Annotated in this window: 43 protein-coding genes and 7 pseudogenes; 16 read left to right on the top strand and 34 right to left on the bottom strand. The window is 60.0% G+C overall.

The features are described 5' to 3' along the window. On the bottom strand, window positions 1-97 hold a 97-nt coding region (locus tag HB376_RS36615), incomplete at its 3' end, for a biotin carboxylase N-terminal domain-containing protein (RefSeq protein WP_213768577.1). Window positions 98-105: 8 nt separating this feature from the next. Beyond that, window positions 106-351: an acetyl-CoA carboxylase gene (locus HB376_RS36610; protein ID WP_213768573.1), complete on the bottom strand. Its 246-nt coding sequence runs from the start codon at window positions 349-351 to the stop codon at window positions 106-108. A gap of 54 nt (window positions 352-405) precedes the next feature. Between HB376_RS36610 and HB376_RS41490 the strand changes: the two genes are divergently transcribed. The 3 genes and pseudogenes from HB376_RS41490 to HB376_RS36600 form a co-directional block, all read left to right on the top strand. Then, a complete protein-coding gene (locus tag HB376_RS41490; RefSeq protein ID WP_255631778.1) occupies window positions 406-597 on the top strand; it encodes a hypothetical protein in 192 nt (63 codons plus the stop codon). Continuing rightward, window positions 597-761 (top strand): hypothetical protein, encoded by a 165-nt coding sequence (locus HB376_RS41485; protein ID WP_255631777.1) that lies wholly within the window; start codon window positions 597-599, stop codon window positions 759-761. The genes HB376_RS41490 and HB376_RS41485 overlap by 1 nt, the downstream gene beginning before the upstream one ends. A 137-nt stretch (window positions 762-898) precedes the next feature. Continuing rightward, window positions 899-1,371 (top strand): annotated as a pseudogene (locus HB376_RS36600) (IS6 family transposase); the annotation flags it as partial. A gap of 309 nt (window positions 1,372-1,680) precedes the next feature. Here HB376_RS36600 and HB376_RS41480 read toward each other — a convergent pair. The 9 genes and pseudogenes from HB376_RS41480 to HB376_RS36565 form a co-directional block, all read right to left on the bottom strand. Next, entirely contained in the window at window positions 1,681-1,911 is a 231-nt protein-coding gene (locus tag HB376_RS41480) for an IS4 family transposase (RefSeq protein ID WP_346730651.1), read from the bottom strand. A 19-nt stretch (window positions 1,912-1,930) separates the two neighbouring features. Beyond that, entirely contained in the window at window positions 1,931-2,851 is a 921-nt protein-coding gene (locus HB376_RS36595; protein ID WP_255631780.1) for an IS4 family transposase, read from the bottom strand. Window positions 2,852-2,926: 75 nt separating this feature from the next. Next, window positions 2,927-3,070, bottom strand: a pseudogene (locus HB376_RS41475) (transposase DNA-binding-containing protein); the annotation flags it as partial. Between the two features lie 221 nt (window positions 3,071-3,291). Next, the gene (locus tag HB376_RS36590; protein ID WP_213768572.1) at window positions 3,292-4,134 is read right to left on the bottom strand and encodes an aspartate dehydrogenase; all 843 of its coding nucleotides are present in this window, start codon (window positions 4,132-4,134) and stop codon (window positions 3,292-3,294) included. 10 nt (window positions 4,135-4,144) lie between these two features. Further along, the gene (locus HB376_RS36585) at window positions 4,145-5,224 is read right to left on the bottom strand and encodes a porin (protein ID WP_213768571.1); all 1,080 of its coding nucleotides are present in this window, start codon (window positions 5,222-5,224) and stop codon (window positions 4,145-4,147) included. Window positions 5,225-5,307: 83 nt separating this feature from the next. Further along, complete coding sequence (locus HB376_RS36580; RefSeq protein WP_213768570.1) at window positions 5,308-6,498, bottom strand: LLM class flavin-dependent oxidoreductase; 1,191 nt, start codon at window positions 6,496-6,498, stop codon at window positions 5,308-5,310. A 42-nt stretch (window positions 6,499-6,540) separates the two neighbouring features. Next, entirely contained in the window at window positions 6,541-7,809 is a 1,269-nt protein-coding gene (locus HB376_RS36575) for an MFS transporter (RefSeq protein ID WP_213768569.1), read from the bottom strand. A gap of 85 nt (window positions 7,810-7,894) precedes the next feature. Further along, window positions 7,895-9,196, bottom strand: coding sequence for an NtaA/DmoA family FMN-dependent monooxygenase (locus tag HB376_RS36570; protein WP_213768568.1), 1,302 nt, complete (start codon window positions 9,194-9,196; stop codon window positions 7,895-7,897). 46 nt (window positions 9,197-9,242) lie between these two features. Further along, a complete protein-coding gene (locus tag HB376_RS36565) occupies window positions 9,243-9,659 on the bottom strand; it encodes an OsmC family protein (RefSeq protein ID WP_213768567.1) in 417 nt (138 codons plus the stop codon). Window positions 9,660-9,929: 270 nt separating this feature from the next. Here HB376_RS36565 and HB376_RS36560 point away from each other — a divergent pair, with 270 nt between their 5' ends. The 3 genes and pseudogenes from HB376_RS36560 to HB376_RS36550 all read left to right on the top strand — a co-directional run bounded on the left by HB376_RS36560 (window position 9,930) and on the right by HB376_RS36550 (window position 13,586). Continuing rightward, complete coding sequence (locus tag HB376_RS36560; RefSeq protein ID WP_213768566.1) at window positions 9,930-11,327, top strand: aminotransferase class I/II-fold pyridoxal phosphate-dependent enzyme; 1,398 nt, start codon at window positions 9,930-9,932, stop codon at window positions 11,325-11,327. A 425-nt stretch (window positions 11,328-11,752) separates the two neighbouring features. Next, the gene (locus HB376_RS36555) at window positions 11,753-12,526 is read left to right on the top strand and encodes an SDR family oxidoreductase (protein ID WP_213768576.1); all 774 of its coding nucleotides are present in this window, start codon (window positions 11,753-11,755) and stop codon (window positions 12,524-12,526) included. A gap of 153 nt (window positions 12,527-12,679) precedes the next feature. Further along, a pseudogene (locus HB376_RS36550) lies at window positions 12,680-13,586 on the top strand (LysR family transcriptional regulator). Between the two features lie 231 nt (window positions 13,587-13,817). Here HB376_RS36550 and HB376_RS36545 read toward each other — a convergent pair. Next, complete coding sequence (locus tag HB376_RS36545; protein ID WP_213768565.1) at window positions 13,818-14,390, bottom strand: hypothetical protein; 573 nt, start codon at window positions 14,388-14,390, stop codon at window positions 13,818-13,820. Between the two features lie 172 nt (window positions 14,391-14,562). Here HB376_RS36545 and HB376_RS36540 point away from each other — a divergent pair, with 172 nt between their 5' ends. Continuing rightward, the gene (locus HB376_RS36540) at window positions 14,563-14,742 is read left to right on the top strand and encodes a hypothetical protein (protein ID WP_213768564.1); all 180 of its coding nucleotides are present in this window, start codon (window positions 14,563-14,565) and stop codon (window positions 14,740-14,742) included. On the opposite strand, the gene HB376_RS36535 is transcribed toward HB376_RS36540, so the two are convergent. Beyond that, window positions 14,704-16,086, bottom strand: a complete 1,383-nt coding sequence (locus HB376_RS36535; protein ID WP_213768563.1) for a DUF308 domain-containing protein — start codon at window positions 16,084-16,086, stop codon at window positions 14,704-14,706. The two genes, HB376_RS36540 and HB376_RS36535, sit on opposite strands and share 39 nt — an antisense overlap. A gap of 544 nt (window positions 16,087-16,630) precedes the next feature. Here HB376_RS36535 and HB376_RS36530 point away from each other — a divergent pair. Continuing rightward, window positions 16,631-17,652: pseudogene (locus HB376_RS36530) on the top strand (IS30 family transposase). Window positions 17,653-17,904: 252 nt separating this feature from the next. On the opposite strand, the gene HB376_RS36525 reads toward HB376_RS36530, so the two are convergent. The 7 genes from HB376_RS36525 to HB376_RS36495 all read right to left on the bottom strand — a co-directional run bounded on the left by HB376_RS36525 (window position 17,905) and on the right by HB376_RS36495 (window position 26,302). After that, on the bottom strand, window positions 17,905-19,635 hold the full coding sequence (locus HB376_RS36525; RefSeq protein WP_213768562.1) for an IlvD/Edd family dehydratase: 1,731 nt from the start codon (window positions 19,633-19,635) through the stop codon (window positions 17,905-17,907). A gap of 6 nt (window positions 19,636-19,641) precedes the next feature. Next, on the bottom strand, window positions 19,642-20,559 hold the full coding sequence (locus HB376_RS36520) for an amidohydrolase family protein (RefSeq protein WP_255631776.1): 918 nt from the start codon (window positions 20,557-20,559) through the stop codon (window positions 19,642-19,644). Next, on the bottom strand, window positions 20,552-21,841 hold the full coding sequence (locus tag HB376_RS36515) for an MFS transporter (protein ID WP_213768561.1): 1,290 nt from the start codon (window positions 21,839-21,841) through the stop codon (window positions 20,552-20,554). Before HB376_RS36515 ends, HB376_RS36520 begins: the two co-directional genes overlap by 8 nt. A 68-nt stretch (window positions 21,842-21,909) precedes the next feature. Further along, complete coding sequence (locus HB376_RS36510) at window positions 21,910-22,902, bottom strand: ABC transporter permease (protein WP_213768560.1); 993 nt, start codon at window positions 22,900-22,902, stop codon at window positions 21,910-21,912. A gap of 13 nt (window positions 22,903-22,915) precedes the next feature. Beyond that, window positions 22,916-24,496 carry a sugar ABC transporter ATP-binding protein gene (locus HB376_RS36505; RefSeq protein WP_213768559.1) on the bottom strand — a complete coding sequence of 527 codons (1,581 nt, stop codon included), beginning with the start codon at window positions 24,494-24,496 and terminating at the stop codon, window positions 22,916-22,918. After that, window positions 24,481-25,437, bottom strand: a complete 957-nt coding sequence (locus HB376_RS36500; RefSeq protein WP_213768558.1) for a sugar-binding protein — start codon at window positions 25,435-25,437, stop codon at window positions 24,481-24,483. The genes HB376_RS36505 and HB376_RS36500 overlap by 16 nt, the downstream gene beginning before the upstream one ends. 106 nt (window positions 25,438-25,543) lie before the next feature. Continuing rightward, window positions 25,544-26,302: a glucose 1-dehydrogenase gene (locus HB376_RS36495; protein ID WP_213768557.1), complete on the bottom strand. Its 759-nt coding sequence runs from the start codon at window positions 26,300-26,302 to the stop codon at window positions 25,544-25,546. Between the two features lie 358 nt (window positions 26,303-26,660). Here HB376_RS36495 and HB376_RS36490 point away from each other — a divergent pair, with 358 nt between their 5' ends. After that, window positions 26,661-27,302, top strand: coding sequence for a GntR family transcriptional regulator (locus HB376_RS36490; RefSeq protein ID WP_213768556.1), 642 nt, complete (start codon window positions 26,661-26,663; stop codon window positions 27,300-27,302). A 1,078-nt stretch (window positions 27,303-28,380) separates the two neighbouring features. Next, window positions 28,381-29,568 (top strand): lyase family protein, encoded by a 1,188-nt coding sequence (locus HB376_RS36485; protein ID WP_213768555.1) that lies wholly within the window; start codon window positions 28,381-28,383, stop codon window positions 29,566-29,568. Window positions 29,569-29,594: 26 nt separating this feature from the next. Here HB376_RS36485 and HB376_RS36480 read toward each other — a convergent pair whose 3' ends face one another. The 13 genes from HB376_RS36480 to hydA form a co-directional block, all read right to left on the bottom strand. After that, the gene (locus HB376_RS36480) at window positions 29,595-30,665 is read right to left on the bottom strand and encodes a GTP-binding protein (protein WP_213768554.1); all 1,071 of its coding nucleotides are present in this window, start codon (window positions 30,663-30,665) and stop codon (window positions 29,595-29,597) included. After that, window positions 30,662-30,961, bottom strand: a complete 300-nt coding sequence (locus HB376_RS36475) for a hypothetical protein (protein WP_213768553.1) — start codon at window positions 30,959-30,961, stop codon at window positions 30,662-30,664. The genes HB376_RS36480 and HB376_RS36475 overlap by 4 nt, the downstream gene beginning before the upstream one ends. A 135-nt stretch (window positions 30,962-31,096) precedes the next feature. Beyond that, on the bottom strand, window positions 31,097-31,981 hold the full coding sequence (locus tag HB376_RS36470) for a polysaccharide deacetylase (protein ID WP_213768552.1): 885 nt from the start codon (window positions 31,979-31,981) through the stop codon (window positions 31,097-31,099). Window positions 31,982-32,019: 38 nt separating this feature from the next. After that, window positions 32,020-33,384: an amidase gene (locus HB376_RS36465; RefSeq protein ID WP_213768551.1), complete on the bottom strand. Its 1,365-nt coding sequence runs from the start codon at window positions 33,382-33,384 to the stop codon at window positions 32,020-32,022. Window positions 33,385-33,616: 232 nt separating this feature from the next. Further along, complete coding sequence (locus tag HB376_RS36460) at window positions 33,617-34,336, bottom strand: GntR family transcriptional regulator (RefSeq protein ID WP_213768550.1); 720 nt, start codon at window positions 34,334-34,336, stop codon at window positions 33,617-33,619. A gap of 79 nt (window positions 34,337-34,415) precedes the next feature. Beyond that, entirely contained in the window at window positions 34,416-35,318 is a 903-nt protein-coding gene (locus HB376_RS36455; RefSeq protein WP_213768549.1) for an allantoinase PuuE, read from the bottom strand. 35 nt (window positions 35,319-35,353) lie between these two features. Further along, entirely contained in the window at window positions 35,354-36,112 is a 759-nt protein-coding gene (locus tag HB376_RS36450; RefSeq protein ID WP_213768548.1) for a 3-oxoacyl-ACP reductase family protein, read from the bottom strand. 23 nt (window positions 36,113-36,135) lie between these two features. After that, window positions 36,136-37,050, bottom strand: a complete 915-nt coding sequence (locus tag HB376_RS36445) for an NAD(P)-dependent oxidoreductase (RefSeq protein ID WP_255631774.1) — start codon at window positions 37,048-37,050, stop codon at window positions 36,136-36,138. Continuing rightward, a complete protein-coding gene (locus tag HB376_RS36440) occupies window positions 37,047-38,723 on the bottom strand; it encodes an ABC transporter ATP-binding protein (RefSeq protein ID WP_213768547.1) in 1,677 nt (558 codons plus the stop codon). The genes HB376_RS36445 and HB376_RS36440 overlap by 4 nt, the downstream gene beginning before the upstream one ends. Continuing rightward, complete coding sequence (locus HB376_RS36435; RefSeq protein ID WP_213768546.1) at window positions 38,720-39,532, bottom strand: ABC transporter permease; 813 nt, start codon at window positions 39,530-39,532, stop codon at window positions 38,720-38,722. The genes HB376_RS36440 and HB376_RS36435 overlap by 4 nt, the downstream gene beginning before the upstream one ends. Before the next feature lie 29 nt (window positions 39,533-39,561). Beyond that, window positions 39,562-40,602, bottom strand: coding sequence for an ABC transporter permease (locus HB376_RS36430; RefSeq protein ID WP_213768545.1), 1,041 nt, complete (start codon window positions 40,600-40,602; stop codon window positions 39,562-39,564). A gap of 64 nt (window positions 40,603-40,666) precedes the next feature. After that, window positions 40,667-42,307 (bottom strand): ABC transporter substrate-binding protein, encoded by a 1,641-nt coding sequence (locus HB376_RS36425; RefSeq protein ID WP_213768544.1) that lies wholly within the window; start codon window positions 42,305-42,307, stop codon window positions 40,667-40,669. A gap of 112 nt (window positions 42,308-42,419) precedes the next feature. Beyond that, entirely contained in the window at window positions 42,420-43,856 is a 1,437-nt protein-coding gene (gene hydA, locus HB376_RS36420; RefSeq protein ID WP_213768543.1) for a dihydropyrimidinase, read from the bottom strand. Window positions 43,857-44,635: 779 nt separating this feature from the next. Between hydA and HB376_RS41470 the strand changes: the two genes are divergently transcribed. Together HB376_RS41470 and HB376_RS36405 are read left to right on the top strand one after the other, a co-directional pair. Then, on the top strand, window positions 44,636-44,803 hold the full coding sequence (locus HB376_RS41470) for a hypothetical protein (protein WP_255631773.1): 168 nt from the start codon (window positions 44,636-44,638) through the stop codon (window positions 44,801-44,803). A gap of 356 nt (window positions 44,804-45,159) precedes the next feature. After that, window positions 45,160-45,321, top strand: a pseudogene (locus tag HB376_RS36405) (RepA replication protein); the annotation flags it as partial. Between the two features lie 115 nt (window positions 45,322-45,436). On the opposite strand, the gene HB376_RS41465 reads toward HB376_RS36405, so the two are convergent. Beyond that, on the bottom strand, window positions 45,437-45,565 hold the full coding sequence (locus HB376_RS41465) for a hypothetical protein (protein ID WP_255631772.1): 129 nt from the start codon (window positions 45,563-45,565) through the stop codon (window positions 45,437-45,439). Between HB376_RS41465 and parA the strand changes: the two genes are divergently transcribed. The 4 genes and pseudogenes from parA (at window position 45,564) to HB376_RS36385 (ending at window position 47,573) form a co-directional block, all read left to right on the top strand. Continuing rightward, entirely contained in the window at window positions 45,564-46,202 is a 639-nt protein-coding gene (parA, locus tag HB376_RS36400) for a ParA family partition ATPase (RefSeq protein WP_213768541.1), read from the top strand. The genes HB376_RS41465 and parA overlap by 2 nt on opposite strands. Next, window positions 46,199-46,450, top strand: coding sequence for a chromosome partitioning protein ParB (locus HB376_RS36395; protein ID WP_213768540.1), 252 nt, complete (start codon window positions 46,199-46,201; stop codon window positions 46,448-46,450). Before parA ends, HB376_RS36395 begins: the two co-directional genes overlap by 4 nt. A gap of 59 nt (window positions 46,451-46,509) precedes the next feature. Continuing rightward, a pseudogene (locus HB376_RS36390) lies at window positions 46,510-46,990 on the top strand (DUF2840 domain-containing protein). Then, window positions 46,987-47,573 (top strand): annotated as a pseudogene (locus HB376_RS36385) (S26 family signal peptidase). Before HB376_RS36390 ends, HB376_RS36385 begins: the two co-directional pseudogenes overlap by 4 nt. Window positions 47,574-47,939 lie beyond the last annotated feature (366 nt).

Below are 47,939 nucleotides of genomic sequence, written 5' to 3'. Positions count from 1 at the left end.
GAACCGTCTTCATGCCGAGTTCGCGCGCTGCACGAATGATGCGCACGGCGATCTCGCCACGGTTCGCGACGAACAGCGTGTGGATGCCTTGTTGCATGTCAGTCCTCAATCCGTGGAAATGATCGCGAGCACGGCGTCGGAATCCACCGCTTCGGCGTCGGCCGTCATGAACGATGTAAGGATCCCGTCGACGCCCGCAAAGACTTCGTTGAACTGCTTCATCAGTTCGATATTGCCGATCACAGTGTCGGCGCTTACGCGCTCGCCTTCAGCGACAAACGGCGGTTCGCCCGGCGCCGGGCTTCGATAGAACGTCCCGGGTATTGCGCTCTTGACGTCAACGGCTGGCATGCATGTTCTCCTGTGGTTTAAGCACCGACGGTATCGACTTCGATGAGCGACTGAATGCTGCACAGCTTGTCCAGGCGGCGCCGTCCTTCGTTCGCTTGCGCCATCGAGGTTCAGCTTTGCGCGGAAAATATCACGACGCTCGGGCGCGCCCAGCTGGAAGACGTGATCGGCGAGATGCGCGCTAACGTCACCGCCAATGACCCCGCGGCCTACGTCGATGCGCCGACCGTTTTTATTCGATCGTGATGGCCCTCGCCGATAACCGCACGCTTCAGGTAACGCACGCGAGTCTGATGGGTCCGGTACGCCGCTTGCGTCGAATCGCGATGGCGCGTGGCGGCCGGATGCGGGAACAATTACGCGGCGCGTGCGAAGCGGCGACGGCGGTATTGAAGGAAACTGATGGCTGAGCTTCTCCTAACGCCTGGGATAAACACGTGACTTCAAACGCCTCGGCAAAGCTTTGTCAGGTTGACGGTAAGGCGGCGATAGAAGAAGTGATGAAGAAAACGAATCGCTTTATCACTGCCACCGCTTCCCTACCGTCATCATCAGCTGCGCAGTTCGTTGGTATTTCCGGATCAGCCTGAGCCTCCGAGAGGTCGAGGAGTTGTTGCTCGAGCGCAGTGTCGTGGTCACGTACGAAACGATCCGTTGCTGGTGCGACAAGTTCGGCGCTGGATTCGCCCATTGCGCGAAAGCGGCGCGACGCAAGCCGGGCAGCACGTGGCATCTGGACGAGATGGTCGTGACGCCGCGCGGCGAGCCTTATCTGTTGTGACGAGCGGTGACGACCATGATGCTGAACTCGACGTGCTGGTGCAAAAGCGGTGCGACAAGGCCGCGGCAAAGCGCTTCTTCCGGAGGGTGCTGCGTTCAAACCCGGTGCCGCGCAAGATCGTTACCGACCAGCTGCGTAGCTATCCAGCGGCGAAGGATGACATTCCCGAGCTCGCTCATGTGAAGCACGTTTTCGTCAAAGCGGCTGCACACGTTAACAACCGTGCCGAAAACAGCCACTAGCCGACCCGCAGGCGCGAACGCCAGATGTGGCGGAAAGATCAACCCATTCCAATGTCCGCGACAGCATTCGTTCCGCACGCGCAGCACATCACATCGAGCGGACAGTGGAGGTGCTTCAGGACCCGGGCGATGCCCGGAGCAAGCGCCTTTCACGGTGTTTGCGTATTCTTCATCGGCCAGCCAAAGCATATTTGTCAGCCTTGAATACTTCCTCTGCCGCCTTAGTGTGACAGATAAGAACCAATAAACCTCCCCGCCGCAAGCACTAAGGATTACCCACATCTCTTGATTTGATTCCGACGTAGGCTATTCGCTTTGCCGGAAGATGCGATACATGACCGTGCTCTCGTGCAGTGCGAGAAAGCCGCGCCACATGACGGTTGGTCCCGGAGGAAGGTCGTGCTTGCGATTGAGATAACCACCGAGCTTTGCAACCCAGAGTACCACCTGCGCGAGCGTCGGCGGTTCGGTCGGCGCTTGCGTTGTGCCGTGTATCCGGCAATACAGCGCGCGCCATTCGACTGGCTGCAGCAGCACCTCGCAGGACAGGTCACCATCAAAGCGCCAACAGCGTCGCGTACATGATGCGCCAGCTGATGACAGCAAACAATGCCGTGGCGCGCACGAAGCGATCCAGATGGCCGAATTGTCGTGCCTCGATCTGACACCCGCTCTTCAGGATGCGATGCCACGATTCAATCGTCCAACGGCGGGCATACCACGCCAAACGTTCGAGTGCGTCATCGCAGGTCAGTGTCGGCACCGAACTCAGCAACATCCATTCGATCGGCTCGATGCCCTCGGGGGGCTGGGTCTCCAGCGCGTGGATCACGAACACCTCGGCATCAGGCAACTTATCGCGCTGAGGGCTGCGCGGTGGACGCAACCGGAGGGCCTTGCAACGCACCGTCAATTGCGCAGTGCGTGTCGGTGTCTTTCCATTCCGGGTCGGCACCAGCAGATCCGTTTCGCCCACAGCAGGCTCTGCCGCAACGGCGTCACACAGATATGCCTGCGGATGCGCGACGCGGCGGCTCCAGGCTGCACGTACCAGCCAGTCAACGCCCGCTGGCCGAGAGGCGATGAACACATCGTAGACATCGCCGTCGCGGTCAGAGATGCCGATGATGTGGGTGTCGGGGCAGCGCGTTTTCACCGACGCCAGATGCTCGAGGCCTTCGAGCCACTTGACGCTTTCCTTCTCCTCGATAGGCCGTTTCCTTCGTTGCTTCGATTTGCCGGATTCTTCGGGTGCACGAATCCACGTCTTCATCCCCAGCACCCCGAGCGGCAGGCCCTCAGGTGTCACGGCCAGCAAGCTGTGCAGCCTGAATCCGTGCACATTACTGCTCGTGCCGTGGCCCAGTCCCTGCGTCGCCGGCAGATGCATGAGGTTGAATTCGGTCGTATCCTGGGGCGCCAGGACGACCGGGACCTGCTGCATGCGCTTCAGCGTCTGCCCAATGTGGTTGGCCAATACGCCGTCGGTGTCGATCCGTTGATTGTCGAAGAAACGATAGGCGGCCTTCAGTTGTGCCCCGTCCAGCGACTGTGGAAACGAACACTGCGGGCTCTACGCCAGCCGTCGCGCGAGCGCCACGAGGCGCTGCGTCAGGCGGGCGTCTCCCAGCGCCGCCGTGCCGAATTCTTCGCTGGCCCAGTCATCGAAATCACCCGTTGCAGACAATGCGTTCACTCCGGTCCATGAACGCGCTCAAGTTAACATCGGTCAGCGCAGTTTACAAGCGGTGATCGGGATGTGGGTAATCCTTAGCGCAAGCAGCGGGGTTGCTGCTCAGAGATTCGTACGCTTCGCGCCTCGGCTCTGTGCTCCGCAGTGCCCTGACGGACACGGCAAAGATCGCTTACGCCGCAAGCAGCGGGGAATTCGACCCGAAAAGATTGAAATTTTCATCTTCACGGAAACGTCTGCGCGACGCAGCGATCACGCAGGAAATGAACCGCGCTGAATGCAGTCAATGCAGAAGTTTTCCTGTTCTGCGCTAACGGATTCCCGTCGATCTCGACACGCAGTTCGCCGAATACGCCACGTGCCCAAATGGTATGGGTATTTGTTGTCGCAGTTGGATCGGCAATCAACTGCACGCGTGTACGCTCAAAGCCAACGCCCGCCAGCGCTACCGCTGCGGCAACATTTGCATTCTTCGGGTAGAGCCGTGCGGCGGTGCCGGCCGGGCCGTCGAAGATGACCGTCGCTGCGCGAATGCCATCGAGCACGCCAGCCGCGTCAGCAGGCGTGTCACGCCAGCCATCAGTTGGCTTGCGGCCGGTATAGCGGACCTCGTCGAGTCCGCCGACCGCCGCAGCCGATAGCGCGTCGAGTCCGCCCACCGCTCCTGACAACAGTGCCACACGCACACCACCGGACGCTGTAGCGTCATTCAGCGCCTCGCGAAGCGCATCGTCCGCGAGCGCCCCGACGGACGCAATCGCACAGTCAACCCCGCGGCGCAGAAGCGGAATCACGTGATCGCTGATTGCACGATGACCCGCGCATTCGAGCGCGAATTGCGGCCTCCGTGGCAGTCCATCCACCGTGCTCGCCACTGCCACCGAGGCACCGACCCGGCGCCGCACCGCTTCAACGCTCCGCGGTGAGGTGACGATCTGGTCGATCACGATGGCGGAACCTCCGGCGAGCGTATCGAATACCGTTGACCCAATTGCCCCGAAGCCGATCAATGTAACGCGCGCACGGCTATCCCCGCCAAGGGCGCCCGCAGAAGGTTGAATATCCATTGAACGCTCGTCAGAAGAAGTGATGCATGCCGATGCGCAACGCCGTCTGGTTGGCGCTGGAGGACGGTACGAGTAGCGGAATGGCCGCATTGCCCGCGCCATTTGCATGTTGCCACGCGACTTGCGCATAGATCGTTGTCCGAACCGAAAGATGGTACATATCGCCGACACCTGCCTCTGCATACCGTGTGTCGGTCAACCATGACAGATACCCACCGACGTTGACGGTGTTCGCCACAGTGGTATGGAAATCAGCTCCGGCCTCGACCGTGCGCATGCGCCCCGAAGCGGTGTCCGTTCCGAGGTTAACCTGGGTCAGCATGCCATGCAGATCCACCTTCCGGCCGATCGAATACAGCGCGGACAGGCCGCTGATCCGCTGCGTTCGAGCGGTAAACACCGCACCTCCCGCCAACGACCGTCCAAGGAAACTCGAATAGCCGAGCTTCGACCCAACGTCGATCGCATGATTACGCCAACTGCTGTACACCGCGGACGCGCGGAACGGTCCATTCTTGTAGGAAAGATCGGCGCTGAATACATGGCCTGGCTGAGTTGTGGTGTCGTCCAGGCCGTAGATTGCGCTGGCCGTGACGCCACCGATTTCCGGTGTCGAATATCGCAGGGAATTGTTGATCGAATCGCCCATGATCCCGATGTTGTCGAGATTGGCCGGGTGGAACAGATAGAACGTGTACTGGATACTCCCGTTCGAATTGAGCCGTAGTGCCTCCGTTGTCAGATCAAGCTGACGACCCATCGTGAACGTACCGAACTTCGGTGAAGATAATCCTACCCAGGCGAAATGGCTGAACGCCTCATTCGCGATCGTCGCGGCTCCGGTATTGGAAAGAAACCCGTTCTGCAATGCGAACACTGCTTTCAGATGGTCCCCGAGATCCTCGCTGCCGCGCAAGCCGAAGAAATCGGGTACTGCAACCGGACCCGCCAGCGCCGTGCCGCTGCCTTTGGCATTCGTATTGTAGGTGACCCCCTCGTCGAGGCTGCCATACAGAGTGACGCTACTCTGTGCGTGAGCGCTGGATGTCAGCCACGCAACCGCAACGGTCAGGATTATTTTCCGTTTCATTATTAGTTATCCTATTTATTTAATATACGGCTAAAAATGGGCCGGCTCCCCGAACGTGCCGGCCAGCGCCATCGCCCGAACCTTTAGTCCACCTTCAGTCTCAGCCCTCGCGCCTCCAGCAGCGGCAAGACGTTCTGCGCGAAGAATTCCAGTTCCGGAGCGTAGTCGTAGAAGCCGATCTGCACGCCGTCGATGCCGGCCTCATGTAATTTCTGCAGGGCATCGGCGACGTCGTTCGGATCGCCGACAATCTGGATGTGGCCGCCGAGAATCCGGTCCGCCGGCACATGCTCCTTCCAGCCCTGCGCGTCGCCGCCCGAATGACGCGCGGTGTACGCACGGATCGACTCGTAGTCAGCCTGCGCCACGATCGCGTCTCGATAGGCTAGCGCCTCCTCTCGTGTCGGTCTGCAGATAACAAGTGGGAAAATGACCACTTTCGGCGAGCGCCCGGTGCCCGTATCCGGTGCTCGAATGAGTTTCACATGCTCCGGCAGTGCCTCGATCGCGCGCTCGAATACTGCGCCCGCAGGGCTCGATGTAAATATGATGTCCGAATGGCGGGCGGCGTACTCGAAGCCGGCCTGCGACGCACTCGCCGACACCAAGATCGGGCGCCCGTAGCGTGGCCTCGGCGATACGTATGCGTTTTCCAACTGATAGAAGCGGCCTTCATGGGTCAGGTTATCGCTACCCTCCCACAACGCCTCCATGACCGAGGCGAACTCGTCCGCACGCTCATAGCGCTCGTCGTGCGCGATCCGGTGCATTCCGAACATCAGCGGCTCGGCCGCGTCATAGCCCGTCACGATGTTCAGGCCGAACTTGCCACCCGAAATGTGATCGGCCGTCGCGGCAAAGCGAGCCAGGTGTAACGGATGCCAGTTACCGTACAGAATGTGGACGGTCGAGATCGTGATGAGGCGCGTGGTGACCGCGCTCAGAGCGACGGTTGACATGAACGGATCGAGGAAGTTTTCCCGGTAGTGTGTGGCGCCGCCAAAGCCGCCCTTCGGTACCCATTGCTGCAGACCGAATACGAATTCGAATCCGTGTGACTCTGCACGCAACGCCAGCGTGCGGTTGTAATCGAACGTCCAGTCGGTGCCGCGCGGATAGGTGGACTGCGAAAAGCCGCCGGTCTGCGTCGGCAGGAACAGGCCGAGCATCAGCGGCTGGCGGCCGGCCTTAGACAGCGGACTGTCCGGAAAATCTAGTGGGCCGCATAACGCCGGCGTGCGGGTTGCTATTTCTGTTGCTGGTTCTGTTGACATGACTCGTGCACCACAGGAGGAATAGAGGTTGGTAGATGGCGTTCAGTCGGGTAGCCCGCGGCCGCGCGTTTCCGGCAGGAATAGCATCGCGATGATCCCTATCAGGTAAATCGGGGCGAACCAGATGGCAACCTTGCCGAAGCCACCGAGCGCAGCGGCGAGTGTGCCGGCCGTGATGGCACCTGCCATCGCCAGATAGCGCGCGCCGGAAAACACGATGCTTATCGCAGTGGCGCGGATTCGCGTCGGGAACAGCTCTGGCGTGTGGATCGCGTACCAGCTGTACAGGCCACCGGTGAAGAAGCCCGCGACCAGTTGCGCAAGCGTCACGGCCTGTGCGGAACCGAGGCCGGCAAACACAATCGGCACGATTAGCAGAGAGCCGAACAGATAGACAATTGTTGTCGAGCGACGTCCCCAGATCTCGGCGAGGAAGCCCATCGCGATGCAGCCGACGATCTCGCCGAGGTTATACAATGCGCCCGCCCATCCTGCCAGCGAGGCCGCGGTACGCGGATCGTGCGCGAGGCTACCGACGAAGGTCGGCAGAAAGGAGGTCACCGCCCACCAGCCGCCGGTGATCGATATGGACACCGCGAGCGCGGCGATCAAATTCTTGCGCACGGCAGGCGTGGCAAAGAGCGCGAAGGGCTTCGCGTTGTGCTGAGCTTTCGTCCATCGCGTCGACTCGGGTATGTGCCGATACACGGCGACGATAATGACGAGCGGCACAACACCGAACAGGTACATCCAGCGCCACGATAGCCCGAACGTCGAGCCGATCACCACCCACAATCCCGACACCAGCAGCCCGCCAACCGAGAAACCGGCTTGCAGCAGTCCGGCTCCGCGCGTGCGCCACTTCTCCGGCCACACCTCCTGCAGCAGCGACGTGCCGACACCCCACTCCGCGCCGATGCCGATGCCTGTAACGAAGCGCGCGAGCGCGAGCCACTCCCATGACGAGGCCAATGCGGATGCCGTGGTCGCGACGCTGTACAGCGCGACGCCCAAAATCATCGTCCTGCGACGTCCGATCCGGTCGCCCATCACGCCGCCGAGCACGCCGCCTGTGGCCCAGCCCGCCAGCGTGATCGTCACGAGGTAGCCAAGATATCTCGCGAACGCATGCCCGAGCTCAGGGCGCAGCAGTTCTGCCAAAGTAGGGCGCCCGGTCACGAGCAGCACGAACGTGTCGTAACCGTCCGCGACCCAGAACGTCGTGACGATTGCCAGTACGCCCCATGCCTCACCTGTAATCGAGGCCTGTGATGATGGGGGAACTTTCTGAACGGACTGGTTCGCGTACATATTTTTATATGGATTACTAATCTGTTAATGGAATTTTAATTCCGAAAGTCACCGGCCCGGACCGATAACACGCGAAATACCTGCCCTAGAACGCCATCAGGTTGTCGCGGAACTGTTCGTGCTCGTACCGCGTGCGCACGACACCAAGGCGTTGCAATTCGGGCACGAGGCCGTCGGTAATTTCCGCGATATACCGGCGCGTGAGATCCGGGTCCATCAGAAGGAAACCATCTCCACCGACCTCGTCGATGATTTCGGACAACCTTGCGGCGACGTCTGGAGCAGTGCCGACCAGGTTGACGTCCGACAACATCTTGCCGCTGCCGCTGATTTCGCGCAGCGTACGGCCCGTGTACTGCGCAACCAGCGTCTGGTGGCCGTTCGACTTCAGCTCCGGTAGCGGCTCGTCGAGGTCGAACTGCGAAAAGTCGATACCGCTCGTGCGCGAGAGCGACGCCAGATGTGCATCCAGATGCCGCTCGGCGTCCTCGAGTTGTGCGCGACGGCGCATCTCGGCGTTCTCGCGCGACTCGTCGACAATGGGCGTAATCAGGAACAACACCTTGATGCTGTCCGGGTCGCGCCCCGCCTCGCGTGCCTTCGCCCGGATGTCCTCCCGGAATGCCTTCATTGAGGCAACGCTGCGCGCGGTTCCAATCACTGTCTCGGCCCATCGCGCCGCAAACTGGCGACCTCGCGGGGAACCGCCCGCCTGGCAGATCACCGGCCGTCCCTGTGGGGAGCGCGGCGCGCCAAGGGGTCCGCGTGAACGAAAATATTTGCCCTCGAAGTGGACGGGGCGGACTTTCGACGGATCCGCGAAAATCTCGTTCTGCTGGTCCATCACAACCGCGTCCGCGTCCCACGATTCCCACAGCTTAATGACGAGATCGACGTATTCATCGGCAATCTCATAGCGCTGATCGTGTGGATACTGGCGGTCCAGTCCGAAGTTCTGCGCGCCGCCATCGTTGCTGCCCGTCACCAGGTTCCAGCCGGCGCGGCCATGACTCACGTGATCGAGTGTGTTGGTCAGCCGGGCGAGCTGGAACGGGTGGTACTCGGTCGTCGAGAGCGTCGTCACGACCCCGAGCCGGCGCGTCGCCTGAATCAGGAACGACGCAAGCACCGCAGGATCGAGCTTCGGCGAATCAACTGCATAACGCAGATAGGTCTCGTGCGAGTTCTGGTACGTGTAAGGGATGTTCGACGAATCCTCAATCATCACGTAGTCGAACGCGGCCCGCTCCACCGCACGCGAGAGATCGACGAACAGTTCAGGCGAGGTCCACCCTTTCGGGTTCGGGCCGCCCCAAGGCAGTCGCCAGGCTTTCGGGCCGTAGCCTCTGGAGATAAACCATGCGAGGTGAAATGGTTTGCGTGCCATGATTGTTTCAGCTCAGTTCAGATCGGATTGTCATGATGCGGGCGGCTCAGGCGTGCGCCTGCACTGAGGCCGAGATTGGGCCGCCACGCCGGACCGTGTTGTAGATCACACAGCCGCTGGTGAAGTGGTCGATCAGTTGCTGTGCCTCAGCCTGCGTGACGCCGTACACCGCGACATCGATATGCACGCGCTCGAAACGGGTCCGGTCCTCCGGATCGCGCACGGAGTCGACGACCGCCTTCGCATGCCGGACGCTCAGCTTCAGTTCGGCCGCCGCCTTCTCGACACTGCCCAGCGCGCAAACCCCCAACGCGGAAAGCAGCAATTCAGACGGCTCCAATGCGACCGTGTCACCATCGCGCGCCGACGGAGAATCCGACGCGAAAATGTTGCTGCGACTGTCCACCAGATAGCGTCCCGTGACGCCGATGGTCGTTGCGGTTGCGCTGCGTTGCTCGCTCATGGGTAACGTCCGTTCAGATCAAAGAGGGTCTTAAGTGGCTGAATTAGATACCGGCGCCCTCTTTTGTTCCAGTAACATATTAAGATATGTTTATCTCATATAAATATGTTCAACACGTACGATGACGCCCACAATCGCATCACTGAATCAACCCGGACGCTGGAACACGAATAGACTTCCAGCCTGGAGAATTCACGGGGTAAGCCTCGAGGCCGTCTGGCTGGACCTTGGCTCGACCGCGTCGTTCGGCAACAGCAACGGACTGAGTGAATGACGAAACAAGAAAGAGCGCAGCAAGATCTGGATTCCGACACGGGGCAACTGGCGGAGGCGGACTGGCTCGCCCGATATGTTCAAACCGACGGGGGCCGAAACCTGGTCAACAGCATCCGGGATTTGATTCAGTCCGGACGGCTGCAATCCGGCGCGCGCCTGCCAACAGTGCGCGTGCTCGGCACGCTGCTCGGCGTTAGCCCGGCGACGGTCGCCGGCGCTTGGTCACGGCTGCGCGAACTCGGACTGATCGAAACGCGGCGCCGCGGCGGAACGATCGTGACGGACATCGGCGCACGGGTCGCCGTCCGATCGGCTTCGCAGGACGAACAATCGTGGGATCTGGCCCAAGGTCTTATTGATTACTCGCTGCTCCCCGAGCTCGGGCAGGCGCTGCTGGCCGGACTGCAGGAGTCGTCGGTGCATCGCGCGTCCAAGGAGCACGCGATCCCGAGCCTGGTCGCCGCCCTGGTGCCGACATGGCCATTCCAGCCGGAAGCATGGAGCACGGCGGGCAGCGGCACAGAAGGCACGCTACTCGCGATCCAGGCGGCGGCCGGCGAGCGGGGCCTGGTCGCCATCGAGTCGCCGACCAGCCCTCGTCTCCTCGACATCTGCACGACCCTCGAACTCGAACTGATCGCGGTTGAGTGCGATGAAAGCGGTCCCACCCCCGCGTCGTTACGCGAGGCCCTGATGCGGCATCCAGTGGCATTCGTGTACCAGCCGCGCGCCCAAGTGCCCCTCGGGCATGCGGTCGATGCGGCGCGCCTCTCTGAACTGGCTCATGAACTAGAACGCAGCCCCGACACCCAGATCGTGGAAGACGACTTCATCGGTCCACTCTCTCAGGTGAGCGCACCAAGCATGGGTGCGCTGCTCCCCAGCCGGACACTGCTGGTACGCGGATATTGCAATACGTACGGAATCGACCTGCGCACCTGCGTGATCGGCGGCTCGTCGAGACTCATGGACAAGGCCCGCCGTCTGCGCAGCTTCGGTGCGGCGATGAACAGTAGGATTCTTCAAGGCGCGCTCGCCTGGCTGCTGCGCGACGAACGGACCCATGCTGCAGTTGCGAGCGCCCGGCAACGGTATGCTAGCCGCCGCGAAAACTTTCTTCGGTTACTGCGGGTTCGAGGACTGAGCGCTCAAGGTAACGACGGCCTGAACCTGTGGATATCCGTACCTCATGAGGAAACGGCGATCGTATCGTTGGCCGCACACGGCATATCGGCCGGCAGTGGCAGTCGATGTCATGTCGGCCAAAAGACCGGGGAATTCCTCCGGGTGTCCACCGCTCGTTTGCCCGACGATATCGTAGCCCTCGAACACATCGCCGATCTATTTGAAGAGGTACTGGGTCGGCCGACGGCTGGAACCATCAGCGGTTAAGCGCGCATATACCCGGCTGCCGCTCGATACTGCTGCCTCTGTCCCGTCCGTCCCCACGAGCCTTTACCTGTGTCCGGCCTGTATCTCCGTATGCTAGCCAGGCTCGCGAAACGATTCGACAAAATCCAGATTACGCTCCCGTCTACCCGAGATGTACGTCGAACTCCACTACCCTATCCGCAATCACCACGAGGAATGAGTCGCGGCGGACCGTAGTCCGCCCGTTGCAGCCCATCAGACAAGATCCGCATAGACATGGGCCAATCACAAATAGGTGGTCCACGTCGCCCCACCGCCAATGCTTCGGGCATGTACCTTCGCAAACGATTAGGTGGTTTTGCTGGATAATCCATCCAGAACGAGGCCGCTTATTCCAAGCCAGATGCCGCGTAGACTTGAATTTCCCTAACATAGAGGAAATTCCCATAGCAGACCATTCCATCAAAGGCAAGGTTGTCCTCATCGCGGGTGGCGCAAAGAACCTGGGCGGCCTGATAGCCCGCGATCTCGCTGCCCAGGGAGCCAAGGCTATTGCGATTCACTACAACAGTGCTGGCAGCCAGGCACAAGCCGATGCCACGGTCGACGCAATCAGATCTGTAGGTGTTGAGGCAGTGGCCTTTCAGGGCAATCTGACCGGCGCCAGCGCAGTCGAGAAGTTGTTTGCCGATGTCGTAGCCGCGCTCGGCAAGCCTGACATCGCCATCAACACCATAGGCAAGGTTCTGAAGAAGCCATTCGTGGAGATCAGCGAGGCCGAGTATGACGAGATGACCGCGGTCAATTCGAAGGCTGCGTTCTTCTTTCTCAAGGAAGCCGGCAAGCACGTCAACGACAACGGCAAGATCGTCACGCTTGTCACTTCTCTTCTGGGCGCCTTCACTCCATTTTATGCCGCATACGCTGGCACCAAGGCGCCCGCCGAACATTTCACGCGCGCTGCAGCCAAGGAATATGGCGCACGCGGAATTTCGGTAACGGCTGTGGGCCCGGGTCCGATGGATACACCGTTTTTCTACCTCGCGGAAGGGGAAGACGCGGTGGCGTACCATAAGACCGCTGCGGCGCTGTCGTCGTTCTCTAAAACTGGCCTGACTGATATCAATGACGTGGTACCTTTCATCCGTCATCTGGTAAGCGACGGATGGTGGATCAGTGGCCAGACCATCCTGATCAATGGGGGTTATACGACAAAGTGACGGTGCCTTCGACGGCCGGTAGAATGCTCCCGCCCGTTTTATCGAGGCATCCAGCGATGCCGGCCGGGGCCTGGCTGATTCACGCCCTATCAGACGTGTTGGTTAAGGGAAAGGGATAAGGTCGAAAGCGGCGTATCAAGGTAAAACTGTTAAATGGACAAACTTGATCAATACCGCGTCTTCATCCAAGTGGCTGATATGGGTAGCTTCATCAAAGCCGCACACGCTCTGGAATTGCCGCGCGCATCAGTGTCAGCCGCGGTCCAGCAATTGGAGGCAAGCGTCGGCATCCGGCTATTGCATCGGACCACGCGCCAGGTCCAGCTAACCTCGGATGGCGCTCAATTGTTAGAGCGGGTCCGGGTGCTGTAGGCCGACGTAGAGGAGATCGATCAGTTATTTCAGGTCAGGCAACGGCAAGTTTCCGGACAATTAAAAGTTGACATGCCAAGTCGTATTGCTCGCCGTCTTGTCGCGCCGGCGGTGCCGGGATTGCTCCGCAGTCATCCCGCGTTGCGGCTGACGTTGAGCTCGACCGATCGTGCGGTCGATTTGGTACAGGAGGGCGTCGACCGTACCGTCCGCGTCGGCAGCCTGAACGACAGCAATCTGTTGGCGCAACCGCTGGGCCGCATTGCTATGATTAACTGCGCAAGTCCTGGCTATCTGCGCGAACATGGTGTCCCTGAACACCCCGATGATCTGGCCGACCGGCATTTGTGCATCGGATATGCCTCTCCCACGACGGGTCGCGAATTGCAATGGGAGTACCTGTTCGCGAACCGGGTGCACTATATACCGGTAACGAGCCGGGTGATCGTGAACAATGCGGAGAACTATATTTCCTGCTGCTGCGCGGGGGATCGGACTCATTCAAATTCCGCGTTTCGACGTGCAGCACCTGCTGAACTCCGGCGCATTGGTGGAGGTAATGCCAGCCTTCAGGACAGCGCCAATGGATGTATCGGCGATCTACCCACATCGCAGGCAACGGTCGCGTCGGCTCGTCGCTTTCATCGAATGGTTCAAAGCCTTGATGCAACCGCACTTCGAGTCGTGATCAAGCAATTCGCGATGGCCGGGCTATATTTCCCGTCGATCACCTGTGGCGCGACAGTCGGCTGAGCGCCCGGCGCGACCCAGCCCGCTTCGATAACCGAAAGCAAGTCCGCCGTATCCGAAACCGCCGCGGCACCCGAGTTGCACTTCGACAGGAAAAGCCCGTTAAAACCGCTTAGCCCAGGCGGACACTCGCCGCCTTTACGCGAGCGATCGGGCGATTGCGGCAAGGTCATAAAAACTCACGGCCGTATAGCCGGAAAATATATGACAGTTGATAGGCCACGCTCGCAACTACAAAAACCTCGTGGTAACGCCTGTTTCTGGTCTTGATCGCCAATGCACATCCCAAGATGTAGACTGCGGCCCGTATCGGATATTCGAAACCGAGGTGCAAGTAATACTGGCGCCCCTTCAGGAACGTGTCTTCCAGGTCCAGTGCGAAAATCACAATGAGAAGCCCAAAAAACCAGCGTCGCCTCGAATAGAAATAGTCCTCGTACCCGGTGTAGTCGGCAAGCGCATCCGGATACAAAACCGAACACATCATATAGATCAGCACTGCGTATGATATTGTAAAAAGATAGATCGTGAAGTTCCAGTCCTTGAGTTCGCGCAACCAGAACTCCCACCACCAGAAATGCAGCACGTACAGGAACATGAAGACGACCCAGCCGAGATGAACCCAGTAGATCTGCTCTTTCTTCGGGTGTTGAATGAGATAAGCGGAACCGCGCAGGAGATGGGTCAGTCCCAGACTGATCACCACCCCAACGATGATTCGAACATGAGCGTAGAGGTCCATATAGTCTGCTTTGAATTGTCAGGGCATCTCTTCGGGACCGTTCAACACCGCAGTGAGGCCAGCCCCCGGGTATTGGGTACTCGTCGTTCATGATCGGCGGCGACTACGCGAAAGGCTTCTGTTTGTCGCGGGTCGAGATTCATCGATATGTTGCGCCTCTCCCGTCGGTGTCATGAGAGGCGCCATCAGCGGCGGCGACAACGGTGCGCTACTCGCGATCCAGCCGTCGTCCATTACCCGGCAGGCCTCCGTCACAAAAGCCGATCTGTCCGAAGCGATGGACCTTTCGGGCTCCGACGATCTCTTCCGGCCGTTACGTCTGCCGGCCGCTCATGGCTCGATCGTCCTGTGAACGCCATTCACGGCGCGAACGGACCATGTTGCCAAATGCGCGGCGTGCAACCTTCCACCACGCGAACGGCCGCGGGTCGGCCAGCATGCTCAGCGCCCGTGCGTAATCGAGCGTCAAGCCGGGCGTCCAGGCCATCGTCAAAGCGCGCTTCCTGATTTGCGCGGCCACCCACAATTCCGGCGTGACAAGAACCCGCACGAAGGCGGCCCATCCCGCCCGTTCACCCTGAAGACGGCCCACCGCGCCGTCGACCGCTGCCTCCAATGCATAGGCCACGCTGCTGGAACAGTTCCGATGGGTCAGGTTGTAGATCTTCTCCTCTCGGTACTGCTCCCAGAACGCCTGCAGCTTGGCGGGATCGTAGTTTCGGATCCGAACGCGTACCGTCGATGGGCACCAGGCCTTAGCCTCAGTCGCATAGTCCGGCTGGAACACCCCAGGGATATCGTTCTCGGGGGTTGCTCGAAGGATGCGGCCGAACTCCTCGGGTGAGCGGTCAATTTCCGCGCCCGGATAGAGGCTGACATAAATCCCTTCCGGTGACTCGAGCGCAGCATGTCCGGTCGAGATGACCCCGTTCACATCCACTGCCGCGATATACCGGTCAACAATTGGATAGTGCTGAGCTTCTGCCTTCGACGACCCAGTCGGCGTCCACACGTGTACTGTGAGCGCGCGTTCGTCGTCTGCTGGTGGTCCATCCCATTCAGACTGGGTGAAAACCGGCGTGGTCAAAGGCGCTGTTTCCGGCTCGATGGCGAGGTTTCTCGCGGTGGCGAAAGCCGGATTGCGGGTCAGGCGCTTCACGCGAGTCGCAAGCGTCAGCATGTTCAGGCCACCGAAGAAGAGAAACAAGCCCAGGCAGTAAGGTAACGTGCCGACGTAGTGTGTCGGATAGGGCTGATAGAAAAACACGGCAATCGCAATTTCGATGATGCCCCAGGTCAGCGCGACCCTCCAGCGCTTATAGCGGACCATATAAGCCGTCAGGCACTGCAACAAGCCATCGACCAGGAACAAGGTGCCGAAAATCATCGACAAAATGAAGTTGCCGTGATGATGGCCGGCGAGGATCAGAATCGCTGCGAGCACGACCGCTATGCCTTTCACATAGCGAAGGATTCGCTGGCCGCCTACGCCGGTCGACGCCACCGCCAGCGTGGCAAGTCCCTCGGCGAGGAATAGATAGGCAAAGAATGTAATGGGGAAGTAGATCGCGTTATCGAGTGCGTCGACAAAAATAATAATCCCGGCCACCAGCCAGATGATTCCAATGGCCAGCAGGCCACGCCAACGCGTGCGCAGATAATCGACACCCAACAGTAGCAACACAAGTCGGACCATGACTTCCTCACTCAATAAGATGTGGCCGCACCGCATTCGCCTCTCGCCCGATATCCACTCAGGCGCATGCAGTCTTCATGCAGTTGTCGGTGACGATCGATGTGCGACTCACGACCTTAATCCCGCCGCCTTCGCCGGCCCCGGCAACGGTGGAACATACGCGGAAGACGAGCAAGTGACACATGCTATCCCTGTTCCATTCGGTGATCTCGTACCGGAAGTAAAACGAACTACGCATCCGGAAATACTAAGCAACTCGTCGCGTTTGCAATAGACTTTTCGATATTCTATCGTTATACCAGCCGCTCAACCCCATGAGGCTATCGGGATTATTGTGCGCTGGCTTGTCACGCAGTTTTAATTTTTTGCAGACCGGGAGCAGACGTGGTCATGCATTCAAATGCGGTATCTGACTGGAGCATGCGTGTCGCAACGTGAATAGTCCACAACAGGATCGTCAAAGGCTACCTGTCGTGCCAGATGGCTTTTATGATGGGCGGCCTCAAATGTGAAGTGCAACACCTGTCTCGTATAAGGTGTCGCAATGTCCGAAAAAACTTCTTACCAACAACTGCAGCCCGAAGAAAGTCTAACCATTGCAAGCTTGCATCTGCAGGGTTCAAGTATGCGAGCCATGGCTCGCATACTTGGGCGCTCACCGGGAACTATCAGCCGCGAGTTAATGCGAAACGGCTCTCCTGTTGGCTACGCATCGATGCCCGCTGCAGCGCTTTGCTGCGCACGCCGCAGCGCGTCGCGTCGTCCCGCCAAGCTCTGCCCGCAAAGCGTCTGCTGGCGCATCATTCTCACCCTGCTTGAGTGGAAATGGTCGCCCCAACAGATATCGGGCACACTGAAGCGCATGTATCCAACCGATTCGACCCAGCAAGTCTCGCACGAAACCATCTACACGGCTATCTATGCTCAGCCGCGCGGCGAACTGCGCCGCCAACTCATTGCCTGCCTGCGCCACGGCCACAGCACGCGCATGCCACGCACGCGGGGCACAGACCGGCGCGGACAGATTCCCGACATGGTCAGTATCCACGTTCGACCGCCCGAAATTGAAGACCGACTGTTGCCAGGTCACTGGGAAGGCGACTTCATCAAGGGGGCGAACAACCAATCCTCTGTCGGCGTTCTGGTCGAGCGCACCAGCCGCCTGGTGCTGCTTGCCAAGATGGAGGACGCCACTGCCGCGTCAGCGCTAGCGGGCTTCTCCGCCAAACTCAATTCGATTGTGGCGCCCTTACGGCAAAGCTTTACTTACGACCAAGGCAAAGAAATGTCGCGCCATCAAGAGCTTGCCGCCGCGACCGGCGTGAAGGTGTACTTCTGCGACCCGCACAGTCCATGGCAACGCGGTACCTGCGAAAACACTAACGGGTTGCTGCGCCAGTATTTGCCTAAAGGCACCGACCTATCGGTCTACAGTCAGGATGAACTCGACGCGATCGCCGACAGCCTGAACAGCCCCCGCGCGCCACTCACGCGTTCCATTCGCCATTCGAGGTCTTCGCTGCAACCCTTGCTTCAGCAAGCCAATCTCCAAGCGCTAAACACTAAACTCCCCGTTGCACTTCACCCTTGAAACCGCCCTTCTGCACCCTTAGCGCGACACAACCGGTAGCACCCGCATGTCGTCGATGGGCTAGCACGACCATCGGAGGGCGGTAATACTCGCAAGTGAGTGGCACCGCATGCCACGCGCGAAGAGTTGGACGCCGTCAAGTCCAAGGCAGACAACCGGGTGTCAATTACCTAACCGCTACGGATGGCGTCCTTTGAAGTGTCGCCCGTCCGGTGGCCGCCTGTGCCCTACTCCATGGTGGGTGTCGATCCCGTGATGTGCTCGGCACGCAGAAAATCGAAGTCGACCCCCTTGTCCGCTTGCGTGACCGTCTCCAAAAAAAGCTTGCGATAGCCGCGTCCCGCCGTCGGCACCTGGACGGGTTCATCGCGTGCGCGCTGTGCAAGTTCTTCATTCGATACAAGCAGCGATATCTCGCGGTTTGAGACACTCAGGCGAATCTGATCACCGTTATGCACGTGCGCCAGCGGTCCGCCAATGGCCGCCTCTGGCGTCACATGCAATACGATCGTTCCGAACGCAGTGCCGCTCATGCGGCCGTCCGAGATACGCACAATGTCCTTCACACCGGCCTTTGCCAGCTTCTTCGGAATTGGAATGTAGCCAGCTTCAGGCATGCCTGGCGCCCCCTTCGGCCCGATATTTTTCAGCACCAGAATGTCGTCCGCGGCAACGTCCAGATCATCCGAATCGATGCGCTGCGCCATATCGTCCGCATTTTCGAACACCACTGCGCGGCCAACGTGCTCCATCAACTCAGGATTGGCTGCCGACTGCTTGATAATTGCGCCGCCGGGTGCCAGGTTGCCCTCGAGCACGGCAATACCGCCCTGCGGGTAAATAGGCCGGTCACGTGTCTTTACAACGTCTTGCGCAAAACCCGCGCCGCTGAGTTCAATTTCTTCGCCAAGCGTGCGGCCCGTGACGGTCAGTGCATCGAGCTTGAGCAGCGGCTTGAGTTCGCGCAACAACGTGGCCATACCGCCCGCGTGATGAAAGTCTTCCATGTAGTGCTGCCCTGACGGCTTCAGGTCGACCAGCACCGGCGTGTCGCGCCCCATCCGGTCGAGCGCCTTCAGATCGACTTCGAGCCCGCAGCGTCCGGCGATCGCCGTCAGGTGAATGATGCCGTTGGTCGAACCGCCGATCGCCAGCAGCACGCGCATGGCGTTGTGGAACGCGTCGGGCGTAAGGATCTTGTCGATCGTGAGCCGCTCGCGCGCCATCTTCACAGCCTGAACGCCGCTCTGTTCCGCCACGCGCATGCGGTCGGCCGTGACCGCGGGCGGCGTCGCGCCGCCGGGAACGGTCATGCCCAATGCCTCGGCAATACACGCCATCGTGCTCGCGGTGCCCATCACCGAGCAGGTTCCCACGCTCGCCACGAGTTGATTGTTGACGTCCGAAATTTCCTGTTCGTCGATCTCTTCCGCACGAAATTTGCCCCAGTAGCGGCGGCAATCGGTACACGCACCCACGCGTTCCGACCGATGCGAACCCGTGAGCATCGATCCCGTAATCAACTGAATGGCCGGAAGACCCGCCGACGCCGCGCCCATCAATTGCGCTGGAACCGTCTTGTCGCAGCCGCCGATCATGACGACGGCGTCCATGGGTTGAGCCCGCAGCATTTCCTCGGTGTCCATCGACATCAGGTTGCGAAGGTACATGCTCGTCGGCGACGAAAAACTTTCGTGAATGCTGATGGTAGGGAAATCCATCGGCAGGCCGCCGGCGAGCATCACGCCGCGCTTGACGGCCTCGATCAGTTGCGGCGCATTCCCGTGGCACGGATTGTAGGCACTGCCCGTGTTCACGATGCCGACCACCGGGCGATCGAGCGCACTGTCGGTGTAGCCCGCGCCCTTGATGAACGCCTTGCGAAGGAAGAGCGAGAAGCCGCTGTCGCCATAGCTGGTCAGGCCTTTGCGAAGACCCGTGGAAGATTTATCGGACATGGTTTTTTAGTGGTTGGCAAAGCCGTAAAGCTTGTGCGCGTTAGTGGTGAGAATTGCCGTGCGCACGGCGGGATCGGGTGCCCATAACGCCAGCGTGTCGAGCAGCTGGGCGACGGTTGGCATGGTGGTCCAGGTCGCGACATGCGGCCAGTCGGAGCCCCATACGCAACGTTCAGGCGCGGCTTCAATCAGCGCCTGTGCATAGCCAATTGTGTCGCGATAAGGCGGTTCGGCGGCGCTCATCCTGTATGCGCCCGACACCTTCACCCATGCGCCGTCGCGAACCATCGCAAGCAAGTCGCGAAAGCCTGCCGAATCGACGCCTGCGGACGCGGGCATATGTCCCATGTGGTCGATAACAATCGTGGAGCGAAGCTTCCTGAACTGCGGCGCGAGCGCAGGCAGTTCGCGTGCGTCCAGAAGGAATTGCGTGTGCCAGCCCCAGTCGCGTGCGAGCGCATCGTATTCCGCAAGCTGAGCGAGGCTGACGCCACCGCCTCCGTACAGCACGTTTAAACGCAAGCCAACGGCGCCCGCATCTTTCATCGACTGATAGTGTGCGTCTGGCAGTCCGAGCGCCGGTACGACGACGCCGCGCAACCGTGCACGATGCGCGCGCAATGTATCGAGCATCAGCGTGTTGTCTTGCCCATGCACGCTCACCTGAATCAGCACGCCGTACTGCGAGCCGACATCATCGAGCATCTTGAGATAGGCGTCAGGCGTCGAGGGCGGTGGCGTGTATGCGCGATCGGGCATCCACGGATAGCGTGGCGGCTCACCGATGACATGCGCGTGGGCATCGACTGCGCCGGCTGGCATTGCGAACGCTGATGGTTTCGTCTGCACCGGAGCAGGTCCCGGACAGAGCGGTGCCATGTCCGGCCCGGAGACGGAACCAGTGTCAGAAAATGAGTCAGTCATTGAAGGTGTCCAATTGAATGCCGCGCGTCTCGGGAAGCATCGCCGCACTCAGCAAGAGTAGCGTGTAAGCCACCACGGCGAAAATGGCGATGGCAGTAGCGAGTCCAAAGCGCACCGAGAACGCACCGACCAGCGCGGGAAAGAGCGCACCCATGCCACGGCCGAAGTTGTAGCAGAAACCCTGTCCGGAACCGCGCAACCGCGTTGGATAAAGTTCGGAAAGAAACGATCCCACCCCGGCAAGATAACCGCTGGAGAAAAAACCGAGCGGAAAACCCAGCCAGCGAATTGCTTCGTTGCTAATCCTGAATTGCGTGTAGGCAAGTACCACGATGATCGCCGCAATCGAAAACGACACGAAGAGTTTCTTGCGGCCGAAGCGGTCCGACATCCAGGCGCCGAACAGATAACCCAGGAAGCTTCCGGTAATCAGGAAGCCCAGATATCCGGTCGAGTTGACGACAGTGAGATGCCGCTCGGTCTTGAGGAAAGTCGGGATCCAGGTAGAGATGGCGTAGTAGCCCCCCTGACAGCCCATCATGAAAATCGAGCCGAGAATGGTCGTCTTCAGTGTGCCGGGCCGGAAGATTTCCCACAGCGATGGCGCGTCGCCATTGATCTCACGCTGCTTGCGGGCTTGCTCCGCGATCTCAGGCTCGCGGACATGGCGCCGTGCATAGACCAGCAGCAACGCCGGAAGAACGCCGAATGCGAACATGGCACGCCACGCGGTTTCCGGCTGAAAAACCGAGAACATCACCGCCTGCAGCAGGACCGCGCCGCCCCACCCAACTGCCCACGCGGACTGAACCACGCCCACTGCGCGACCTCGGAACGCGGGCCGGATCGTTTCGGCAATCAGCACCGCGCCGGCTGCCCACTCGCCACCAAAGCCGAAACCCAGAATCGCGCGGGCAATCATCAACTGATCGAAATTGCGCACGAATGCACACGCGATACTGAAAATGCAGAACCAGGCGACCGTGATCTGCAAGGTTTTCACACGCCCGATCCGGTCTGCCAGATATCCTGCAAGCCACCCGCCTATGGCCGAGGTCAACAACGTGCCGGTGACCGCAAGGCCGGCCACTCCCGTGTCGACTTTCCATAATGTCATGATGGTGCCGATCACGAGCGGATAAATCATGAAGTCAAGCGCGTCGAGCCCCCAGCCAGTGAAGCACGTCCAGAAGGTGCGCCGTTCCTGCGTGGTCAGTTCCTTGTAGAACGCAGTAAGACTCGTGTCAGTGGGTGTGTCAGGCGCCAGTCGTGTTTCGCTCATGCTATTTTTCCGCCCGTGGTCGTTTCTGTTCGGAAGAACCGGTGCCGGTGAAGATGCATCCATGCGGATCACGCCTTGACAGCCGCTTGCTGTTCCGGAGACGGCCGCAAAGCCGCACGGCGCTGCCGCCACGCTTGCAACTGGCTATCGGTCAGCACGCCGAGGACGATGACGCCGCCCATGACGGCAAAGTTCAACGACGACGGAATCCCTAACAGATTGACAAGGTTTTGCAGGATCTGCAGCAGCACCGCGCCCAGTGCAATGCCGAGTATCGACCCTTCGCCGCCGCGCAGCGAGCATCCGCCCAGCACTGCCGCCGCGATGGCGTAGAGCTCGTAGAACGTGCCATGCGACGCCGGCGCGACGGAGCGCGTGTACATCGCGAAGTAGACCGACGAGATGCCCGCCAGCCCCGAACAAATCACGTACGACGCAATGATCACCGCGCGCGTGTTGATGCCCGAATAACGCGCGGCTTCTTCGTTTTTTCCGACTGCGAAAAGGTATCGGCCAAAGACTGACTTGTGCAGTACAACTGCCATAATCGCGGCAATCACAACGAACGCGATGAAGCTGTTAGGCACACCCCAGATATGTCCCGTCGTGATCCACTCAAGCGTGGGGAACGACTGGCCGAAATCGAACCCTGCGGTGCCGTCGTCGGTGTAGTAGCGCGCTGCGCCGCGGTAGATCAACAAGCCACACAGCGTCACGACGAACGGCTGCATGCGCAGCTTCGTCACGAGGAATCCGTGAATCAGCCCGATCACGAGACCCGCGATCACCATCAAGGCAGAAGCGACAAGCCAGTTCACGCCATCGGTGGAGAGAAGCGTCATGAAGATGACACCGAGCAGCGCGAACACTGAACCGATGGACAAGTCGATACCGCCGGTGATGATGACAAAGCCCTCACCAATTGCGAACAGTCCGAATAGTCCGATGAGGTTAGCTGTGTTCGAGAGGTTCGCGGGGGAAATGAAGCGCGGGTTGATGATCGCCACGATAGTACCGACCACCAGAATGAGCACCAGCAGGCCCAGATCTTTTTTCAGCATGATGTCTGCCTGTTCAATGGGATGCTTGTAACGTGGAGGAGGCCTCGGCGGCCTGAGCCGCTTCGCCGGCAACTTCGCCGACAGCAAGATGCATGATGTTGTTTTCGCTGAGCGCGTCGCGCTCGAGCGTCCCGGCGATCGCCCCCTCGTGCATGACCGCCACGCGGTCGCTTACACCGATCACTTCTTCCATGTCACTCGATATCATCAGGATCGCGACGCCGCGGTCGGCAAGTTTGCGCATCAGCGTGTAGATCTCGCTTTTTGAACCGGCATCGACACCGCGGGTCGGTTCATCGAAGATGATGACCTTGGGCTGCATGCACAGCCACTTGCCAAGCACCACCTTTTGCTGATTGCCGCCGGAAAGCGCGCCCGCGCGTACGTCTACTGAAGGCGTCTTGATGTGCAGCGACTGTTGCTGCTCACGCGCCACCCGGTCCACTCTTCCTGTATCGACAAGATTGGCCCGCGACACGGAGGGTAAGCTTGCCAGCACGATGTTTTCCGCGATGCTGCTGTCGAGGATCAGCCCGGCATGCTTGCGGTCTTCGGGAATCAGGTAGATACCCAGCCTGATGGCATCGCGCGGCGAGCGGATCAGCACCGGCTTGCCGTCAAGCCGCATTGCACCGGCAGCCGGGCGGTCGATGCCGAAAATCGCACGGGCAAGTTCCGTGCGTCCTGACCCGATCAAACCCGCGAGGCCGAGAATCTCGCCGCCGCGCAACGCAAGGCTCACGCGCTCGGCCGGATAGGCGGGCGTCGCAAACGCGTCGAGTTCCAGCACGGGCGCAAGCGGCAAGGTGGCGGGCGGGGTGTACAACGTGTTGAGACTGCGCCCGATCATCAGCCGGATCATCGCGTCGTGCCGGATATCCGCGCGCGCGAGGCTGCCCACGAGCGCGCCATCACGCAGCGCCACCACGCGATCCGCGCACCGCTCGATCTCCGAGAGCCTGTGTGTAATAAAGATGATCGCCACGCCGCTCTTCTTCAGATCCCCGACGATATCGAGCAAGCGGGACGTTTCCGACGTCGTGAGACTCGACGTTGGTTCGTCCATGATGATGAGCCTGGCGTCGAGTGACAGCGCCTTCACGATCTCGAGCATCTGACATTGCGCAATCGACAGATCCGCAACCGGTGTAGTTGCCTTGAAATCACAGCCAAGCCGTTTGAGCAGCGGTGTCACGCGCGCGTGCAAGGTCTTGTTGTCGACCAGGCGCAAGAAGCCGCCACGACGCGGTTCACGCCCGATAAAAACATTGGCCGCCACGTCCAGGTTCTCGAACAGGTTGAGTTCCTGGTGCACGAACGCAATGCCCGCGCCGAGCGACTGCTGCACGCTCAGCGCGGTATGCTCACGCCCTTCGATTGCAATCGTGCCGCTCGTCGGCGCGATCACGCCGCCGAGCACTTTCATCAAGGTCGACTTGCCCGCGCCGTTCTCCCCAATCAGACCCACCACTTCGCCAGCGTCGATATGAAAGCTCACGCCCTTCAACGCCTGCACAGCACCGTAGGTCTTGCTGATCGAAGTCAGCGATAACAGCGGCTCGCTTGTCACCTCGTCATTCACTTCTTCATCCACGTCTTCACCTGTTCGATGAAACCGTCCACGTTGGATTTGTCGATGATTTGCGTCGGCACGATGATCATGTGGTCCTTGGGAATGAACGACCTGTCGCCTTCAACGTACCGCGCCATGTATTTCATCCCAAGGTAGCCCCACTGGTAAGGCTGCTGCACGACGGTTCCGGCTACGACGCCCTGCTTGATGCCATTCAGCGTGCCCTGATCGTTATCGAAGCCAACGACTGCCACCTGCCCCGCGCGTCCCGACTGCTGCAGCGCCAGCGTGATTTGCGGCGTGTTGTAGGCGAAAATGCCGATCATGCAGTTCACATCCTTGCGTGCCGTCAGGATGTCTGCGGCGTTGCTCTGCGCGCGCGCCTGGTCCATTTCGTCAGAGCGCACGCTGTCTATCGTGATCTTGGTGTTCTTCAGGCCTTCCTTCATGCCCTTCATACGCTGCACGGCGAGGTCGGCGCCCGGCAAACCGGCGAACGCCACGCACTTGCCGCCATTCGGCATGGCTTTTGCCAGGATTTGCGCAGCCTGCTTGCCTGCATCGAAATTGCTCGAGCCCAGATAGAAGGCGCGTTTGGTGTCGGGCGCGTCGCCATCGGTTGTCGCCAGCAGGGTTTGCCCCGCGACCTTGTTCAGTTCTTCCGTCTGGGTCTTCGGGTCCACTGAACTGATGATGATGCCAGCCGCGCCGTTCGCAACGAGGTCATCCAGCAAGCGGTTCTGAACTGCTGCGGACGATTGTTCCGGATACTTCATTTCCAGCGTGTAATTAGGCAATTCAGACTGGGCCTTGCGCATTCCGGCTTCGGCCAGCTTCCAGAAATCGACTGCGCCGTTGGCGACAAAATAGAGGTGCTTTTTATCGGCGGCATGCGCCGTCGTCGATACAGCGGAGACCAACAGTGCAGCGCTCAGCGCGGCGATGGACCACTTACGGGACATGACTATCTCCTGTCATCCCTCTGAACGAGGGAAACATATGTTGTTGTCGATTGAAGCCGAAAATACTGCGGTATTGAGAATTCGGTGAAACGTGCGCTTCGTGTTCTTATGAGTTGAATGCGCCTCCATCGGCGAGCAAGGCTTGCGCGTTAACGTAAGAAGACTCGTCCGACGCCAGGAACACGAAGAGCGGCGCAATCTCAGTGGGCTTTCCCTGCCGGCCAAGCGGCACGAAGGTCGCGACCTTGTCGTCCTGCGTGGCACGCCCGCCCATGAATCCGACGATCGGATCGTTGAACGCTGTATCGACCCAGCCCGGACAAATCGTGTTCACGCGAATCTTCGATGGCGCCAGTTCGAGCGCAAGCGTAGTGCCGAATGCGATCACCGCGCCCTTGGACGCCGAATACACAGTAAGCCCTGGTTGGCCGCGTTTACCCGCAAGCGACGCCGTATTGATGATCGAGCCGCCTCCAGCCCGGCGCAAATGCGGGACCGCATACTTCGCGCCGAAGAACAGCCCTCGGACGTTCACGGCGAAGACCCGGTCGAATGCTGCTGCGTCGAGATTCGTGATGTCTCCCGAGGTCATCACGCCGGCGTTTTGCGCCAGCACGTCCAGGCCACCGAGCCACGATGCGCCAGCATCAATGAAGGCCGCGACACTCTGCTCTTGCGTGACGTCCACGGCGATGAATTTCACGTGCGCGCCGAACTCCGCTGCTACTTCGGCACCGCGAACCGCATCGATATCGCCAATGACTACCTTCGCGCCCTCTTCGAGAAACGCAACGACCGCCGCTTTCCCAATGTTGTCGATCGCACCCGTGATGATGATGCGCTTGCCGCTCAGCCGCTGTTTCACGCGCGTGTCTCCTTTGTTATGAGCTAAAAATCTCTCGCCGGCGTGTTCCCCGGCGCATCTAGCGAACCTGGACTACGCGGCGTGCGTCGCGAAATTCCTGAGCAAACTGGTCCGTCGCGACAAGTCTCGTTTTCTTTAACTAGATTGTCAATGATCTTGTTGATGTATGATCCAGATAGTCGAATTGATGACAATCGCGTGATGCGGCGACGCGGGCGCTTAGAATCATGGACGTCGCGCCTGGCCTGTTGCCAGCTTGTTATCAGACAGTTTCTTTCAAAATTCTTAACGAGAACGCGGTTTTAAAATGACAGACACGATGACGCGAAAGCCATCGACGAATCAAGTTCAGGAGATCGTGAAAGCGCTCGAGGAGCAGATCGTGCTTGGCTGGCTGATGCCGCGCCAGCGCTTGCTGGAGGAGAAGCTGAGTGCTCACTTCGATTGCAAGAAGCACGTGATTCGGGAAGCGATCTTCGAGCTGGAGCGCATGGGGCTGGTCGAACACATCGCGAATAAAGGCGCGACTGTGCGCCTGTTGAGCCCGCAGGAAATCACCCAGATTTATTCCGTGCGCGAAGCACTGGAAATGCTTGCCGCACAGCAAATTCTCCTGCCCGGTTCGCCAGAATTCGTAGAGGAACTAACGCGGATTCAGACTGAACACACTGAGGCCGTGGAAGCTAAGGATCATCGCGCGGCGTTTCACGCGAACATGGCATTTCACGAATGTCTGTTCTCCGCTTGCGGCAACCCTTATCTGGCAGAGATGATCCGCAACTCAGCCCACAAAGTGCATGGCGCACGCTTCTATACTTCGGCGAGCGAGCCGCATTTGCGGAATGCGCGCGACGAGCACTGGGCCATGATTCGCGCTATAGAGAGCGGCAGCCGTGAGAGTCTCGTGACATTGTGCAAAAGCCACATCGGGCCATCGCTGCACGCTTATTTGGATGCAGTACGTGGATTGTTCGAAACAACGCATGTAAACACACGCTGACAGAGATCAACGTCCCGCAGGTTATGCAGCTTGAATGACGACTGGGAGACGTCCATGGACAAACGTACGGTCTTTCGATCACGCTCCTCGCTTATACGGTCCCCGACCAGTTATTCGCAGCAGTACCGTCGGCTGAGGTCGACCCGCCATAGCCAAGACTCTTGGAAATATCTTCAACTGTAGGAGCAGACTGATACCTTGGCGGGTCTTCGATTAAAAGTCAAACAGGACAAGCGCTTGGCGATCTCGCAACCCATAAGAGCATCTTAGTTGGAACGGATGTCTTCGAATCGCATAGTTATCCTATGCGATTTCTGGACCAAGCAGCTTAAACAGGCATGCATTCACTGCTCGCCCAATTCGGCATCAAAGCGTTAGTAGGCAATGTCTCGTCCACCATTTTCTTCGAGGGCGTTCTGGGAGGCTCGTTCCATCGTCGGGTAACCGGTCAGCGTTTTATGGTGTCGAGTAACTTGCCTTCGTTGGAGGACGGTTGTCAGCCCGATCAGAAAGAAAGCCGGTCTGCGCGAGAAGGCGGGGAAATAGCGACGGTATGGAACGTCGAGCAGCATAGTATTCGCTGCGCCCCCCGTTCAAGCTTTACATGCACAATATTCGCGTGCTCGACGCCGAACGATTACGCAATGTCTGGACAACCCCGCGCAGGGCCAATAGCTAGCGGCCACTACTCGTCGGAAGCACCTTTACCCAAAGGCACATAGAGTCTCAGCCAAGCGTACGTGTCCAGCAGTCCATCAAGCGCCGCCCTGACGGCATCGGCGATCGCTTTTGAGAGCGTGAGGAATTCGCCCCGTCGCGCGACGAGGAAAATCGAACGCAGAGAATTACCTTTATCGATGGGAACGAGGGTTATCGCGTCGGCAAACCGGGTTCCTGTCTGCATCAGGCGTTGGCGTCGTAATGGCCCATCCAAAACCCTGCGCCACGAGTAGCGTCATGGTATCGGCATGATCGACCTCGAGCTTTCGCTGCGCGTCAAACTCGTAAAATGGCTTGCACGCACGAAGATGATAATCGCGCGGGCCAATGCAAGGAACGGCAAGATAACCTGTACGCAATGCGACGCAATCGTCCAGGCGCGTATGGAACTCGCGGAGGGGCAGAGCATGGTGCCGCGCTGATCGTCGATCCGTTGGAGGACTCGTGTGGCACGTCGATCAACATGAACATCAACGAAGTGCTTACCAATCGCGCTCTTCAGTTGATGGGGTATCGCCCCGGCGATTACGAGTTCCTTCACCCGCTCGATCACGTCAATTACGCCCAGTCCACCAGCGACGTGCTGCTCACCACAGCCAAACTGGCCTTGCGCGAGGAAGCAGGCCAGTTGCGAACCGTCATCGACCAACTGGCAGCTTCACTGCGCGACAAGCAAGCCAGCTTCGAAGGCATCCTGCGAATCGGCCGAACCTGTTTGCAAGATGCTTTGCCGATGAAACTTGGTCAGGCGTTCGGCGGCTATGCGTCGCTGGCGCAACGGATGACGGCGTTACTCGACGCACACGTTCCGGTCCTGAGCACGATTGCGCTCGGCGCCACTGCGGTTGGCACCGGTCTCGGGACTTACGACGGCTACCGGCATGCGGTGACGACTGCGCTATCAGAACTGGTCGGCGAGCCGCTTACGCCCGCAATCGACCTCTTCGACGCAGTGCAAAACATGGATAAATTCGCCGCGCTTTCGTCGACTGCAAAAACGGCCACGCTTGCACTCGCCAAAGTTGCAAACGATCTCGTGCTGCTTAGTTCCGGCCCGCGCGGCGGAATCGGCGAGCTTCGTCTCGCGCCGCAACTGGCTGGCTCGTCGACGATGCCGGGAAAGGTCAATTCGGTCCACGCGATGGGACTCACGCAGATCGCGTACTTCGTGGCTAGTGCGGATCAGCGTCATGCTCGCAGCCGCCAACGAACAACTGGAGAGCAACAACTCTACATGCCTCTCATTGCGGTGTCGCTGTTCAAGGCGATAGGTGCAGCGACGCGGGCGATATCGATGTTCGACACGCATTGTGTGCGGCCTATCATTGCCGACGCGGAAGCGAGCGAGCACAACCTGCTCGAGTCGACTGCGATTGCCCCGGCGTTGAAGGATGCAATCGGCTACGAACGCACGGCGGCGCTGGTTGCGAAGGCGGTCGAGTCGGGCCGGCCGCTGATCGAGATAGTGGAAGCCGAAAGCGTGATGACTCGAAAGGACATGCTAGCCTTGTTGCACCTGAGCAGCGTCGGCCCCAGTACGATATGAAGGCGATTTCGGCATTCGCCTCGCACTTAACGACCGGTATCTTCGAGATGATGTCGAAACCGTGCGTAGGATGCTTCTATTGCATCGCGGCTAAGACCCTCTGCAATGAAGACAAGCCGCGAGCAGCGTTGGGAAGCTTCGTCTGCCTGAGGCCACGCTTGCAGGTGCAGCACGGGATGAACGAGATGCTGGACCGCGTGCAGCACGGCCGGACGATCCGAATCCGCAATGTCGAGCAGTCCTTTCACGCGCAAAATCTTGCCACCGTGACGGTTGAGGAGCAGCGTGAACCATAGTGTGAAGACCTGCCAGTCGAGAGGCGTATCAATTTGCATGCAGAAAGAGTGAATCGACGACGCTTGTTCGCCGCGATGCGCAAGCGGACCGCCATTGACCGCCGCATGGCGGCGCACCCTGCCCATCCGCATGACCAGATCGGTCGAACTCGCCGAGGCAAACAGCGCGTCGAGCAGCGCGCGTCCACTATGTCCGTCAATGCCTTGCGCGTGCGAGGCATTGCCGCGGACCAGGATCTGCGCGGTTGGGTTGAGCGCCGTGAGCACGACCGCCAGATCCGTCAGGGTGGTTTGATCGACGAGATCCGGCTTGCTGATCAGCAGGCGGTCGGCAGCAGTCACCTGCGCGAGCCATTCAGGATAGCGTGCATGCTGCTCGCGCGCGTTCACTGCGTCCACCACCGTGATGGTCGCGTTCAGTGCGTAGTGACTGCGGATCACAGGATCGCCAAGCAACGTAGCGATGATCGGCGCGGGAGTCGCAAGTCCCGTCGTCTCCAGCACGACTCGCGAGAACGCCGGCGTCTTACCGCGTGCACGCTGTGAAAAAAGCGTCGCGAGCGCGTCTTTCAACTCGCCGCGAATCGAACAGCAGACGCAACCGTTGTCAAGCAGCACGGTGCGTGCATCCACCTCCCCGATCAAGAGATGATCCAGCCCGACGTCGCCGAATTCGTTGACGAGAACGGCGGTATCGCGGGCGGCGTCACCCTGCAGAACGTCGGCGAGCAATGTCGATTTACCGCTGCCGAGGAAACCGGTCACAAGGGTAAGCGGCAAGATCTCGTAGGCGAGGCTCATGGCGCCGCCGCTTCGTCTGTAAAAAGAGTCAGTGGGTCAAGTGGCCGGCCAAGCATGCGCTCAGCCACGCGCCAGACCTGCGAGAAGTCGTTGACCATCTCGCTTGCACCCGTCGGCGAAGTCAGCACGAACGACCGCCCGTGGAAGTCATCAAGTTTCAGCCGGAACGGCATCAGCACTCGATTGGCGAGCGCCGCTTGAATCAACCGCTGCCGACGAGGGTTCGCGCCCGCCAGGGGCGCGGTGGCGTTCGACCAGTGGTTACCTCCGCCAAGCAGCCCGCACATGCCGCACATGCTTGCCTCACTCCTGAAGGTTCGTGAACTTGAACTGTTGGATCACGGAGCTGCCGGGATGGGCGCCCAGCGTCTTGCCGAAATAACGTCCCGCCGGACTCCGGCAGACGCTCTTCGATGGATAGGTTCAGTGCCTTATTTGCTGCGCGGGAAACGGGCGAGGAAGTCATCGGCAATTTCGTCGCAAGTGCAAAACCGCACACCCTGGTGCGAGCGGAAATACCCTATCAGGCGTTCGAGCATCAGCAGCACTTGCGGACGGCCAGAGACATCCGGATGAATCGTGATCGGGAACACGGCATAGTCGTCGTGTTCCCGATACACCCAGTCGAACTGATCGCGCCACATCTGTTCGATGTCGCGCGGGTTCACAAAGCCATGACTGTTTGGCGACTTCTTGATGAACATCATTGGCGGCAGGTCGTCCAGATACCAATTCGCGGGGATCTCGACCAGATCCGTTTCCTGACCGCGCACGAGCGGCTTCATCCATGCGTTCGGATGCTTGCTGTAATCGATCTTGGCCCACGCATCGCCCACTCGTACGTAGTACGGGTGAAAGTCATTGTGCATCAGGCTGTGATCGTACTTGATGCCCTTCTTGACCAGCAGCTCGTTCGACACAGAGCTGAATTCCCACCATGGCGCAACGTAGCCGGCCGGGCGCCGGCCCGACAACTGCGTCACCAGTTCAATGCTGCGGTCGAGCACCGCCTCTTCCTGCTCCGGTGTCATTGCGATCGGGTTTTCATGGCTATAGCCGTGAATGCCGATCTCGTGCCCGGCGTCGGCCACGGCCTTCATTTGCTCGGGAAACGTTTCAATCGAATGGCCCGGGATAAACCACGTTGTCTTGATCTTTTCGCGCTCGAAGAGTTTCAGCAGGCGCATCGAGCCGACTTCGCCCGCGAACAAACCGCGGGAAATGTCGTCGGGCGAATCCTCGCCGCCATATGAACCGAGCCAGCCAGCCACGGCGTCGACGTCAATACCAAATGTCACCAGGATTTCCTTCGCCATCGTTTTTCTCCATCGTTTGAATGGGATACGGTTGCCGCTTATCTGCAAGCATGTTGCGACAGCGCCGCGTCGACTGCGGTGGCGATACGCAGCAGCGCATCGTCGTCGCCCTGCGTGCGCATGAGCTGCACGCTGGTCGGCAGACCGTCCGTGTCGGAACCCGATGGCAGGGCAATCGCGGGGGTATCGAGGAAACTGCCGGGCATAGTCATGCTGAGCGTCTGCAGATTGACGCGCGCGAACAGCTCGGGATCGGCTTCGAGAGGCTCAAGCAGCGGTGCGACGTGCGGCGTAGTCGGCATCACGAGCGTGGCGCCCGCAAGGTCTTTCGCGAACTCGGCGATCAACGCAGTGCGCCGCGCAAGAAGATGCCCGAGGCGCTCCGGCGGCGCAGCGCGGTTCGCTTCGAGGCGCGTGCGCACACGCTGATCGATACGCGCTGCATCGGGCGAATCGAGCAGCGCGCGATGCACCAGGAACGCTTCGAGGCCACCGAGCCAGCCCTGCTCGCGCATCAGGTCGCTGAAGTTTGATAACGTGGCGAGCGGCCTGCGTTCAATGATGGCGCCCGCCTCTTGCAGCCTCGCGACGAAGCGCTCGAAGTTCGCGGCGACCGGTGCCGTGACGAAATAACGTTCCGGCAATCCTGGATCGACTATGAAGCGCGTTCCCGGCATTATGGCTTCTTCAGGCAATACAAAGTCTATGCCACGAATGACGGCGTCGAAAGCCACGCAGTCGGCCACGTTGGTGGCGAGCGGTCCGCACGTATCGAGCGTAGCCGATAACGCGGCCATGCCCTCGCGCGAATAGCGCGCAACGCTCGCGCGAAAACCGGTAAGGCCGTTGAACGCCGATGGCACCCGAATCGAACCACCGGTATCGGTGCCGACCGCGATCGGCACGATGCCGGTTGCCACCGCGACCGCCGCGCCCGACGACGATCCGCCTGGCGCGCGGCGACCGTTGTCGACACCGGGGTTGGTCGCGGTGCCGAAATGCGGATTGAGTCCGAGCCCTGAAAACGCAAACTCGCTCAAGCCGGTCTTGCCGATGCATACCATGCCGGCGCGAGCGCCTGCGCTGACGAGCGATGCATCGGCGCGAGCCGCCTGCCGCGCGGCGAAGACGGCCGAACCCGCTGTGGTTACGGTTCCCGTGACATCGAACAGGTCTTTCCACGCGAGCGGCACGCCATCGAGCAGACTGAGCGGCCGGCCTTCACGCCATCGCCTCGCCGATTGCTCGGCTTGCTTGATCGCGCGTTCAGGCGTGGTTGTGAGAAACACAGCGGGTGCAGCCGCCGCTTTCGATAATGCCGCCTCGGCAATCTCGACAGGGTTTGATTTGCCGGAGGCAAATGCGCGCGACAGCGCGACAGCAGACGTGCGGGAGTCAGGCATGGGAGGGCGTTCCAGTCTCGTGAGGGATAACTGTAGGTCGTCAACGAATTTCTTTCTCGATTGGACAAGGCTAAAAAGACCGCGGATAAAAGGCAGATTCATCCGCATCTGGATCATGAAAAGAGAATCCAATAAGGATGCGAGCGCCAGCTATCTGGCATGCCGGCGCATACGCATCGAGGTTTCCCGCCGGGCGGGTCGACGCGGCGAAACGCTGAGCGCCGCCAACGCCTTATCGCTTGAAGATTGCTTCCAGATCGACTTCGTCATCGACGACATCGAGATTCAGCGCCCCTTCAATGTGATCAAGATGATCGAGCATGAGTTTCGCGGCCGCGTCTGCATCGCCGTCTGCGATCGCCTCAACGATGACCGTATGCTCGTCCGCCCGGCAACTGACGCTGATAGGCGCGTTGTACAACAAAATGACAAGGCACGTCAGCGTGGAAAGCTCACGCAGGCTGCGGGTGTAAGAAGAGTTTCCCGCAAGCGCCGCCGCGAGGTTGTGAAACTCGCCCGAGAGCCGGATGATTGCGCGCTTGTCACCGCGCGCGCGCGCATCCATTTCGCGGCGTAGATGTTCGCGCAACTGGGCGAGCTTCTCCGGCGTGATGTCGCGCGTCAGCCGATACATGACTGCAGGCTCGATCAGGCGGCGCGCCTCGAAAACATCCCGCGCCTGATCCACCGACGGCTTTGCCACGAACCATCCTTTCTTCGGATAAAGCTCGACGATCTGTTCGTAAGCAAGGCGGCTCAGTGCATCGCGGACTCTTGCCCGCGTAGCCCCGAAAATAGCGGCGAGCCGCTCTTCCGCCAGCTTCGTGCCAGGCACAAGGCGGTGCTCAAGCAATGCGACATAGATCTGCTCGTAAATCTCTTCGCTGCTGTTGTCGCCGTCGCGGGTCTTGCGGGGCTTCGATAACTTGGTTTCGCTAACGGTTTTTAGCATGTGCTGCGTCTGAATGGATTTGAGTTGCACGTCCGGTCTACATGTCGATGCGCCGGCGTACCTGTGGCGTCGCACTGCCCTAACGTGTATGCGGATGTTCCTTGATCCAGTGCCGCGCAATGTCGATACGGCGCGCGATCCACACGTCATCATGTTTCATGACGTGGTCGATAAACCGCTCCAATCCCGCCGCGCGCCCCGGATGCCCGATGAGCCGCATATGCAGGCCGACGGACATCATTCTTGGCTGCGTTGCACCCTCACGGTACAGCATGTCGAACGTGTCGCGCATGAACTCGAACCACTGGTTTCCGGTACCTACAGAGCCGGCATACTGGCCGTCATTCGTAGTCAGCGAATAGGGTATCACCAAATGCGGCTTGCCCTGGACGTTCTTCCAGAATGGCAGCTCGTCGCCGTAATAATCGGAGTCGTAGAGAAAGCCGCCCTCTTCCACAAGTAACTTGCGCGTATTTACAGACGGCGAGTAACGGCAGTACCAGCCATATGGACGCTCGCCCGTTGTGCGCGCCAGTGATTCGATAGCCAGCCGGATGTGCTCGCGCTCCACTTCCTCGCTCAAGCCGTAATGCCTGATCCATCGCCAGCCGTGACTGCACACGTCGAACCCCGACGCGCGGATCGCCGCAGCGGCTTGAGGATTACGTTCGAGCGCGAGCGCGCAGCCATAGACGGTGAGCGTCAGGCCTCGATCCTGAAAAATACGCATGAGACGCCAGAACCCCACACGGCTGCCGTATTCGAACAAGCCTTCCGCCGCAAGGTCGCGGCCGGACACGCCCGAGTCAAGGCCATCCGATTCGGTGAACCATGTCTCCGTCGCATTCTCGCCATCGGCAATCGAAGGCTCCGAGCCTTCCTCATAATTCATTACGAAGTTGATTGCGATGCGTGCCTTGCCGGGCCAGTTTGGATTCGGCGGATTCGCGCCATAACCAATGAAATCGCGGTCGAGATCCATGTGGATTCTCTCCTGTAGCTGACGTTTAAATACGCTCAGAGCATCACATCGCCGCCATTGGGCGACAGAGTTTGTCCGATGAAATAAGCCCCGCCCGTCTGCGACGCAAGCAGCAATGCAGTCGGCGCGATTTCATCGGCCTGGCCAAAGCGGCCCGCAGGCAGTTCGCCGAATTTGATGGCGCACCACTCGTCGCTGAATCCGGCGAGCATCGCGGTTTCCACCGGACCTGGTGCGATTGCGTTGACCGTCACGCCATGCGGTGCGCCTTCGTATGACAGCGCGCGTGTAAAACCGACCACGCCTGCTTTCGATGCGCAATAGTGGCTCATGTCGTGCGTGCCTTTGTAGGCAAGCTGCGATGCAATGTTGATCACGCGGCCGTATTTGCGCGCGACCATTTCGCCGAAGAACTGCTTCGTCACGAGAAAGGTGCCACGCAGGTTGACGGCCATCATACGGTCCCATTGCTCTATCGACAGATCCACGAACGGCGTCTCGCCGCTAATGCCGGCCGCGTTCACGAGAATGTCAACGGGGCCAAGATGGTCGCGGCTCCATGCACCGAGCGACGTGACCGAGTCAGCATCGGTCACGTCGCACTCTGTAACGAGCACGTCCGCGCCGCTTGCCACGAGTCCGGACGCAAGCGCATTCGCGCCTTGCGGATCGGCGCAGTGCGAGATGCCGACCTTCGCACCTTGTGCCGCGAAGAGCTGCACGATTGCACGGCCAATCCCGCTGTTACCGCCGGTCACGAGCGCGGTCTTGCCGCGAAGGGAGAATGATTCCACGCTGAAACTCCTTCAAACAAGGGCTAATCGTTCTTGGACAGCCAGTCCGCGTAGGCGCGGATGCCTGCTTCAATGTCATGGCGCGGTCGATAGCCAAGGTCCGCTGCCGCTGCGGAGATATCGAAGCGTTCTTGCAGTTCATCAAGCGGATCGGGACCAGGCGCCAGTTGGATATCAGCGCAGGGCAGTATGCGGCGCACGACTCCGGCGACCTCGCCGAGCGTCAGGCGGCTATCGCCTGTAATGTTGTATGTACGGCGAGGCAGCTTTGGTGCGTCAATTGCGGAGATCAACCCGGCGGCGGCGTCTTCCACGTAAATGTACTGCCGATAGAAATCCTCACCAAAGGGAACGCGCGTGGGACGTTGCGCCATTGCATCGGTCAGCATGGTGCGAATCATGCAATCGGTCGTGCGGCGAGGGCCATATACCCACGAGAGCCGCAAGCTCACACCGTCAACACCGAATTGCTGCGCATATGCCGCCACCAGTTGCTCGCTCGCAACCTTGCTCGCGGCGTAGAGACTGGCCGGCGCCATCACAACGTCCTCTTTCACCGGCGCGGGCGGGGTATTTCCGTAAGCACTGGTCGACGAGCAGAACACGAAACGCCGCGCGCCATGAACCCGGGCCAGTTCCAGCATGTTCGCCGTGCCGACAATGTTGACCTGTACCATCGCCACTGGGTTGTCGCGCGCCACCATCGGGCCTGAATAGGCGCCGCAATGGATCACATCCGACAGCCCGTCCAGTGCCAGCGCATGCAATCTGTGAACATTGCCGAGATCGCACTCCGTCACCGTGATGTCGCCAATATCAACGCCGCCTACCCGGTCGATTGCGATGACCTCGTCGCCACGCGCGCGCAATTGGCGGCACACGGCATGACCCACCAGTCCGGCCGCGCCGGTGACCATGATTCTCTGCGGGAAGCTCATTGTTTTTCTCCTGCGACGTCGAGATGATGAACGCTCCTGGCGACTTCCTCGATAGGAAGTTCCGCCTGCAGCAGCTTTCTCGTGTACTCCTCGACTGGCCGGTTGAAGACTGTCTCGGCTTCGCCTGTCTCGATGATCTTGCCGTTGCGCATCACCGCGACATAATGCGCGAGCGAGCGAACCGAGTTCAGGTCGTGCGTGATGAACAGCGCGGACAAGCCCATCTCGGCCTGGAGATTGCGCACCAGCTCGATGATCTGCGCACGCACGCGAATATCGAGCGCGGTCGTGCATTCGTCGAAGACCACGAAGTCCGGATTCGCGGCGAGCGCCCGCGCAATACCCACGCGCTTCTGCTCGCCGGCGGTCAATTCATGCGGATATGCGTACGCGCGCTTGCGCGACAGATTGACGAGATCGAGCAGCTCCAGAATCCGCGCGTCACGATCGCCGCGTGAAAGCCTTGGTGCAAGCACGAGCGGTTCAGAGATGAGATCGCGAACCTGCCAGCGCGGATTGAGCGACACATAGGGCTCCTGGAACACCATCTGCATGCGGCGCCGCACGGCGCGGAATTCACGCTCCGTCATGTCAAGCATATTCTTGCCATCGAAGCGAATCACGCCCGAATCCGCATTGAGCAAACGCAGCAGGCATTGCCCGGTAGTCGTCTTGCCCGAGCCGCTTTCGCCCACCAGTGCGAGCGTCTCGCCCTGTGCGATGGAAAACGAAACGTCATCGATAGCGCGTACGACCGCATGGCTGCGCTCCGAAACGAAGGTTTTCACGAGATGCTCGACCTCGAGCAACGGACGCCGCTTGATTGTTATCTCCTGCTCGCCGCTGCTTGCCCGCCCGGTGGAATCGAACAAGGCGGGACGCACTTTTGCGGCATCCAGCAACTCACGGCTGTACGGGCGCGCCGGCGCCTTCAGAAAGTCTCCGACGGGGGCGAGTTCGATCAGCTTGCCGTCCCTCATGATGCCGACTCGATCACAATAATTCGCCACGACACCGAGATCGTGAGTCACGAGCAATACGCCAAGGCCCAAATCCTTGCCTTTCTGCACCAGCAGGTCGAGTACTTGCAGTTGAATGGTCGCGTCGAGGCCGAGAGTGGCGTCGTCGGCGAGCAGGATCTTCGGCTGCGCGATCAGTGCCATCGCGATCACCACGCGCTGTGCCATCCCGCCCGACAACTCGTGCGGATAGGAATGCGCGCGGCCCTCCGGATTGACAATGCCAACCTGCCTGAACAAATCGATTGCTTCCTGCCACGCCGCTTTCCTGCCAATTCGCTTGTGTACTCTCAGCACGCGCACGAGCTGCGCGCCGACCGTTTCGACAGGATCAAGCAGCATCTTCGCGTTGGTGCCGATGAGTGCGACATCGCCGCCGCGATAGCGCCGCTTCTCGCGAGCGCGCATGTCGAATACGGACTGCCGATTAAACGATATGCGTCCGCTCGCGATACGGCCGCCCTCCGGCAGCAAATCGATGATCGATCGCGCGAGGATTGACTTGCCGGCGCCCGTCTCGCCCACGATCCCGAGTATCTCGCCCCGACGCAGCGAAAAGCTGACTGCGTCGAGCACGCGCCGCCCGGGCGCATTGTCGAAGCAAACCGACAGGTCTTCGACCTCAAGCAAAACCTGATCCGTGTGCGCGTTCATTGCTCGCCCCGCGACGTGGGTTCAGCCAGACGCTTTACAGCATCGCCGAGAATGGCGAATGTCAGCACCGAGATGATGATGGCGAGACCCGGAAAAAGAGCTGCCCACCACACGCCTAGGATCATTTGCTGCGCGCCGTTGGCGACCATCAGGCCCCACTCCGGTGTAGGCATGCGCACGCCCGCCCCGACGAACGACAGCCCGGCTGTCAGCAAGATCGCCATGCCGATGCTGATCGACACCTGCACGATGGCCGGCGTCATTGCGTTGGGCAGGATGTGACGGAACATGATGGCGACGTTGGTCGCCCCGCTGCAACGTGCCGCGCTGATGAACGGCCGGTCGCGCAACGACAGCACCTCCGCGCGGATCAGCCGGGCGAACATCGGAATGAACAGCACCGCCAGTACGATCGCGACATTCCAGATTTCCTGTCCCATGACCGAAACGAGCGCCATGCCAAGAACGAACACAGGGAACGACTGTATGAAGTCGAAGATGCGCATGACCAGGGTGCTAAGGAGGTTCTTGTAGAAGCCGGTCAACAGCCCGATGGGCACGCCGACGACAAACGCGATCACCACGGCCGTCACACTGATGAGCAGGTTGATCCGCGTGGCGTAGATGACGCGCGAGAGGATGTCCATGCCCGATACGTCAGTGCCGAACCAGTAGTGCCACGAAGGCGGCTTGAGGATGTTCATGGGATCGGCGTCGACTGGAGAATGCGGCGCGATCAGCGGCGCAAACACAACGAGCACGATCTGAAGCGCGAGCAGCGACAAGCCGAACATGAGCGTTGCGCTCATTCGTGAGCCTCGGTAATCAGCCATGGATTTCATATTTCGATCCTCGGATCGGCGAGGCCGTACAGCACGTCGACGGCGGTGTACACCACTAGGATGAAGGCCGCCGCGACCAGCACAAATCCTTGCAACGCCGGGTAGTCGCTATTCATCACGGCCTGCACCGCATACTGTCCCAGGCCGCCCCACGCAAAAATGGTCTCGACCAGCACGGCCGCTCCAAGCAGAAAGCCAAACAGGAAACCAATCATGGTGATGATGGGCGGCAAACTGTTGCGCAATGCACTCAACACCAGCGTGCGCTCCGATAGACCCGATGCGCGCGCGTGACGAATGAACTCGCTTTTGTATATATCGGCGAACGTGGATTGCGTCATTTTCATCAGGCCGCCCGCGTTGACAATGGTGAGCGTAAGGACCGGCAACAACAGATGCGACACCGAAGAACGAAACGCGGTCCAGTTACCCGCGATCACGCTGTCGATTGTGAAAAACCCGGTGACGGCAGGCGGCGCCGTGATGAACGAATCGATCCGTCCGAATGGCGCGGGCGCGACGCCCGCCAGATGGAATAACGTAAATATCAGCAGCAGTCCGACCCAGAAATCAGGGATTGCGCCCGCTGCCAGTCCGTAAATCCGGCTGCCCCGATCGACCCAACCTCCCTTGCGGACCACCGACGTCACCGCGATGCCCACGCCCAAGATCACAGTGAAGATCATTGAATAGGTGATCAGTTCAAGCGTGGCGGGCACGCGTTGCATCAAGTCGACTGTGACGGGGTTCGATGTAAACATCGAGGTGCCCAGATCGCCGTGAAGCAAAGCCTTGATGTAGCTGCCAAATTGTGACCAGATCGTGCCATTGAGATTCAGACGCTCGCGCAACGCCGCGATGGCTTCGGGCGTCGCCATGTTGCCGAGCATCAGCAACGCCGGGTCTCCCGGCAGCATGCGAATGAGCAGGAATGTCGCGAACATCACGCCGAACATTTGCGGAATCAGGACGCCGATCCGCGCGATCACAATGCGAATCGAACGGGGAATCGATCGCCAGGCAGAAAATAGAACCATCGCACAACTCCTCGAACCAGGGTTACGCGGGTGCGAACAGCTAGTTCATTCGCACCCCTTTACATCAGTTTTTGGAAAAGTCGTACCAGGTGTTGCCGTTTGTCGTATTCCAGCTATAACCCTTTACGTTCGCGCGTGTCGCGAGCTGGTAACCAGGGTTTATCAGGAACACCCAAGGCGCCTGTTCCATTACAAGTTGCTGCACGCGTTCCATCGACGTCTTGCGTTTTGCTTCGTCGGTCATGGAGAGGCTGTCGTTGATCAGCTTGTCTACTTCCGCGTTCTTGTAGTGCGAATAGTTGATCAGCGACGCGCTGTTGAGCCACAGGTTCGTCACATAAGCGGCATCCGGCACGATCGCCATGTCGCGAAAGAAGTACATCGGAATCGTGCCCTTCGAGTAGCGCTCCACCAGCGTGGACGCCGGCAGCTTCTGCAACTCGACATCCACTCCGATCTTCGAAAACGCCGTCTTGAGAATGACAGCCAGCTCCTCTTCCGTCTGGTCACCGGTTGGATAGCCGAGTTGCGTCTTGAAGCCTTTCTCAAGTCCAGCCTCCTTCAGGAGCGCGCGGGCCTTATCGAGATTCTCGGAGTAGTTGTAGTACTTGTCGGTGTATGCCGGATAAATCTCGGACACGGGGCTCTTGGTGAGGCGCGCCGTGCCGTAGAACACGGATTTCAGGATCTGGTCGCGTGGCACCGCGTAGTTCAGCGCCTGCCTGACTTTCTCATTGTTGAACGGCGCGGCGGCGTTGTTCATCTCCACGCGCTGGATGTAGTTACCGTACACCTTCCAGACTTTCACACCCGGCATCTGCCCGAGCGTGGCCTGCTCCCTTGGCGCAAGCCATTCCGCCACGTCGACGGCGCCGGCCTGGAGTGCAGCAAGACGATTCGCCGACGTTGGCATCTCGCGGAAAATGATGCGAGTCAGTTTCGGCGCACCGCGATAATAATTCGCGTTGCTTTCATAGACAACCTCCTGGCCCGGCGCATATTTCGTGACCTGATATGGCGCGAACGAAGCGGAATGGCTGGAGAGCCAGCGTGAGGCCCACGGATCATCCGGCGTGACGTGCTTCTTGATCTCCACCGAATCTATAATGCCAAGATCGTTGTTCACCCATAGGCGTTCGATCAGCGGCGACGGCCCCGGCAAGGTAACCTTCACAGTCTGGTCGTCGATTTTCTTGAACGCCGCATTAAAGTCCGTGATCTTCAGCACCTGCGTCATGTACCAGCGAAACGTGGCCTTAAGGTTCCAGCCGCGCTCGAAGGTCCACATGACGTCGTCGGCGGTTAGCGTATTGCCCGCGTAGCTTTTTACGCCCTTGCGCAAATGGAATGTAATCGAACTCTTGTCGGGTGAGGTTTCCCAGCTTTCTGCCAGCGCGCCCTTGAGCTTGTCGAAGTTCTCGACCATCACGCCGTTTTCTCCGGGCTTCATTTCATATGACAACAGCCGCTCATAGATATTGCGGCGCGCTTCGTGACTTGCTTCCGTGGGTGGATATTCCTGATCCAGTGATTCCGGCGTGCGCGGCCCCGCGACAAGCAGCATCGAATTGTTGTCCTGTGCAAACACCGGCGCCGAGCCAGCGCCAATGGACAAAACCGCTGCCGCTAACAGCACGCGTCCGGCGTGCGCGGACCTTATCCGGGCCTGCGCTGACACGCGGGCGCTGTCAAACAGTTTAGACATGACACACTCCTGGATTCGATGAGATGGAATAACGCAGTGCTATTTTTAAAGTAATTCGGACACCAAAATTTATGGCCAAGTGAAGCACTTTAATAGCCGTCAGCTTGCAGCCTTATCGCACGCCGCCGCTCGCCGGCCGGCGCGCAACCATGGTCGGCAGTCCGCGCGGAAGAAAACGTCCGCGACCCGGTGCCGCGAGAAATTGCTTTCCGTCCCATACCACGTCGCCGCGGGCGATCGTATAAGCCGGCCACGCGCCAAGGGTGCGGCCTTCATACGGCGTGTAATCGACGGCATGGTGCAGCATCGAATTCGTGAGCAGCACGCTGCGTTCTTCCCAGATCACAAGGTCGGCGTCCGAACCAATTGCAATCGTCCCTTTTCGCGGGTGCAATCCATAGGTCTTCGCAGGATTCGTGGCGGTCAGCTCTACAAAGCGGTTGACCGAAATCCGGCCGGTCAGCACGCCTTCCGAATACAACAGCGGCAGGCGGGTTTCGATACCCGGTATGCCGTTTGGAATGTAGGGAAACGCGACCTCGCGGCCCCTTGGCTTCTTGCCCTGGTCGTCATCGAATGAAAACGGCGCGTGATCCGAAGAAAAAACAGTGAAGGTGCCGTCAGCCAGTGCTGCCCAGATTGCCTGCTGACTGGCGGCGTCGCGCGGAGGCGGGCTGCACACGCATTTCGCCCCTTCATAACTGTCGTCAATACCGAGATCTTCGGCTGTAAGCAAAAGATATTGCGGGCAAGTCTCCGACAATACCTTCAACCCGCGAGCACGCGCCCACTGAATCTGCTCGACCGCCTCGCGCCCGGAAACATGGACAAGAAGCATGGGGACATCAACCAGTTCCGCAAGGCTGATCGCCCGATGCGTGGCCTCACGTTCAACCAGCATGGGCCGCGACGCCGCGTGATAGCGCGGCGCGGTCAGCCCGAAGTCGAGAAGGCTCTCGGTCAGCCAGGCGATGCATTCGGTGTTTTCCGCATGAATCATTGCCATGGCGCCATGCGTTCGCGCAAGCGCAAGCAGTCGCAGGATCTGGCCGTCGTTCAATTTCATGTCGTCGTAGGTCATGTAGATCTTGAACGACGAATACCCTTCTGCAATAAGCGCCGGCAATTCCGTTGCCATGACTTCTGGGGTGGGATCGGTCACGATAAGGTGGAAACCGTAATCCACACTCGCACGGCCATTTGCCCGTTCGTGGTAATCGTCGATCGCCGCGCGCAACGAGCCCCCTTTTTGCTGCGCGGCGAATGGAATCACGGTGGTCGTGCCGCCACAAGCGGCCGAACGGGTGCCGGATTCAAAATCGTCCGACATTTTCGCTGGCGGCGCGATGGGCTGGTCGAGGTGGCAATGCGCATCGATCCCGCCCGGCGTGGTAGTGCGGCCTCGTGCGTCGATTTCGCGTGCTCCTGTCGACAAGCGCACGCCCATCTGGACGATCCGGCCGCCGATCACGCCGATATCCGACATGAAGGTGTCACTGGCTGTTGTCACCTTTGCATTACGGATCACCAGGTCAAACTCTGCGCTCATTGATACTCCGGCGAAAAAAGTTGTTGTCGACAAGTTGGCGTTAATATATCTCTTCAAAATAATAGGTCAACAGAACATTTTGTTTTCTTAATTGTGAAAAATATGACGATTCTTGTCGACAACAGATGCGCTGACCTTCCATTCTCTCCCCGCTTACGATACTTGTGTTGCTGTGAAAGACCGCGGAAATCCGACACGTTCCGCCCCGAGTCGGACGCTGACGAAGGCTGGTTTATCGGGGTGGCAGAATGTCTGAGGCTTGGAGATCAACCTGATCTCGCAGAACGTGGACGGCTTATCGCAACGGGAGGGGAAAATTCGAAGGAAAGATGGCAGCGCATTCCCGCCATTTGCCTGATCTACTTTGCATCGGTTGCAAGCAGCAGCGCATTTACGGCTTGAGGGGATTCGGTCCGTTTTATTTCAACGGTCAGTGGTACATGCGTGCGATGGCTAAGTCTCCGACACGCCGAGTCATCGAGCGCGTCTCGCGAGCACGAGCTCAGCCCCGTGTTGTAAAGCGTTTGTGCGCAGAGGCCGCAAGGGAGGATTGCTGCCTCACTCGGAATGTCCGATCATCCTGCGCCCCAGTTGCCGTTCCGCATAACGGCGAGTGCCGCGACCGTACTACATGCAAAATAGAGTCACCCAGCCATGAACGCCGAACTCGGGCTGCCCAGGCTGATTTGGAAGAATATTCGTCTCCTGAATTGCCGCGAGGTCGATACCTCAACATCGGAACACCGGCATTACCGCGCAACCTGGACCTTATCCCAGGCTTGCCGAAGCACCTCGTCCGGGTCGACTTCAGGACGCACGAACATTTCCGGCTGGAGACGCGTCTCGATCATCGACAGATGGACGTGCATGCTCTTGACTGCACGCGCGGTATCACCGTCAACGAGGGCATCGACGATGTCACCATGCTCGTCGCACGAGCATGGTGACGCAGCGCCAGGCTCCGCAACGAAAAATACCCAACATAATGATGCGGCTCACCAGTTCCTCCAGTTCGCGCGTAACGAACGGATTCGCGCAGAACGCCGCCAGCAAGTGGTGAAAACGGCTTGATAATTGGATGGACAATGCGCGGTCGCCGTGTGGCGGATGGCCTCGATCTCGCGCGCGCTGTGGGCCCGCAACTGTTCGATCTGCGCGGGCGTCAGCCGTCCAGCAAGCCTTGAGGCGACCCCGCCTTCAATGATCCTTCGCGCCTCGTAGATTTCCCTCGCCTGCGAGACGCGGTTCTGGTGCAAATAGCAGAAATAGTTGAGGAAGTTGATTTCGAGAGGATAGCTTATTGAAATCTGGCAGCAGCATGCGGTTTTCGGACTTCGCCTACGACTTGCGCGCTTTGGTGGCGCGGCAAACGCTGCCGGGCTACGTCCTGGGCATCGAACGGATGCCAGGCGATCGGACCGAGCTATTGACCTTCCGGCCCGTGCCGTTCACGGCACGGGGATAACTGTGGGACAACCGGTGGACGGGTTCGTTCTATCAGGAGTACGAATCGCCCGAAAAGCCAATAACGGCGCGGGTTTCGACGCCCCTTAACTTACCTAACTTAAATTCTCTAACTTTTAGTAGAAGCGCGCCGTTTCGGTGGACAACTGCCGAAAGGCAAAAAACACAGCAACCCCGAAAGCAAAAACAATCCCGGCTTTCAGGACAAAAGCAGGCTGGCTTTCCAGATCGGAGGGCCGCGCCATGATCGTTGCCTTGCTCAATCAGAAAGGCGGCGTAGGCAAGACCACGCTCGCCACGCACATCGCGGGCGAACTGGCGATGCGCGGGCAATCGGTCGTCCCGCTGGATGCCGATCCGCAGGGTTCATCGCTGGACTGGACGCAGCGCAGAAGTCAGCAAGGTCTGCCCAGGCTATTCAGTGCCGTAGGCCTGGCACGCGAGACGCTGCACCAGGAGGCTCCAGAACTCGCAAGGCGGGCCGATCACGTCATCATCGACGGACCACCTCGTATCGCCGCCTTGGCACGCTCCGCGCTGCTGGCGGCCGAGCGTGTACTGATCCCGGTGCAGCCCAGTCCCTACGACCTGCGGGCCAGTGCCGAGATGGTGGCGTTGATCCGCGAGGCGCAGGTGTTTCGACCTGCGCTACGCGCGGCCTTCGTCATCAACCGGCGCGTCAGCACCACCATCATCGGCCGGGAGGCGCGGCAGTCACTTGCCGAACAGCCGCTGCCTGCGCTGCGTTCGGAAGTGCATCAGCGCATCGTTTTTGCCGACAGCGTAGCCGCCGGCCGGCTCGCCCGCGAGACGGCGCCCGACAGCGCTGCCGCGCGCGAGATCGCCGCGCTCACCGATGAACTGCTGCGGTGGCCGACATGACGAGCACGCGCGGCAAACGCATCGGCATCGGCGCGCGTCCGCCGGCGAATCCCCACGCCGAGGCTTGGATTCGCCAGGGTGACGCCGATGCTTTGCAAAAGGGCGACCTCTACACCGCGCGCCTGACCCTCGACATCACGCCCGCGATGCGGGCGCGCATCAAGGTGTCTGCCTTCACGCGTGGCGTGACGGTGGCCGAACTGCTGCGCGCACTGCTGGAACGCGAGTTTCCGGAGAACTCCCAATGAACGTACAACCTTCGGCTGCCACGGCTGCCACAACCAACACAAATCCGACTTCGCTCGCGATGCTCGCCAGACGGGCCGGCACCGTACCGTTGACCCGCGTATCGCTCGCCTATGTCGAGCGGCGCATCGACATCTATCTGCGCTTCGGCGAACCGTCACGCATCGTCCGGCTTGACCACTGGCGCCGTGTCGCGATGTTCTTGGCGGGGGCAGTGTTTTGCCGCATCCGGTGGCAGGCCAATGACTACGGCACGATCCGTTGGGAACTCATGGTGATGCAGGCTTGCACGTCGCTCGATGCGGCGCAGCGCATCCCCGGCGTGCTGCCAGGCGCGCGGTTGCTGCTGCACGCCGAGGGCGAGCCTGCCGTCCGTGCCGTGTTTGTGCCGCTCGACGCCATCGAAGCGCTGGGCATCGCGCCAGCCGACGTGTCGCCCGCGTACTGGCGCACGCTCGGCAACCGGGTCGCTGCGCTTGCCGCTACCGGAATACACCGCCGAGCGACATGCGGCTTGGCTGGCCGGGAGGGCGTTGCCATAACGACGCTTTCCACATCCAGCATCGCACCGTATCCTCGCTCGCGCCTGCGCGCTCGCATCGTGCTGACGGGCTTCGCCGCTACCGGCCTCGCTGCGCTGGTCTGGGCCGCGTTCGTGTCGCCGCTGCCGCGTCTGACCTACAACCCGTCCGACAGTGTGGCGGTCGCCTGGTATCGCATTGAACCGTTCGCCCATCGAGTCGCCTCGCTGCCACGTCCGTTGTCCGTGGACAGCATCGTGCTTGTCCCACTGCCGGCCGAAGCTGCCGCACTCGCTGCGCAGCGCGGTTATCTACCGACGCGCGTTCCGCTTCTCAAGCGAGTGGGCGCCGTATCACCGCAGGAGGTGTGCATCGCTGGCGGTATCGTTCGCATCGACGGCGTGCCTGCGGCCACCGTGCTGCCGCCGACCGGCTGGGCCGCCCGCTGCCATCCTGGCAGCAATGCCGCCGCCTTGAACTTGGCGAACTGTTCCTGTTGAGCGTGACCAACCCGGCGTCATTCGACAGCCGCTACTTCGGACCGATTGCTGCATCCACCGTGATCGGTGTTGCACATCCGGTCTGGCTGGAGGCACGTCCATGATGGCCGCCGATTCGCTGCACGTTTCCGTGCATCTCATCGTGCCATCGGGCGTGTCGTTCCGCTGGTCGTCACGGTGCCGTCGCGCGTGCAGTGCGTGCGCATCCGCGCCGCACTTCGCGCAACATCCGGCGCCGCCTTCCCATGTGCAGGCGTCTTGCCTCGAACGAGCCCGGCCTGTGGCCGTGGCCGCGTTCGCCGGCGGCCTGACTGCGGGCAGCGCAGCACCGCCGGGACGCCGAGGCCCGGAGCGAAAGCGAAGGCAAAGGCGGAAGGCAAGATAAAAGGTCGCGGCACTCGGCCGCTTGAAAACCTTGTCTGCACGTGGGGGTGGCGCGGCACGCGCTAGTGGTGTGCGTCAAACGGATG

This window comes from Caballeronia sp. dw_19 (assembly GCF_018449515.1).
Lineage (GTDB): Bacteria > Pseudomonadota > Gammaproteobacteria > Burkholderiales > Burkholderiaceae > Caballeronia.
The sequence above is the reverse complement of the archived record's forward strand: the minus strand, read 5'-3'. Positions and strand labels throughout refer to the sequence as shown.

Excerpts from the sequence above, each read along its gene's own strand:
- HB376_RS36540 (WP_213768564.1), top strand. The coding sequence starts at position 14,563 with ATGAGAGGCGCCATCAGCGGCGGCGACAACGGTGCGCTACTCGCGATC.
- HB376_RS36545 (WP_213768565.1), bottom strand. The coding sequence starts at position 14,390 with ATGGACCTCTACGCTCATGTTCGAATCATCGTTGGGGTGGTGATCAGT.
- HB376_RS36445 (WP_255631774.1), bottom strand. The coding sequence starts at position 37,050 with ATGAGCTTCCCGCAGAGAATCATGGTCACCGGCGCGGCCGGACTGGTG.
- HB376_RS36575 (WP_213768569.1), bottom strand. The coding sequence starts at position 7,809 with ATGTACGCGAACCAGTCCGTTCAGAAAGTTCCCCCATCATCACAGGCC.
- hydA (WP_213768543.1), bottom strand. The coding sequence starts at position 43,856 with ATGAGCGCAGAGTTTGACCTGGTGATCCGTAATGCAAAGGTGACAACA.
- HB376_RS36475 (WP_213768553.1), bottom strand. The coding sequence starts at position 30,961 with ATGTGCGGCATGTGCGGGCTGCTTGGCGGAGGTAACCACTGGTCGAAC.
- HB376_RS36435 (WP_213768546.1), bottom strand. The coding sequence starts at position 39,532 with ATGAGCGCAACGCTCATGTTCGGCTTGTCGCTGCTCGCGCTTCAGATC.
- HB376_RS36520 (WP_255631776.1), bottom strand. The coding sequence starts at position 20,559 with ATGACTGACTCATTTTCTGACACTGGTTCCGTCTCCGGGCCGGACATG.
- HB376_RS36395 (WP_213768540.1), top strand. The coding sequence starts at position 46,199 with ATGACGAGCACGCGCGGCAAACGCATCGGCATCGGCGCGCGTCCGCCG.
- HB376_RS36480 (WP_213768554.1), bottom strand. The coding sequence starts at position 30,665 with ATGAGCCTCGCCTACGAGATCTTGCCGCTTACCCTTGTGACCGGTTTC.
- HB376_RS36500 (WP_213768558.1), bottom strand. The coding sequence starts at position 25,437 with ATGTCCCGTAAGTGGTCCATCGCCGCGCTGAGCGCTGCACTGTTGGTC.
- HB376_RS36525 (WP_213768562.1), bottom strand. The coding sequence starts at position 19,635 with ATGTCCGATAAATCTTCCACGGGTCTTCGCAAAGGCCTGACCAGCTAT.
- parA (WP_213768541.1), top strand. The coding sequence starts at position 45,564 with ATGATCGTTGCCTTGCTCAATCAGAAAGGCGGCGTAGGCAAGACCACG.
- HB376_RS36455 (WP_213768549.1), bottom strand. The coding sequence starts at position 35,318 with ATGGATCTCGACCGCGATTTCATTGGTTATGGCGCGAATCCGCCGAAT.
- HB376_RS41485 (WP_255631777.1), top strand. The coding sequence starts at position 597 with ATGGCCCTCGCCGATAACCGCACGCTTCAGGTAACGCACGCGAGTCTG.
- HB376_RS36440 (WP_213768547.1), bottom strand. The coding sequence starts at position 38,723 with ATGAACGCGCACACGGATCAGGTTTTGCTTGAGGTCGAAGACCTGTCG.
- HB376_RS36535 (WP_213768563.1), bottom strand. The coding sequence starts at position 16,086 with ATGGTCCGACTTGTGTTGCTACTGTTGGGTGTCGATTATCTGCGCACG.
- HB376_RS41465 (WP_255631772.1), bottom strand. The coding sequence starts at position 45,565 with ATGGCGCGGCCCTCCGATCTGGAAAGCCAGCCTGCTTTTGTCCTGAAA.
- HB376_RS41490 (WP_255631778.1), top strand. The coding sequence starts at position 406 with ATGCTGCACAGCTTGTCCAGGCGGCGCCGTCCTTCGTTCGCTTGCGCC.
- HB376_RS36610 (WP_213768573.1), bottom strand. The coding sequence starts at position 351 with ATGCCAGCCGTTGACGTCAAGAGCGCAATACCCGGGACGTTCTATCGA.
- HB376_RS36425 (WP_213768544.1), bottom strand. The coding sequence starts at position 42,307 with ATGTCTAAACTGTTTGACAGCGCCCGCGTGTCAGCGCAGGCCCGGATA.
- HB376_RS36460 (WP_213768550.1), bottom strand. The coding sequence starts at position 34,336 with ATGCTAAAAACCGTTAGCGAAACCAAGTTATCGAAGCCCCGCAAGACC.
- HB376_RS36590 (WP_213768572.1), bottom strand. The coding sequence starts at position 4,134 with ATGGATATTCAACCTTCTGCGGGCGCCCTTGGCGGGGATAGCCGTGCG.
- HB376_RS36515 (WP_213768561.1), bottom strand. The coding sequence starts at position 21,841 with ATGAGCGAAACACGACTGGCGCCTGACACACCCACTGACACGAGTCTT.
- HB376_RS36470 (WP_213768552.1), bottom strand. The coding sequence starts at position 31,981 with ATGGCGAAGGAAATCCTGGTGACATTTGGTATTGACGTCGACGCCGTG.
- HB376_RS36585 (WP_213768571.1), bottom strand. The coding sequence starts at position 5,224 with ATGAAACGGAAAATAATCCTGACCGTTGCGGTTGCGTGGCTGACATCC.
- HB376_RS36430 (WP_213768545.1), bottom strand. The coding sequence starts at position 40,602 with ATGGTTCTATTTTCTGCCTGGCGATCGATTCCCCGTTCGATTCGCATT.
- HB376_RS36485 (WP_213768555.1), top strand. The coding sequence starts at position 28,381 with ATGCGACGCAATCGTCCAGGCGCGTATGGAACTCGCGGAGGGGCAGAG.
- HB376_RS36465 (WP_213768551.1), bottom strand. The coding sequence starts at position 33,384 with ATGCCTGACTCCCGCACGTCTGCTGTCGCGCTGTCGCGCGCATTTGCC.
- HB376_RS36510 (WP_213768560.1), bottom strand. The coding sequence starts at position 22,902 with ATGCTGAAAAAAGATCTGGGCCTGCTGGTGCTCATTCTGGTGGTCGGT.
- HB376_RS36565 (WP_213768567.1), bottom strand. The coding sequence starts at position 9,659 with ATGAGCGAGCAACGCAGCGCAACCGCAACGACCATCGGCGTCACGGGA.
- HB376_RS36580 (WP_213768570.1), bottom strand. The coding sequence starts at position 6,498 with ATGTCAACAGAACCAGCAACAGAAATAGCAACCCGCACGCCGGCGTTA.
- HB376_RS36570 (WP_213768568.1), bottom strand. The coding sequence starts at position 9,196 with ATGGCACGCAAACCATTTCACCTCGCATGGTTTATCTCCAGAGGCTAC.
- HB376_RS36560 (WP_213768566.1), top strand. The coding sequence starts at position 9,930 with ATGACGAAACAAGAAAGAGCGCAGCAAGATCTGGATTCCGACACGGGG.